43 protein-coding genes (2 of these 43 only partly in view) are annotated in these 57,671 nt (G+C 47.3%); 23 read left to right on the top strand and 20 right to left on the bottom strand.

From position 1 onward, the window contains the following. The 12 genes from DES40_RS01855 to DES40_RS01800 all read right to left on the bottom strand — a co-directional run. Positions 1-691, bottom strand: the 5' portion of a protein-coding gene (locus DES40_RS01855) for a hypothetical protein (protein WP_121098873.1). 59 nt of this gene lie to the left of the window's left edge; only the first 691 of its 750 coding nucleotides appear in the window; its start codon is at positions 689-691; the stop codon falls past the left edge of the window. A 139-nt stretch (positions 692-830) separates the two neighbouring features. After that, positions 831-2,156: a pyruvate dehydrogenase complex dihydrolipoamide acetyltransferase gene (locus DES40_RS01850; RefSeq protein WP_121098872.1), complete on the bottom strand. Its 1,326-nt coding sequence runs from the start codon at positions 2,154-2,156 to the stop codon at positions 831-833. Between the two features lie 266 nt (positions 2,157-2,422). Then, a complete protein-coding gene (locus DES40_RS01845; RefSeq protein ID WP_121098871.1) occupies positions 2,423-3,808 on the bottom strand; it encodes a pyruvate dehydrogenase complex E1 component subunit beta in 1,386 nt (461 codons plus the stop codon). 50 nt (positions 3,809-3,858) lie between these two features. Further along, positions 3,859-4,347 (bottom strand): DUF3291 domain-containing protein, encoded by a 489-nt coding sequence (locus tag DES40_RS01840; protein ID WP_121098870.1) that lies wholly within the window; start codon positions 4,345-4,347, stop codon positions 3,859-3,861. A gap of 3 nt (positions 4,348-4,350) precedes the next feature. Beyond that, positions 4,351-5,367: a pyruvate dehydrogenase (acetyl-transferring) E1 component subunit alpha gene (gene pdhA, locus DES40_RS01835; protein WP_121100336.1), complete on the bottom strand. Its 1,017-nt coding sequence runs from the start codon at positions 5,365-5,367 to the stop codon at positions 4,351-4,353. 85 nt (positions 5,368-5,452) lie between these two features. Next, positions 5,453-5,800 (bottom strand): hypothetical protein, encoded by a 348-nt coding sequence (locus DES40_RS01830; RefSeq protein ID WP_121098869.1) that lies wholly within the window; start codon positions 5,798-5,800, stop codon positions 5,453-5,455. A gap of 126 nt (positions 5,801-5,926) precedes the next feature. Then, positions 5,927-7,204, bottom strand: coding sequence for a phosphopyruvate hydratase (eno, locus tag DES40_RS01825; protein WP_121098868.1), 1,278 nt, complete (start codon positions 7,202-7,204; stop codon positions 5,927-5,929). Between the two features lie 38 nt (positions 7,205-7,242). Continuing rightward, positions 7,243-7,422, bottom strand: a complete 180-nt coding sequence (rpmF, locus tag DES40_RS01820; RefSeq protein ID WP_121100334.1) for a 50S ribosomal protein L32 — start codon at positions 7,420-7,422, stop codon at positions 7,243-7,245. A 156-nt stretch (positions 7,423-7,578) separates the two neighbouring features. Then, positions 7,579-8,013 (bottom strand): alternative ribosome rescue aminoacyl-tRNA hydrolase ArfB, encoded by a 435-nt coding sequence (gene arfB / locus DES40_RS01815; protein WP_233345348.1) that lies wholly within the window; start codon positions 8,011-8,013, stop codon positions 7,579-7,581. A 15-nt stretch (positions 8,014-8,028) separates the two neighbouring features. After that, the gene (gene alaS, locus DES40_RS01810; protein ID WP_121098867.1) at positions 8,029-10,662 is read right to left on the bottom strand and encodes an alanine--tRNA ligase; all 2,634 of its coding nucleotides are present in this window, start codon (positions 10,660-10,662) and stop codon (positions 8,029-8,031) included. A 238-nt stretch (positions 10,663-10,900) separates the two neighbouring features. Next, positions 10,901-12,004 (bottom strand): recombinase RecA, encoded by a 1,104-nt coding sequence (recA, locus tag DES40_RS01805; RefSeq protein WP_121098866.1) that lies wholly within the window; start codon positions 12,002-12,004, stop codon positions 10,901-10,903. A 160-nt stretch (positions 12,005-12,164) separates the two neighbouring features. Further along, a complete protein-coding gene (locus tag DES40_RS01800) occupies positions 12,165-14,774 on the bottom strand; it encodes an ATP-binding protein (protein WP_121098865.1) in 2,610 nt (869 codons plus the stop codon). Positions 14,775-14,865: 91 nt separating this feature from the next. Between DES40_RS01800 and DES40_RS01795 the strand changes: the two genes are divergently transcribed. Further along, positions 14,866-16,707: a DUF885 domain-containing protein gene (locus DES40_RS01795; RefSeq protein ID WP_121098864.1), complete on the top strand. Its 1,842-nt coding sequence runs from the start codon at positions 14,866-14,868 to the stop codon at positions 16,705-16,707. A gap of 20 nt (positions 16,708-16,727) precedes the next feature. Next, positions 16,728-18,569 carry a DUF885 domain-containing protein gene (locus tag DES40_RS01790; protein WP_121098863.1) on the top strand — a complete coding sequence of 614 codons (1,842 nt, stop codon included), beginning with the start codon at positions 16,728-16,730 and terminating at the stop codon, positions 18,567-18,569. 42 nt (positions 18,570-18,611) lie between these two features. On the opposite strand, the gene DES40_RS01785 is transcribed toward DES40_RS01790, so the two are convergent. After that, positions 18,612-19,511, bottom strand: a complete 900-nt coding sequence (locus DES40_RS01785) for an AraC family transcriptional regulator (protein ID WP_121098862.1) — start codon at positions 19,509-19,511, stop codon at positions 18,612-18,614. A gap of 165 nt (positions 19,512-19,676) precedes the next feature. On the opposite strand from DES40_RS01785, the gene DES40_RS01780 reads away from it, so the two are divergent. Further along, the gene (locus tag DES40_RS01780; protein WP_121098861.1) at positions 19,677-20,642 is read left to right on the top strand and encodes an SDR family oxidoreductase; all 966 of its coding nucleotides are present in this window, start codon (positions 19,677-19,679) and stop codon (positions 20,640-20,642) included. A gap of 643 nt (positions 20,643-21,285) precedes the next feature. On the opposite strand, the gene DES40_RS01775 is transcribed toward DES40_RS01780, so the two are convergent. Both DES40_RS01775 and dksA read right to left on the bottom strand, forming a co-directional pair. Beyond that, positions 21,286-23,118 (bottom strand): DUF262 domain-containing protein, encoded by a 1,833-nt coding sequence (locus DES40_RS01775; RefSeq protein WP_121098860.1) that lies wholly within the window; start codon positions 23,116-23,118, stop codon positions 21,286-21,288. A 236-nt stretch (positions 23,119-23,354) separates the two neighbouring features. Next, positions 23,355-23,777, bottom strand: coding sequence for an RNA polymerase-binding protein DksA (gene dksA, locus DES40_RS01770; RefSeq protein ID WP_121098859.1), 423 nt, complete (start codon positions 23,775-23,777; stop codon positions 23,355-23,357). 205 nt (positions 23,778-23,982) lie between these two features. Between dksA and DES40_RS01765 the strand changes: the two genes are divergently transcribed. The 3 genes from DES40_RS01765 (at position 23,983) to DES40_RS01755 (ending at position 28,272) form a co-directional block, all read left to right on the top strand. Next, positions 23,983-24,825 (top strand): AAA family ATPase, encoded by an 843-nt coding sequence (locus tag DES40_RS01765; protein WP_121098858.1) that lies wholly within the window; start codon positions 23,983-23,985, stop codon positions 24,823-24,825. A gap of 122 nt (positions 24,826-24,947) precedes the next feature. After that, positions 24,948-26,441, top strand: coding sequence for a replicative DNA helicase (locus DES40_RS01760; RefSeq protein ID WP_121098857.1), 1,494 nt, complete (start codon positions 24,948-24,950; stop codon positions 26,439-26,441). Between the two features lie 223 nt (positions 26,442-26,664). Beyond that, positions 26,665-28,272, top strand: a complete 1,608-nt coding sequence (locus tag DES40_RS01755; protein WP_121098856.1) for an FMN-binding glutamate synthase family protein — start codon at positions 26,665-26,667, stop codon at positions 28,270-28,272. 48 nt (positions 28,273-28,320) lie between these two features. Here DES40_RS01755 and DES40_RS01750 read toward each other — a convergent pair whose 3' ends face one another. Together DES40_RS01750 and DES40_RS01745 are read right to left on the bottom strand one after the other, a co-directional pair. Then, positions 28,321-29,703, bottom strand: a complete 1,383-nt coding sequence (locus DES40_RS01750; RefSeq protein WP_121098855.1) for a DUF2254 domain-containing protein — start codon at positions 29,701-29,703, stop codon at positions 28,321-28,323. Then, entirely contained in the window at positions 29,703-30,734 is a 1,032-nt protein-coding gene (locus DES40_RS01745; RefSeq protein ID WP_121098854.1) for a mechanosensitive ion channel family protein, read from the bottom strand. Before DES40_RS01745 ends, DES40_RS01750 begins: the two co-directional genes overlap by 1 nt. A 187-nt stretch (positions 30,735-30,921) precedes the next feature. Between DES40_RS01745 and alr the strand changes: the two genes are divergently transcribed. Further along, on the top strand, positions 30,922-32,040 hold the full coding sequence (alr, locus tag DES40_RS01740) for an alanine racemase (RefSeq protein WP_121098853.1): 1,119 nt from the start codon (positions 30,922-30,924) through the stop codon (positions 32,038-32,040). 15 nt (positions 32,041-32,055) lie between these two features. Here the strand turns inward: alr and DES40_RS01735 are convergent, their stop codons facing one another. Beyond that, positions 32,056-33,084 carry an aspartyl protease family protein gene (locus tag DES40_RS01735; protein ID WP_121098852.1) on the bottom strand — a complete coding sequence of 343 codons (1,029 nt, stop codon included), beginning with the start codon at positions 33,082-33,084 and terminating at the stop codon, positions 32,056-32,058. A gap of 19 nt (positions 33,085-33,103) precedes the next feature. Beyond that, the gene (locus tag DES40_RS01730) at positions 33,104-35,245 is read right to left on the bottom strand and encodes a penicillin acylase family protein (RefSeq protein WP_121098851.1); all 2,142 of its coding nucleotides are present in this window, start codon (positions 35,243-35,245) and stop codon (positions 33,104-33,106) included. Positions 35,246-35,351: 106 nt separating this feature from the next. On the opposite strand from DES40_RS01730, the gene DES40_RS01725 reads away from it, so the two are divergent. Genes DES40_RS01725 through DES40_RS01705 form a run of 5 tightly spaced genes read left to right on the top strand, consistent with a single transcriptional unit; the run spans position 35,352 to position 38,786 of the window. Then, entirely contained in the window at positions 35,352-36,062 is a 711-nt protein-coding gene (locus DES40_RS01725; RefSeq protein WP_170144837.1) for a DUF533 domain-containing protein, read from the top strand. Beyond that, on the top strand, positions 36,062-36,469 hold the full coding sequence (locus DES40_RS01720) for a Kazal-type serine protease inhibitor family protein (RefSeq protein WP_121098849.1): 408 nt from the start codon (positions 36,062-36,064) through the stop codon (positions 36,467-36,469). The genes DES40_RS01725 and DES40_RS01720 overlap by 1 nt, the downstream gene beginning before the upstream one ends. Next, positions 36,466-36,966 (top strand): cupin domain-containing protein, encoded by a 501-nt coding sequence (locus DES40_RS01715; RefSeq protein WP_121098848.1) that lies wholly within the window; start codon positions 36,466-36,468, stop codon positions 36,964-36,966. The genes DES40_RS01720 and DES40_RS01715 overlap by 4 nt, the downstream gene beginning before the upstream one ends. A 6-nt stretch (positions 36,967-36,972) precedes the next feature. Beyond that, positions 36,973-38,160, top strand: a complete 1,188-nt coding sequence (locus tag DES40_RS01710; RefSeq protein ID WP_121098847.1) for a vWA domain-containing protein — start codon at positions 36,973-36,975, stop codon at positions 38,158-38,160. Positions 38,161-38,189: 29 nt separating this feature from the next. Beyond that, a complete protein-coding gene (locus DES40_RS01705; RefSeq protein ID WP_121098846.1) occupies positions 38,190-38,786 on the top strand; it encodes an FKBP-type peptidyl-prolyl cis-trans isomerase in 597 nt (198 codons plus the stop codon). A 155-nt stretch (positions 38,787-38,941) separates the two neighbouring features. Here the strand turns inward: DES40_RS01705 and DES40_RS01700 are convergent, their stop codons facing one another. Then, on the bottom strand, positions 38,942-41,785 hold the full coding sequence (locus DES40_RS01700) for a M16 family metallopeptidase (protein WP_121098845.1): 2,844 nt from the start codon (positions 41,783-41,785) through the stop codon (positions 38,942-38,944). Positions 41,786-41,921: 136 nt separating this feature from the next. Between DES40_RS01700 and DES40_RS01695 the strand changes: the two genes are divergently transcribed. The 11 genes from DES40_RS01695 to DES40_RS01645 form a co-directional block, all read left to right on the top strand. Then, positions 41,922-42,584: an HAD-IB family hydrolase gene (locus DES40_RS01695; RefSeq protein ID WP_170144836.1), complete on the top strand. Its 663-nt coding sequence runs from the start codon at positions 41,922-41,924 to the stop codon at positions 42,582-42,584. A gap of 129 nt (positions 42,585-42,713) precedes the next feature. Beyond that, entirely contained in the window at positions 42,714-51,800 is a 9,087-nt protein-coding gene (locus DES40_RS01690) for a peptidoglycan-binding protein (RefSeq protein ID WP_121098843.1), read from the top strand. A gap of 330 nt (positions 51,801-52,130) precedes the next feature. Next, complete coding sequence (gene rplU / locus DES40_RS01685; RefSeq protein ID WP_121098842.1) at positions 52,131-52,442, top strand: 50S ribosomal protein L21; 312 nt, start codon at positions 52,131-52,133, stop codon at positions 52,440-52,442. Positions 52,443-52,478: 36 nt separating this feature from the next. Beyond that, positions 52,479-52,748, top strand: coding sequence for a 50S ribosomal protein L27 (rpmA, locus tag DES40_RS01680; RefSeq protein WP_121098841.1), 270 nt, complete (start codon positions 52,479-52,481; stop codon positions 52,746-52,748). A gap of 151 nt (positions 52,749-52,899) precedes the next feature. Continuing rightward, positions 52,900-53,448: a GNAT family N-acetyltransferase gene (locus tag DES40_RS01675; RefSeq protein ID WP_121098840.1), complete on the top strand. Its 549-nt coding sequence runs from the start codon at positions 52,900-52,902 to the stop codon at positions 53,446-53,448. 3 nt (positions 53,449-53,451) lie between these two features. Then, on the top strand, positions 53,452-53,898 hold the full coding sequence (locus tag DES40_RS01670) for a GNAT family N-acetyltransferase (protein WP_121098839.1): 447 nt from the start codon (positions 53,452-53,454) through the stop codon (positions 53,896-53,898). A 31-nt stretch (positions 53,899-53,929) separates the two neighbouring features. Continuing rightward, positions 53,930-55,012, top strand: coding sequence for a GTPase ObgE (gene obgE / locus DES40_RS01665; RefSeq protein WP_121098838.1), 1,083 nt, complete (start codon positions 53,930-53,932; stop codon positions 55,010-55,012). A gap of 13 nt (positions 55,013-55,025) precedes the next feature. Next, positions 55,026-56,165 (top strand): glutamate 5-kinase, encoded by a 1,140-nt coding sequence (gene proB, locus DES40_RS01660; protein WP_121098837.1) that lies wholly within the window; start codon positions 55,026-55,028, stop codon positions 56,163-56,165. Beyond that, a complete protein-coding gene (locus tag DES40_RS01655) occupies positions 56,165-56,755 on the top strand; it encodes a nicotinate-nucleotide adenylyltransferase (RefSeq protein ID WP_121098836.1) in 591 nt (196 codons plus the stop codon). Before proB ends, DES40_RS01655 begins: the two co-directional genes overlap by 1 nt. Before the next feature lie 80 nt (positions 56,756-56,835). After that, complete coding sequence (gene rsfS / locus DES40_RS01650) at positions 56,836-57,252, top strand: ribosome silencing factor (RefSeq protein ID WP_233345345.1); 417 nt, start codon at positions 56,836-56,838, stop codon at positions 57,250-57,252. A gap of 24 nt (positions 57,253-57,276) precedes the next feature. Further along, on the top strand, positions 57,277-57,671 hold the 5' portion of the coding sequence (locus DES40_RS01645) for a 23S rRNA (pseudouridine(1915)-N(3))-methyltransferase RlmH (protein WP_121098834.1). 82 nt of this gene lie beyond the right edge of the window; the window shows 395 of its 477 coding nt (coding positions 1-395); the start codon lies at positions 57,277-57,279; its stop codon lies off the right edge, out of view.

Raw genomic sequence — 57,671 nt, 5'->3', positions numbered from 1 at the left:
GCGCAGCTGTCTCAACTTCATCAAGAATTGCAAAAGCCTGTTTTTGCTGGCCTTTTCGTGCCAACCCAACGGCAACATTACTCCGCGCTGTATCGCGAAATTGCGGTTGGCTAATTTTTTCAATGACAGACATAGCCTTATCAAACGCCCCATTTCGAACGCTGAAATTTATCAAGTTCAAATAGGCTCTATCTCGTGATTCTTGGCTTTCTAATGATTCAGCCTGAGACAAAATAGTCGAGTAAACATCATTGAATTCCGCTGTGGCTGGCACGAGTAATGAAGGTATTGTTTTGTGGCTTTCTATCTTGGCGGCCCAAATGTCATTTTCATCGTCAGCCTTAAAGGGAACACCATCTTTCTCTGACTTTAACTTTCCAAGATAACGCGATAGCCACTTCTTTTGTCGACTATCACCCTTATCATCCACGGTTCCCGTGTTCACAATGTCTGTCAGAGTATCTGTTTTGAGAGAAGCCTCTTGGATGACTGGCCCGTCTTGCATCGCGGCAGTTTTTAGGTCGTCAAATGTCTCTTTCACTGACGTTGTTACCGTTTGTGTAGCATCTTTTGTTTCCAGGACAGCACGCCGTATATCCGCCTGTGCGAGTTCTCCACCCGTACCAAAATACACCACAGCCCCTGCTAGCGATGCAAGGACGGTTCCGGTTAAAAGAGATTTCAAAAACATGGAGCCTCCGTCATTCGATTCAGGCCAAGCTAGGCCTATCTCGAATCAGGAGCAATAACCCTCGCCTGTCGCGAGAGTATTAATAGCAGTAGACGTTAAGTTAACCATAACGACCTGCTCATGAACTTCGTTAATGAATTTAGAGCATCATCGTGATGGGTTGCTCAACATAGCGTTTGAAATGTTGAAGCCATTCCGCGCCCAATGCCCCATCCACAACACGGTGATCGCAGGTTAAAGTCACGGTCATCACGGTCGCAATAGCCAAAGCGCCGTCTTTTACAACAGGGCGCGGGCTACCTGCACCAACGGATAAAATCATTCCATGCGGTTCATTAATAATAGAACCAAATTCTTTAATCCCCATCATCCCAAGATTTGAGATAGAAAAGGTTCCTCCCTGATATTCTTGTGGCTTAAGTTTCTTATCGCGGGCGCGAGAGGCCAAATCCTTCATTTCCGTTGAAATACTAGACAAACCTTTATTACAGGCTTCGCGGACAATTGGCGTAATCAATCCGCCGTCAATCGCAACAGCGACCGCAATATCAGCGTGTCTGTGATAGGCAATGCCATCAGGCGTGAAGCTCGCATTCGCTTTCGGGCAATGTTTGAGCGCGAGCCCAGACGCTTTAATCAACATGTCATTCACACTGACTTTAACACCCTCTGGGGCTTGACCATTCAGCTCTTTGCGCATTTTCAAGAGCTCATCAATTTCGCAATCAATGGTGAGCGGGAAATCAGGAACATTGTTATTTGAGGCAGAAAGGCGTTTAGCAATGACTTTACGCATCCCGTCCAATGGTTCCAAATCATAGGTGCCAGCTTCGATGCCTAATTTAGACAAGTAATCCGCACCGCCAGAGCGAACTGCGCCAACTTCGGTGCTTTCCTCTTTTTCCACCTGCGGAGCGGCTTGTTGTTTAGCAGCCGCTTTGGGCGCTTCATAGCCATCAATGTCGGCCTTAATAATACGGCCATTCGGACCAGAACCGTTCACGCTCGCCAGATCAATGCCAGCATCTTTCGCAAGACGTTTTGCCAGAGGTGATGCTTTGATGCGATTGCCGTCATGGCCTGACTTGGCTTTAGAGGCAGACGTCTCTTGTTTTGGTTCTGCTTTGGTGTCTTTCGCGGCTTCAGCCTTTTCGTCTTTGGCTGTGGCCTTCGGCGCGGATCCGCCGCCAACACTATATCCGTCTAGGTCACTCTCATCCTCATCTTCTTCGAGCAAGATCGCGATCGGCGCATTAACTTTCACACCTTCCGTTCCCGATTGGACTAAGATCTTTGCAAGAATACCCTCTTCGACGGCTTCAATTTCCATCGTCGCTTTGTCTGTTTCAATTTCGGCTAATAGATCACCAGAGGACACTTTATCGCCCTCTTTCATCAACCAGTTAGAGAGCGTGCCCTCTTCCATAGTCGGAGACAAAGCTGGCATGAGAATTTCAATTGGCATAATCTAAGTCCTTTTTCGGTCTTCCGTAACCGCCTCTTCAAAACATTTTAGCTTAATTTATTTCAGCCTCAAATGTTTCATATTCGTCCAAAAATTAAATGACACCCGAAAGTGTTAAAGCAATCCTTGAGATTTTTTCCGCCAGAAATACTGAGTAAAGTTTTTCGAGCAAAACATATTATAACTTTATGTCGAATAAATCTTTCAAGCGACCCACGGTGATCCTCATAATAAATATTAGAAACACCAATGGGTTAAATCCAAATCTATTTGTAACACGCCCTCTTTGCAGCTTCGACGACATCATCTGTCCCAGGTAAGCTAAGTGCCTCCAAATTTGCGGCGTATGGCAGAGGTACATCCGCTTGGAATACACGCTCAGGCGGAGCATCAAGGTAGTCAAAGGCTTCTTTTACCACAACGGCTGCAATTTCTGCTCCGATACCGCTTTGCCCCCAACCTTCTTCGGCGCAAACGATGCGATTTGTCTTTTTAACGGATTCAATCACCGTGTCTGTGTCTAACGGACGAATTGTGCGTAGGTCGATAACTTCGGCGCTAATACCCTCTTCTGCAAGGATTTCAGCGGCTTCGAGACAACGTCCTACCATGCGGCTATGTGCAACAAGCGTTACATCTGTGCCCTCAACGCGAACTTTTGCTTTGCCAATCGGTATAAGGAAGTCATCCATATCTGGAACATCAAAGCTCTCCCCATACATCAACTCATGCTCAAGGAAGACCACTGGGTTCGGATCACGAATGGCGGCCTTCATCAAGCCCTTAGCATCAGCTGCATCATAAGGCGCAATAACCTTAAGACCCGGAACATTGGCATACCATGATGAGTAATCATGACTATGTTGCGCCCCAACGCGAGACGCCGCGCCGTTTGGTCCACGGAAGACAATTGGACAGCGCATCTGACCACCCGACATATATAGAGTTTTCGCGGCAGAGTTAATGATGTGGTCAATTGCCTGCATCGCAAAGTTAAACGTCATGAATTCAACAATTGGCTTTAACCCGCCCATCGCCGCACCGCAGCCAATACCAGCAAAACCATATTCCGTAATTGGCGTGTCGACTACACGGCGAGCACCAAATTCCTGCAATAGCTCGCGTGTCACTTTATAGGCGCCCTGATATTCCGCGACTTCCTCGCCCATAACAAAGACAGTTTCGTCGCGGCGCATTTCCTCTGCCATAGCATCGCGCAAAGCATCACGGACCGTTGTTTCAACCATTTTAATATTCGTCGGAATATCTGGGTCTTTTGCAACCGTAACAGATTTGGGTGGAGCCGATTTTTTGGGCTCAGGCGCACTATCAGCTTCAGATTTCACCTCTGACTTCGCCTCTGTTTTTTCAGGAGCGGCCGCTGGCTTTCCTAGATCAGCTTCTGTCTCACCTTCTTCTAAGAGCTGCAAAATCACTTCGCCGACTTTGACGTTATCTGTCCCAGCAGACACCACAATCTTACCCACTGTGCCTTCGTCAATGGATTCAACCTCCATTGTCGCTTTGTCTGTTTCAATTTCAGCCAAAATATCACCAGAGGATACGCTATCGCCCTCTTTTACGAGCCATTTTGAAAGTGTGCCTTCTTCCATTGTCGGGGAAAGCGCGGGCATTTTAATGTCTATTGCCATGTTTTAGAAACCTCTAAAAAGGAAGGACTTGAATGAATATAAGGATGGCATTAGGCGCAATCCTTTTTAGGAAAATTAGTTTGAACGGGCTGACCTTTTTCATTGAAAGGCAAAGCAAATGAAAAGGCTTGTGGTGAAGCCCCATTGGACCTCAACCATTCTAATTTATGATAGGCTTCGTCTAACGTGGGTATATGCCCCTCATCGACCCACCAGAGGACCATATGTTCTTTTGGTATTTTGTGAAAATTCCTTCTCTCTTCACGCATTACCTTAGTGTGGGCCGTTTTATAAACGAATTGAAACAGACTTTCTATCGATGTCCAAACGCTCATATTTATAAGCACTGACTCTCCGAAACCCTCATGACGAATAGAGAGAGCACCATCTAGTTTGCCGTCATCTTTCAAACGCCAAACAAAGCCTTCCGCTCGGTCCGCTATGGCATTTATAGCGTCGATACGGCTTGTGAACCCGTTCATTTCACGGGATTCCATATCATATTGAGCTTCTGCAATGTTCAGCTGAACAAGGTGCATGGCTTAGGCCTCTAGCAACACATCTGTCCAAAGCTCAGAAGGATCAGGCTCAGGCGATTCCTGAGCAAAGTCAGCCGCATCAACGACAATTTCTTTAATTTCTTTATCGAGCTCTTTTAGCTTGGCTTCATCTGCCCATTTTTTATCTAGCAACTGGGCCCGAACAAAATCAATGGGATCACGCTCTGAGCGTGTCTTAGTTACTTCGTCGCGAGACCGGTATTTTGCTGGATCTGACATAGAATGTCCGCGGTAACGGTAGGTTTTCATTTCCAATATCATGGGCCCCTTGCCAGAGCGCGCATGATCGATAGCTTTTTGAGCCGCGTCGCGCACCTCAAGAACATTCATCCCGTCAACCTGTATGCCTTCAATTTCAAAACTGCTGCCGCGCTTATAAAGTTCTGTCTCAGCGGATGAACGCTCTACAGATGTCCCCATAGCATATTGGTTGTTTTCAATTACAAATACGACTGGCAAGTCCCAAAGCTTCGCCATGTTGAATGTTTCATAGACCTGCCCTTGATTAGACGCACCATCACCAAAGAAGGCCAGACTTACCGCACCATTGTCTAAATACTTATTCGCAAAGCCTAAACCTGCGCCCAATGGAACCTGAGCCCCAACGATACCATGTCCGCCATAGAATTTCTTTTCCGTGCTGAACATATGCATGGAACCACCCTTACCGCGGGAATAGCCCCCTTCGCGCCCTGTAAGCTCGGCCATAACGCCGCGGCTTTCCATACCACAAGCCAGCATATGCCCGTGATCACGATACCCTGTGATCATTTGATCGCCTTCATTCATCGCAGCGCGGCAACCTACAACGACAGCCTCTTGGCCGATATAAAGGTGACAAAATCCTGCGATCAAACCCATGCCGTAAAGCTGCCCAGCCTTTTCTTCGAAACGGCGGATAAGCAACATATCTCGGTAATACCCTAAGAGCTCCTCAGCATTTGTTTTTGAAAGAGAAGACGACTTTTTAGGGGTCGCTTTTTTAGGTTTCGTAGCCATAGACATCTCGAGGGTCAAAATGATAGTTTACATACGAATTAAAATTTTCACTTCAAATTCGTGATTTAGACTATAATCGGCAATTTTACCCCTCTGGGTCAAGCCAAATCGTTAACTCTTTCGGATACGAATAAAATAGTTTCTCGCGCGAAAGTTGGTCTAAAACGTCAATGTCCAATTGCTCGACACTTAACGCCTCTACCTTTGCCTCTAAAACCTGCTTTTGCAAGGTGAGATTATCTAAGCGAGACTGCAATATCTCCGCGCGCGTATCATTATTCACCCAATTCACAACGCCCTGAGAGCCAGAAAGCGCGTGAAAGGCCAAATATACATAGAGAGTACAGATCGCCAAAACGGGCCACCGAACATTACGGAAAAAGCCTGAGACTATCGCGATTGGCGCAAACTGAGACGAGTGCACTTCATTCATTTGCGGAGTGTAACGCATAAGGTGATATTACGGATAGTCGTTAAGACAGACTTAAGACTCTGTTCTATGCGCATAAAAAAAGCGCGAAAGTGATTCGCGCCTTTTATAATCGTTATCAGTTAGTCATTATCCGCGAAGGATAGAACGCCCTGCATAATGCGCCATTTCACCCAATTGCTCATTAATTCGTAAGAGTTGGTTATATTTTGCTAACCGATCAGAGCGAGCCAATGAACCCGTTTTGATTTGACCGCAATTCATCGCAACCGCTAAATCAGCAATAGTCGTATCGGCAGTTTCACCAGAACGATGAGACATGACCGACGTAAAGCCCGCACGATGCGCCATATCAACGGCGTCCATAGTCTCTGACAATGTACCGATTTGATTGACTTTCACCAAAATAGAGTTGGCAGCTTTTTCTTCTATTCCTCTGCGAAGCCGTTTTGGATTTGTCACAAAGAGATCATCACCGACCAATTGTACTTTATTGCCAATCTTGGCGTTTAAATTCGTCCAACCGTCCCAATCATCTTCGGCCATGCCGTCTTCGATTGAGAGGATAGGATAAGCCGTCGTTAATTCAGCCAAGTAATTGACAAATTCATCAGATGAAAGAGTCTTGCCTTCACCTTTTAGGTTATATTTGCCGTCTTCGTAAAACTCAGTGGACGCCACATCCAGAGCAAGCATAACATCATCACCCGGTTTAAAACCGGCACTCTCAACAGCAGACATGATGTAATCGAGTGCAGAGCGTGTTGACGCCAGATTGGGTGCGAAGCCGCCTTCATCACCCACATTTGTGTTATGACCGTCGGCTTTTAATTTTGACTTTAGTGCATGAAAAATTTCCGCGCCCGTACGCAGAGCTTCGGGAAAGTTTGCCGCGCCAACAGGCATGACCATAAATTCCTGAACATCAATCGGGTTATCAGCATGTTCGCCGCCATTGATGATGTTCATCATCGGCACAGGCAGGACACGTGCATTAGCGCCGCCTACATAACGGTACAGAGGCGTTTGCTGGCTATCTGCGGCCGCTTTAGCTAGCGCCAAAGAAACACCAAGCGTTGCATTTGCACCCAAGCGGCTTTTATTTTCAGTACCGTCAAGTTCGATAAGGATTTGATCAATACCGCGTTGGTTATCAGCCTCAAGGCCATATAACGTATCAGCAATTTCATCATTGACGTTTTGAACAGCGTTCAGAACGCCTTTACCGCCATAACGTGACTTATCACCATCACGAAGCTCTACAGCTTCGTGCGCACCTGTAGAAGCCCCACTTGGCACAGCTGCACGACCAAAGGCACCGTCACTTAGAGTGACGTCGACCTCTAATGTGGGATTTCCACGACTGTCCAGGATTTCCCTAGCTAAGATGGTTTCGATCTCGACCATGGGTATCTCCGGTCAGTTATTAATGTGAATTTTTAAGACTAATCTTTTGGTGTCAGAACCTGACGCCCACGATACATGCCTGATTTCAGGTCAATGTGGTGTTGACGACGCAACTCACCACTGTCCTGATCTTCGACATAGTTTGTTGCAGTTAGGCGATCATGTGCGCGGCGCATGCCACGACGTGAATTAGAAATTTTACTCTTAGGGACAGCCATCGGGGCCTCCAATGTTACCATTTAAAAACGCCCCATCACAAAGAGGAGCGCCTATTCGTGCGCGCATGTAGCGAGTCCCTGCGCTTTGGGCAAGTCTTTTTGCCTGTTATAAGCCGAGGAATCTGCTGTTTACCGACAAAAACGGGCGTTTTAGTGTTAAAAGTCGTCTCTCTCGACCTTCCCTCGCAATGATTTTTTCTCTGACCGGATGGCTTTTGATTTTAATCGTCGTTTTACAGAACCATAAGTAGGTTGAGTCGGTTTACGTTTTATTTTCGGCTGCAAAGCGGCTTTGATAATCCCCTTTAATCGAAACAAAGCGTCCTCTTTATTGCGATGTTGAGACCGTGATCCTTGGGCCTTAATCACTATCATACCGTTCTCAGATATATGATTATCAGAATGAGCGAAAAGTTTAGACTTTTGCTCTGCGTTCAAACTTGCGCTCGACGGAATATAAAAGCGAAGTTGTATCGCGGACGATGTTTTATTGACATGTTGTCCACCCGGGCCAGAAGCCCGAATGGCAGACAGCTCAATCTCTGCCATTGGAATCGAAAGCTGTGTGTTAATATAAAGCGCGTCGCTCACACCTATCTGATACGCCTATATCGCAGCTTTAATCGCTGCGAGCGCCTCCTCTGCCCCTTCGGGTTTAGACCCCCCAGCTTGGGCCATACCTGGCTTACCGCCGCCGCGACCATTTACGAAAGGCGCGCCAATATTCACCAAATCCGAGGCAGAATATTTTGACGTCAAATCATCACTAACGGCAACGCCGACAGCGACTTTTCCATCTTCTTTGGCGATGAAAGCCACAATACCGGACCCTAATGCGTCCAATTGCTCATTCATCATCGGACGTAATTCCTTACCTGAAACACCTTCAAGAACACGCGCCATGACCTGAGTGCCATTTATATCTTCGGCCGCACTGGCTCCGCCACCGCCGCCGAGCGCCAATTGCTTGCGCGTCTCTGACAACTCTTTTTCAAGGCGCTTTCGGTCAGCCAACAGGCCCTCAAGGCGCTCTGGGACGTCTTCTGGACGTGTTTTCAGCGTGTCGGCCGCTTGACGCGCTAGACCCGCTTGGTCTTCTAAATAACGCCTTGCAACCTCACCTGTAACAGCCTCAACGCGGCGGATACCCGCTGCAACCGCTTCTTCATTCACAATTTTGAACAAGGCAATATCGCCCGTACGCGCGACATGTGTTCCCCCACATAATTCTACAGAATAGGCCTTTGTGAGGTCTTTCGGGTCATTCCCCAAAGCCAGTACACGCACCTCATCACCATATTTCTCGCCAAACAACGCTAGGGCGCCCGCTTTGATCGCTTCATCAGGGCTCATGAGCTTTGTCATAGCAGGAGCATTTTGTTGTATGATCGCGTTTACCTCATCTTCGACACGGGCTAGCTCTTCGCGCGTAATGGCGGCCCCGTGTGAAATATCAAAGCGAATGCGCTCACCATCCACCATTTGGCCTTTTTGGGCGACATGTTCGCCCAACACACGGCGAAGGGCCTCATGCAGCAAATGCGCCGCAGAGTGATTATGACGCGTCGTTTCGCGGTTTTTTGAATCCACAGTAATTGTTGCTAACGCCCCTACAGCAATTTCGCCTGTTAAATCACCGATATGAACATGCAGGCCACCTGCCTTTTTTTGCACATCAGTAATGGTGATTTTTGCGCCATTCCCGAATGTCGCCGTCCCTTTATCCCCTGCCTGACCACCACTTTCTGCATAGAATGGCGTTTTAGACGTAAGGAACATAACGGGGCCAGTGTTTGCCTTCTCAACAGATACACCATTTTGAACCAGGGTTTTAACGCTCTGCTCAGAACTTAATTCTTCATATCCGGTAAACTCACTATCACCCGCTATAGCTTTGGCTTCATTCCAAACATCATCCGTCGCTTGGTCGCCAGACGCAAACCCACCCTCGCGTGATTGGGATTTTTGGCGCTCCATAGCGGCCGCGAACCCATCCAAATCAACACCGAGCCCTTTCGCCCGTAAGGCATCTTGTGTCAGGTCAATTGGAAAACCATATGTATCATAGAGTTTAAAGGCTGTTTCACCGTCCAGTTTCGCGCCCTTGCTAAGCCCTTCTACAGCCCCCTCTAATAAAGCTGTTCCGCGGCCTAATGTACGGCGAAAACGCTCCTCTTCTTGTTCAAAGGTTGCCGTTATAGACGCTTTGGCGCGATTGAGTTCATCATAAGCGCCGCCCATTTCTTGAATCAATGTGGGCACTAGGCGATGCATGAGCGGGTCTTTGGCCCCAAGCAAATGCGCGTGCCGCATGGCGCGGCGCATAATACGCCGCAACACATAACCTCGCCCTTCATTAGACGGCGAAACACCATCCGCCATAAGAAACGAACAAGAGCGTAAATGGTCAGCGATAACGCGATGGGAAAACTTCGCCTCACCTTCAGCTTTCACACCCGTCAAATCAACAGAAGCGCGAATAAGTGTCTTAAACAGGTCGATATCATAATTATCATGCTCGCCCTGAAGAATAGCCGTAATGCGCTCTAGCCCCATGCCTGTATCAATAGACGGCTTTGGCAGAGCTTCTTCTCGGCCATCGGCAAAGCGCTCATACTGCATGAAAACCAAGTTCCAAATTTCGATAAAGCGGTCACCATCTTCATCAGGTGAGCCTGGAGGGCCTCCAGGAATGTCTTCGCCATGATCATAAAATATCTCAGAACATGGCCCGCAAGGTCCTGTATCCCCCATAGCCCAAAAATTATCTGAGGTCGCAATTCGGATTATTCGATCATCGGGGAGACCCGCGATTTTTTTCCAAAGGTCATACGCCTCGTCATCGGTGTGATAAACTGTGACGAGTAATTTCTCTTTCGGGAGACAATAAACATTCGTTATAAGATCCCAAGCCGACGCAATGGCGCGCTCTTTAAAATAATCACCAAAAGAAAAATTGCCGAGCATCTCAAAAAATGTATGGTGCCGCGCCGTATAGCCGACATTATCTAAGTCATTATGCTTTCCGCCCGCCCTGACGCATTTCTGAGATGTCGTCGCTCTTGGTATATGTGGCTTCACCGCGCCCGTAAAATAATCTTTAAACTGTACCATTCCCGCATTTACAAACAGCAATGTGGGATCATTATCAGGCACGAGCGGGCTTGATGGTAGAATAGCATGTTCGTTCTCCCCAAAATAAGAGAGAAATTGCTGACGAATATCATTCAAACTTTGCATTAAGGCGTCCGATTGGTTTCTAAGTTCAATTCTTATCCGCCCCTATAGAAAGAGCGCTCGGCAGTGCCAAGCGCTCTTTTATGCAAAGCGTCCATCAAATCTATCAAAACGCGCGGATTAGGGATAGCGGTTATGACAGTGGAGCGGGGACTCCACGGGCTCTTGTTTGATACTCAGCCTTGCAATGGGATTGGGACGTTCGGGTAGCCCAATCCTATTTCATAAGGCGTTTTGAACTCTAAACGAGACCAAGAGCGGCCGCGTCGCCATCATCCTCAACTTGCTCTTCTTTTGGCATAAGAAGCTCTTCTTCGATAAGACCTTCGTTCTTACGAATACGAAGTTCAACATCTTCAGCAATATCTGGGTTCTCTTTCAAGAACCGGCGTACATTCTCACGGCCCTGACCAATACGCTCATCACCATAAGAATACCAAGAGCCTGACTTCTCAATAACTTCAGCTTTAACGCCTAAGTCAATCAACTCGCCAGTTTTCGAAATACCCTCTCCATACATGATATCAAATTCAACCTGACGGAAAGGCGGTGCAACTTTGTTCTTCACGACTTTAACGCGGGTTTGGTTACCAACAATCTCGTCACGATGCTTAATGGCACCAATACGGCGAATGTCCAAACGTACAGAGCTATAAAATTTCAAAGCATTCCCGCCTGTTGTTGTTTCAGGCGAACCATACATGACACCAATCTTCATGCGGATTTGGTTGATGAAGATAACCATACAGCCAGACTTAGAGATCGAGCCCGTTAATTTACGGAGCGCTTGGCTCATCAAGCGTGCCTGTAACCCTGGCAAGCTGTCGCCCATATCGCCTTCGAGTTCAGCCCGAGGCGTCAATGCCGCAACAGAGTCAATAACAAGAACATCAATCGCGCCAGAACGCACAAGCGTATCGGCAATTTCAAGACCTTGCTCACCCGTATCAGGCTGTGCAATCAAAAGTTCATTCACATCCACGCCGAGCTTGCCTGCATAAACAGGATCAAGTGCATGCTCTGCATCGATAAAGGCCGCAACCCCACCTTGTTTTTGAATTTCAGCAACACAATGCAAAGAAAGCGTTGTCTTACCTGAACTTTCAGGTCCGTAAATTTCAATGATACGACCCTTTGGTAGACCGCCTATGCCAAGCGCAATATCGAGGCCCAAAGAACCGGTCGATACAGATTCAACATCCATTGCAGATTTTTGCCCCAGCTTCATCACAGAGCCTTTACCAAAGGCACGGTCAATTTGGGAAAGCGCTGCATCTAGAGCAGCGGATTTATTTTTATCATCAGCCTTGCCGACGACTTTAAGAGGTGTGGTGTTTCTGGCCATTGTCAAACTCCAGTAGAGAAATATCGGAGCCCTTCGATATTCTAAATAAAGTTACGGCTATATCGGACTGCCGTAAGACTTATGTTCCATATTTGTTCTATTATAGCAAGAACAAATATGGAACAAATTGTGTTTTTCTTAAAACATTGAATTCAAACATTTATTCCGCATCGCCAATCTCTGCCTTCACCTTTTCTGCCAATTGCGCCAAGGTAAATGGCTTGGGCAGGAAGGTTACATCAGGCTCTTTCGACAAGAGTTCAGAGAATTGCTCCTCTGCATAACCAGAGATAAACACGATTCGGGCCTGACCTAAAAGCGATCTTCCTGCTTGCAGCAAAGTTGGCCCATCCATACCCGGCATGACCACATCAGAAATCATCATATCGAAGACATGGTCACCATCCTCTAATATTTCCAATGCCTCTTCACCATCTTCAGCTTCAACTACAGTATATCCGCGCTTGCGAAGCGTTTTCGCCGCTATAAGGCGAACGCTAGCTTCATCCTCGACAAACAGGATAGTCCCTTGGCCCGCTAAATCAGATGGCTTCCTTACCTCTTTTTGCGCGGACGCAGACTCTCCTGTCGCCTCTTGGGCAGCCAATTGAGACTTAATGACTTCAGGGTCTGCCGCAGGGAAGATAATACGGAAAGTCGTCCCCACACCCAATTCGCTTTCAACCGATAGATGCCCACCCGATTGCTCCACGATACCATATACGGTTGCCAAACCTAATCCCGTGCCCTTGCCTTGCTCTTTGGTTGTAAAGAAAGGCTCAAATATTTTAGCCTTAACTTCATCAGGCATCCCGGTGCCCGTATCTGCAACTTCTATTGTTACGAAATCATCCCCCGGCAAATTCCGAACAGCCTCTTGCAAGCTTGCATCCTTAACCTTGTCTCGGACGATATGTTTACTTGTGACAGTAATCGTCCCGCCGCCTTGCTCTGCCATCGCATCACGCGCATTGACGCAAAGATTCATCAAAACAGAATCAATTTGGCTTTTATCCGCCATGATAGGCGGCAAATTCCGACCATGCACCATGACCAGTTTGGCCTTTTCACCCAGCGTCTGGCGTAAAGTCACAACCATGTCTGACAAAGAGTCTGTTACGGACAGGACTTCCATACGGCGTGTTTGTTTTCGTGAAAACGCCAAAAGCTTTTTCACGAGCGACCCCGCACGTGCACCCGTAGAATTGATGTTTTGCAATTCTGGGTAAGAAGGATCACCAACAGGGTGACGTTGTAACAATTCGTCCGTATTCAAACGAATCGCTGTCAAAAGATTGTTGAAGTCATGAGCCACGCCCGCGGCTAACTGCCCAATTGCTTGCATTTTTTGGCTTTGTACAAGCTGATCTTCTAGGGATTTACGGGCGCTAACATCCACCAAAAACGCCCATATGGTCGTCGTCGTTTGCCCCTGTTCATCCACATGCGGGGGCGCCGTATCCACCAAAATATAAACGCTGACAGGCAGAGCATTTTCTCCGATTAATGTCGCATCAAAAGGCTTGTCAGCATCGAATTGCACGGCGTTCAGCTCTAGAAAGCGATGTTCTCCTTCGCGAACCGCAAACATCTCACCAAATTTTTTCTGTGTAGCCTCAACGCCCTGACACATCCGTTCAAAAGCAGGATTAACACTCGTAACAATCGCTTGAGAAATATCGAGCGAAGCATCAGAGAGACTTAACTCCAGCATCCCAATGGGCGCAGCGGCATAACCCGCCAACTGCCCCTCGCTCAACCCTAAGGCCGTGTGCCCACGGCCTATTGCTTGCCCGTCAATATGGGAGGAAGCCTTAGAGGAAACTGTTTTCGGCGCAGAAGAATGTCCATAAACCGCAGCATTACAAACCAACTCTCCGCTATTTAAGCTCTCCCAGCGACCGACAACAATAGTGGGCGTTACAACTCCTTTTCGCGTAATCAAACGCGTATCCGTCCGCACACTACGCCCCGGCACAGCAAGACTGTCTAAAAGCGCCTTAGGGGCTTCTATGAATTCGCTCATTTTCTCAGCATATTGCCCCATTTCAAGCCCCAACCAATTCCGGAGCGTTCCATTCATGGCTAAAACTCGCCCGTCTTTGGACATCGAAAACAATCCCACAGGCGCTTGGGTCATCAGACTTTCGGACATTGAGCCCTTGGATGTAATATCTAATATTTGCCACAAATAGCGCGTCGCATTGTGGTCAAGACGGCGGACAGAGATTTTATATCGGGTTAAGACACCCTCTGTGGAGATGTAGTCTAGAACCTCTTCGGCCGTCTCAGTTTCAGGCCGAATATGATGCAAACGGAAAATCACACCCGCCATTTCAGCTTCTGATGAAGCAAATACTCTCTCAATGGATGGTGGTTCATCGCCAATAGAAAAGGCTTCGAGGCGTGAGCATAAATTATAATAAGCCTGATTGGCCTGAACAGGTTTGCCGTTTTGTACTATAAGAGAAGGCACAAGCCCGTTTTGGAAAACAGCATCATAATCGGACTCTCTTTCGGACATATCCCCGGCCCGCCGATTCAGCACCACACCTAAAAGGCCAAACAGGGCGATGACTGACAGCCCGCCCAAAAATACAAAGCCAGTCCACCCCAAACCACTAGCCTGCAGAAACAAGAAAACCAGACAAGCCAGTATAATGGCCGCCATAACAATAACAGTCACCCAGAATGGAACAGCGCCCAGACCTTTACTTTTCGCTCTAGGGACAAGCGGGGTTTCGTCTACGGGTTGCAATACGCGGTCCATAAATCACTTCACACAAGAATACTGTCACGTTCTTGCGATATATTCCGCGCTTCGGCTATATGTTTTTTTAATCTTTATGTTAGTTAGGTCTATGAACGCTGTACTTTCCTCTACCTCTAAATCGCTGTTACTCTCTGTCGCCCTCGGAGGGCTCATTTTTTCGTCTACGGCCTGCACGCCATCTAGTGATACACCCACTCGCGCGGTTTTGGTTGAAACTGAAAGCGCGAACTTAAACGCATGGTTTGAAGCTCGCTTTGAAGACGACCTAGCGCGCTCACCAATGAACCAAACTTACCTTGGGCGCGACACGAATAAGGATCGCCTCGACGACAATTCTGCGATGGCCCTTGATGAAGAAGCCGCCATTAAACGCGCGCGCCTACAAATTTTACGAGATCAATTTGATATTGACCGGCTCGATGAACAAACCCGCTTATCCTATCGCTTGTTTGAATACGCAATGGAGGATGACTTAACCTCACATGAATTCTCTGATCATGATTATGTCTTTCAACATATGGGCGGGCCTCACACCGATTTACCAGCCTTTATGATCAATTTTCATCCTATTAAGACCGAGGATGATGCACGCGATTACATTGCCCGCCTCAATCAATTTGATATCTATTTAAAACACGCCGCTGATAGGGCCCAAGCCCAATTGGATAGCGGGATTGCTTTACCTAAATTTGTTTACAAGAAAATTCATTCTGCTTCTGAAAACGTAATTTCAGGCGTACCCTTTCAGTCCAGCACAACAGATAGCCCTCTCCTCGCTGACTTTAAGGGAAAGGTGGCAGACCTTCCGAATAAGGACAAACTTATCCAAGCCGCAGAACGCGCATTGCTTAATTCAGTCGAACCCGCTTACCAAGACCTGATGGCAATGTTCAAAAGACATGAAGTCAAAGCCACGTCTGATGATGGTGTATGGAAATTACCAAATGGCGAAGCCTATTACGCCGCGCGCCTTCGTCATTATACGACGACAGATCTTACCGCGGATGAAATTCACGAAATTGGCTTAAACGAAGTCGAAAGAATACAAAACGAAATGCGAACCATCATGACCCAAGTTGGTTTTGGCGGAAGTTTACGCGAGTTCTTTAATTATCTTCGTACGGACCCCAAATTTGTCTACCCGAATACGGATGAAGGCCGCGCAGCCTATATGGCTGATGCAACAGACATTATAGACGATATGAAGACTCGTTTAGAGAGCTTATTCATTACAAAGCCCAAAGCCGATATGATCGTAAAACGCGTTGAACCCTTCAGAGAGGACACAGCATTCGGGGCTTTCTATAACAGTCCCGCTTTGGATGGATCGCGCCCGGGGACATATTACGTCAATTTAAAAGACATCAAAGAACAACCAAAATATTTGCAACAAGCTCTGGCTTATCATGAAGGTATTCCAGGGCATCACATGCAAATTGCCTTGGCGCAGGAATTACAAGGTTTACCCGCTTTTAGAACACTCGGGGGGCATACAGCCTATATCGAAGGTTGGGCACTATATGCTGAAAGCCTGCCTGCCGAGTTAGGCCTATATACAGACCCTTATTCCGATTTCGGGCGTCTCTCTATGGAGATATTTCGCGCCGCGCGATTAGTCGTAGACACTGGCATCCATGCTAAAAAATGGACCCGCGAAGAAGCTGTTCAATATTACCTAGAAAATATACCTAACCCCGAAGGCGACGTCAGGGCAGAAATCGACCGATATATTGTATGGCCGGGTCAAGCTACTGCCTATAAAATCGGTATGTTGAAGATACAGGCGCTAAGGCAAAAAGCTGAAACGGAATTAGGGCCACAATTCAATCTGGCTGAGTTTCACGATGTCATACTTGCCAATGGCTCTGTCCCCCTTGCCATCCTCGAAAAACTTGTCGATGGTTGGGTAGAACAAAAATTAGCGAAATAATTTAATACGAAGGATAAAATATGCGATTCACTAAAACTCTCATCATAGGTGCGAGCTTATTGGCTCTCACAGCCTGCCAAGGCCAGAATAATACACACCCAGAAACCACACCCAACAACATCGTAAAGTTAAACGCTGAAAATGATGTCAATGTACGGATAAACGACTGGTTCAACGCCTATGATGAGGCTTCGTTGAAGCGCTATCCTGAAAGATTAGCGGCGCGCGGTATCAAAGAGCGTATGGACGAATGGAACGATATGTCCAAAAGTTTTTATCTTGAAGGGCTCGATCGGCGTGCACAAGCCGCAGATGAGTTGAAAGCTAATTTTGACCGTGCAGATTTAACCCCACAAAATCAACTCTCTTACGACATCTTCTTAGACCAGACAGACCGGATGCTTGAGGGTCGTAAATGGTATGACTACAGATATGCCTTCAATCAAATGTATGGCACGCATTCAGGCATTCCTACGTTTTTACTCAATCAGCATAAAATCGAAAACCTAGAAGACGCCCAAGCATATATCGCCCGCCTTCAAAGCGTCGATAAAAAGCTTGGTCCCGTTATCAAATATGCAAAAGAGAGCTTTGACAAAGGCATCGCTCCACCCGCTTTTGTATATGGACATGTTCTACGCGACATCGACAATATCGTCAGCGGCGCGCCTTTTGATGACTCAGACAAGCTAAACCTCATGCTTGATAATTTGAAAAAGAAGACAGAGAAACTCAACCTCACTGAAGCGCAACGGGAAACTCTCTTCACGGACGCCATCACTGCGCTACAAAATGTTGTTGGCCCTGCTTATGCAGAATTACGGACAGAGCTACAACGCCAACAAGCTTCTGCCTCAACAGATGACGGTGTATGGAAACTGCCGAATGGTGCTGATTATTACGCCTATGAATTAAAAATGATGACGACGACGGATATGACGCCATCAGAAATTCATGACCTTGGTTTGTCCGAAGTGGATCGCATTCATAGCGAAATGCGTGATATTATGAAACAAGTTGGCTTCGAAGGTACGCTTCAGGAGTTTTTCGAATTCACGCGTTCAGATCCACAATTCTTTTACACTGAAGACGGCGGGAAAGAGCGTTATCTGAGCGAAGCCACTGACCTTATCAATATTATGAAAGGCGAACTCGATAGCGTCTTTATTCAAAAACCTAAGGCAGAGCTCGAAGTACGCGCTGTTGAAGCCTTCCGCGAACAAAGCGCGGGTAAAGCGTTTTATTCACGTCCCGCAGCTGATGGATCGCGTCCGGGATATTACTATGCGAACCTCTACCGTATGGAAGATATGCCAATCTATCAAATGGAAGCCCTCGCCTATCACGAAGGCATTCCCGGTCATCACATGCAGCTGGCAATAGCCCAAGAACTCGAAGGCATACCTGATTTCCGTAAATATGCGCGCTTTACAGCCTATACCGAAGGTTGGGGATTATATTCAGAGTTCCTGCCCAAGGAAATGGGCTTTTACGAAGACCCTTATTCCGATTTCGGTCGTCTCGCGATGGAACTCTGGCGTGCAGCGCGTCTTGTGGTTGACACAGGACTGCATGATAAAAAATGGACGCGCGAAAAAGCCATTGATTACCTCGTCACCAACACGCCTAACCCTAAGGGCGACTGCGTCAAAGCGATTGAACGCTATATCGTGATGCCGGGTCAAGCGACAGCGTATAAAATCGGGATGAACAAGATCCTGGATTTACGCGCTAAAGCTAAGACGGCATTGGGCGATAAATATGACATCCGGGAATTCCACGATGTTGTTCTACGCAATGGCCCTCTCCCGCTCAGCGTTTTGGAAGACCAAGTTGACGCCTATATTGCAGAGAAGCAGTAAACTATTATCATCCCCAATCACGATACGTGGTTGGGGATATTCTCAGACCAAAGATGTTAAATCCGATGATTGGCTCCATTGTTTTGGGGATTGCCCGTAAAGCCGTTTGAATTCACGACTAAACTGCGAAGAACTCGTATATCCTACGTCTAATGCCGCTTCATTTACCGAAGTCCCACCCGCAATATTCATAGCCGCTTTGTTAAGCCGCATAGATTTAACAAATTGAATCGGTGACAAGGTCGTTGCTTGTTTGAATTTACGATGCAGAACCGCACGGCTCATCCCAAGTTTTTGAGATATCTCGTCGATTGAAATAGGTTCAGATAGGTTAGACGACATATACTCTATGATACGCGCCACATCATTACCGACACCAAAAGCCCGTCTGGCTGATTCCCAAGCCTCCCCTTTTAATAGGGCGTAGTAAAATTCTCGCAATCGCCCCTCACCTAGCATGGCAATGTCCAGCGGGCTGTCCGCCAATTGTAACAACCTAAACAGCGCTGATCCAAAGGCTTCATCCCAAGGCGCGAGGCCTAAGCCCTTAGGAAGTGGCCCACTTTGAGGTTTTCGGGCCGCCCTTTGAAGCCCAATGGCGGAACTTTCCATTGAAACGACCATATCCGACATAATCTTTGGATTGAGAGAAATTGTAACCCCTAATAGAGGGTTTTCCACGGACGCTTTTGGTGTTCCCGCTTCGACAGGTAGAGACAAAGTACAACACATATATTTGCGGCTATCATAGATATAAGCCTCACCATCTAATATGGCTTCTTTCACACCGCTCACGATAGCCACAACAGTCGGTTCATAAATTGCGGGCGCGCACCTTACGGATGTTGTGACACGGAAAATCTGAACGCCCTCAATACCCGTTTCTACCACGCCATCTTCGTCTAGCTTGCTTTCGATAAACTGTTTTATTTGCTCTTTCATAGGAGATTTAACTACCACACAGCTTAAAACCTTCAAACACAAACCCACAATACAGATACAAATAGGCAAGTTTTCAAGAGTTTTGAGCCTATTTTGAACCCCATAAGAGACATATGTTACAACACAGATATAAAACAACTTAATCCTAACCTCAGGAGTTACGCTATGACAAAAAACAGTTTTGGCCCCCAAGGCTGGACACCTGCGAGAATAGGCTCTCTTTCTGGAAAAACCTATTTGATTACGGGCACGACGTCTGGCGCAGGTTATGAAGCCACTAAAATTTTGCTTTCAAAAGGCGCGAATGTCGTCATGTTGAATCGGAACCCCAAAAAATCAGACCACGCCGTTCAAATCTTGAAACAAGAATTCGGGCCAGACACCGCCGTCTCCTCTATCACACTCGATTTAGCGAGCTTAGATTCTGTCAGAGTGGCGGCAGAGCAGATCCTGATGCAAGTTGCACACATTGACGCTCTCATATGTAATGCGGCAATTGCTCAAGTCCCAAAACAAACCTTCACAGTTGATGGGTTCGAAAGTCAGCTCGGGGTCAATCATTACGGGCACTTCTTACTTTGCGGATTACTCTTTGAACGCATCGAAGCCTCTTCTGGGCGCATCGTCATTGTTGGGAGTAATGGTTATAAGATGGGGTTGAAGCGTATAAAGTTCGAAGATTTGAATTATAACGATAACTATACGGCTTGGGCCTCTTATGCTCAGAGTAAACTAGCACAAATGGTTTTTGGCTATGAATTACAAAGACGGATAAAGGCAGCCAATAAAACAACACAGGTCTATGTTTGCCATCCGGGGGCATCAAGAACGAGTTTGATAGATAAAAATGGCGGTACTGTCACAAAGCTACTCTGGAAAGTTTTATCTATTTTTGCGCAATCTGCTGAAAAAGGCTCTTGGCCCGAAGTGATGTGCGCAACGGAACAGTCTTTGAAGCCTGCCACATATTATGGCCCGACCCGTTTTGAAATGGTTGGCCCTGTCGGAGAATGCCCCTTAGAGGACTTTGCATTGGATAAGACGATCGCCACTAAACTCTGGGCCATATCAGAGAAAAAAACCTCTCTTGATTGGTCCCCGACCTTAGTCACAGATGGACGCCGTGATTGAATCGCCATTTATACCTCCCAATCATTTCTGTTAAATACGGACGCGCGAAATTACCACTCGCCATCAAGGGCCGAGCCAAAGTGAACGCCAGTCTCAATCCGCCGCAATAAAGAATGCGGATTGGGTTGGCGGGCGGCAATCCGCCACAATAAAGTGGACGTGTCCGCGCGGCGGTCTCTACGATGGAGACCAGATGAGTTTTGTTTTACGCAGTTTCCACCACGCGGCAGCGGTTTGTACCAAGACGGCCTGATTACTACCCTGCAGTCATGACCTGCGAGTCCGTTGATTGCCTGAGCCATCAACAAACCTAGGCCACGTCAGTCAGGCCCCATCTCAGAAGACCCGGCACAGTCCAGCCCCGTCAGGCCAGATGCTCAATCCCGCTGTCAACTCACCAACAAACCACGATCGCCTGCCTGTCCGTGTGAGCCGAACAAGAGGAGTGTAACAGAGGGGTAAAGGGCGTGAATGGAATGAGATAAATTCACAACAAGCCATTGGAATGATTATAAAATAGAGACCTAGGAACGTGGAAAGATTTTTTATATTACTAAAAGGGACGCTAAGTCAGCGTATTAAAACTCTGAGAATAACACGTGGCCCATATGAAAATATAAAGTATGATAAAGTAGAACTTACATCAGTATTGGAATCTTCCTTTCATCATTTGATATGTGTCCTTTGCTAAAGTTTGAACTCGTTTTTGAACGTAATCTTCATTCCAACTTTCTATATTTTCATGCTTAGCAATAAAATCCTTCACATAATCTGGAACGTGTTTGATTTTAGACTTTTTCACTTTTTGGGGATTTTTTAAAAACTCAATTTTCTTATCAAATGGCTTGTCGCCAATAGCAGAATTGATCTGATTTGATAGAATGAACAAATTCCCTATTCTTTCATAATTACTTGCTTCCGATGAGGTGGTTTCTTTTATTCTTGATTGAGGTAAAACGTGTTCAACCGTGTACTTACTTTGTTTTTTATTTTTTAGAGCATAGTAATCAAAAAATTGCACCCGATCATCTTTAACGCCCTCATTTAATAGTCTATCAAATATATACCTAATGAGTGCAGGTTGATCACTTCCATCGTAGGTGATTTCACCAAACTTTTCCGTAAATTCAGATAATGACGCGATTTGTTCTTTCATCTCATCTATAAATTTTGAAAAAGTTTCAGTAAAACTCTCACTATTGTAAAACTCTTTACTGAAACGCGCGTATGGCTTTTCAACTTCATTACCAATTCTACTACATACTTTATTGTTTATGAAATGGTAGCCTTCCAGAAACCTAAGAAAAGATAAGAACTCTCTGTACTTAGCATCTGACCTGTAAAAACATTTAAGAGCTGAGAAAATCAGAGGTGTGGTTTGATTTATTCCAAAGTACCTTAAAGCCCCAACAGTTCTCCATATCTCAATTTCAACAGTTTCTGTTTTATTGAAATTATACTCTTCATGAAGCATTGCTGAGAAGTCATTTTTGTTATTAGAGTAGAAGGAATAATAAAAACTAGCGAATTCTTCTAGTTCATCAAGAAACTCATCCATCTCATCAAAATCACGCGCATACTTTGTGATCTTCTTATATAAGTCCCTAGTCGAGGAGCTTCCTTTTCTGGAGACATAAAAAAATTTGAGCATTCTTAGCATTGAGGAGCCTGCAAACTCTGCAATAATATCCCATCTCTCTGCGATCTCTTCGGATTGGTGTTGTTTAGATAGAAATATGTAGTTCTTTAAGAGGTCTGCTACTTCAAGGTCTTTCCCTCGAGCGTTTGTTCTTTCAAATATTTCGAAAGCCTCAGATTTATCGGTAATATCGATTTTTATAATATAAGTTTGTAGGTAGATTTGTTCTAGAAGATCTCTGATTTTCCCCGGGTTAGACTTGCCGCAAAACTCTACTATGCTTCGCATGGCTTCGTTGTAGACGGGTCTGATTTTATTGATTTGCTTTCTTAGGGTATGTCTATTGTTTTTAGGGAGTTTAATATCAAATTTAAAATTACCATCCCAATCTTCATCACAAATTGCGTTAAAGACCTGTTTGATTGTGTCGGAGGCAATAAGCTGTAGTTTGTTGTCATCCCCTAGTGCGTTTGAGGTAGAAATATGTGAGTTTACTCCAATTAAGAGTTTAGACTCTTTGCCATTGAAGCTGGGATGACCAGAATTGTTTTTGATAAAGTTTCTACAGGCGATGAGAGAAATAATGAGTGTTGTTAATCTCTGCTGACCATCAATTATTTCAATTCGCCCATCTTTTTCATTCGATACATCGAATATCATAGTGCCTAAATATAGATTATTATTTTCAGATTTAATACACTCTTGAATATCTTCAAAAAGTTTAGCGACTTGATCCCCTCCCTTCCAATCATAACCTCGTTGGTAGCGCGGAACAAAAAATTGAATACGTCTCTTGCTAGACAGTAAGCCACTAATATCAATTTTTTTGGGGTCCACAATCTTTCCTCACAATGATGTTCGCGAAATAGTTGCAGTGAACAAAATAAAAATCAATGGCGTTGCGTGATAGTAACAGATTAATATTAATTATGAGGCCCGCTATACCACTGCCGTGGCCTTATCCGACTAAAATCGATTCACGGGATCGATTTTTAGGCTTCGCCTCACGTCTTCTAAGCCACAAAAAAACCCGCCATTGGGCGGGTCTATATTCATACGCAAAGCGGCGAAAATTATCCCGCTTGGAGGCGTTCGCCGCGCTCGTGCATTTCTTGGGCCTCAATCGATAATGTAGCGATAGGGCGAGCATCAAGACGTTTCAGGCGGATGGGATCGCCCGTTTCTTCGCAATAGCCATATGTGCCATTTTCGATACGGCGGAGCGCTTTGTCGATTTTATTGACGAGCTTTCGCAAGCGATCTTTGGTGCGCAGTTCTAATTGACGGTCGGCATTGGCCGCTGCGGTATCCGCTGGGTCAGGATGAGAGACATTTTCGCCTTTCAAATATTCCACCGTGTTTCGTGTTTCCGCGACAATATCAGCCTTCCACGCCAATAATTTTTGGCGGAAATATTCTTGTTGAAGAGGATTCATGAATTCCTCGTCATCAGACGGCATATAATTGGCAGGTAATTTTACAGTTTTCTTCGTCATTTCGCACTCCCCGGCGTCAATCCTGAACAAACATGATAAATCGCCAGAACGGGAAATTCGTAAATTGCCCGTGACAATTTAGACGCCACATATACCGAGTCATTCAGATTCGCAATCACACAATACAGAAGTTTTGCTCACATAAAGGTGAGGACTTGCCCCACGGTAAATCCGCGTTACAACACGCGAAAGAGAAGAGGCGACTATGAAATTTGACGGCACTAAAAACTATGTGGCAACGCAAGATCTGAAAATGGCAGTCAATGCTGCGATTACACTAGAACGCCCTCTCCTTATTAAGGGGGAACCCGGCACAGGTAAGACTGTTTTGGCGCATGAAATCGCGCAAGCCCTCGGCACACCGCTACTAGAGTGGAACATCAAATCCACCACCAAAGCGCAGCAAGGTTTGTATGAATATGATGCCGTGGCCCGCCTTCGCGATTCTCAATTGGGTGATGACCGCGTGCATGACATTCAAAACTATATCAAGCGCGGCCAAGTTTGGAATGCTTTTGCCTCAGAGCAGCGCCCTATTCTGTTGATTGACGAGATTGATAAAGCGGATATCGAATTTCCGAACGACCTATTGCATGAACTCGATAAGATGAGCTTTCATGTTTACGAGACGGGTGAGACCATTACCGCTAAGCAGCGCCCAATCATTATTATCACGTCGAACAATGAAAAAGATTTGCCGGACGCGTTTTTGCGCCGCTGTTTTTTCCATTACATCCAATTTCCTGATGCTGAAACCATGAAGCAAATTGTCCAGGTTCACTTCCCCGATATTAAAACGCGATTGCTTTCTGCCGCCTTAAAGCGCTTTTTCGAAGTGCGGGAAATGCCTGGGCTGAAAAAGAAACCCAGTACGAGCGAATTACTCGACTGGCTTAAGCTCCTCTTGGTCGAAGACATAGACCCAGAAACCTTGCGCGAGACGGACAAAAACAAAATGATACCGCCTTTGCATGGAGCCCTTTTGAAAAACGAACAGGACGTGCATTTATTTGAACGTCTGGCCTTTTTAAGCCGCCGCGAGGGCTAGCCTTAAAAACTTATCCCCGTTATCCCCATTATTTATCCCCCTGTATAACTCATTTGCTATAGGGGGCTTTGTTCTGTATCTGTTCGGATATTCTTCCGCAAGAATCAGACTAGGAATACGGCATGGTATTTACATCTGATAATGACGTCGGCCCATCATCTGAGGGGGTTCTTGACACGACGCCTCATTCCGCAGAGGCGGAGCAAGCTCTATTGGGCGCGCTTCTCTATGATAATGAGGTTTACCACCGCGTAAGCGGGATTGTGCAAGCAAAGCACTTTTACAACCCTATCCATGTCCGCATATTCGACTCTATCTCTGTCTTGATCGAACACGGCAAACTCGCTGACGCGATTGTTCTTAAAAACCGTTTCAGCCAAGATGAAACGCTGATTGATATTGGCGGCGTGGAATATCTAGCCCTTTTGCTCGACTCAGCGCCGCCCGGCGTTACAGCCCCCGAATATGCCAAGCTGATTTTTGATCTGGCTATGCGCCGCGAACTCATTCGCCTTGGGGAAGAGATTAAAAATGGCGCCAAAGATCCTGATAGCGATATGGATGCCCGGCAACAAATCACTCAAGCCGAGAGTCAGCTCTTTAATCTGGCCGAGATTGGCGGAACGCAAAGTGGATTTGTTTCTTTTGAAACCGCCCTCATCCACTCCATTGAAATGGCGAGCGCCGCTTTTTCACGTGACGGCAATCTTTCGGGGACGTCTACGGGGTTGGTGGATCTTGATAGACAACTTGGCGGCATGCATCGTTCTGACCTTATTATTCTGGCAGGGCGGCCTTCCATGGGTAAGACCTCTCTCGCGACCAATATTGCTTTTAATATTGCAAAAAAGTTTCGACGCGAACGTGATGAAAACGGCGTAGAAAAAACCGTTGATGGCGGCGTCGTGGGGTTTTTCTCTCTCGAAATGTCATCAGAGCAGCTTGCCACACGTTTGCTGGCGGAACATTCTGGCGTGCCCTCCCATCGTATTCGGCGGGGCGACATTAACACAGAACAATATGAACACATCCGTGATAGCGCCGATGAAATCAGCCGCATCCCTCTTCATATTGATGATACGGGCGGCATTTCGATTGGAGCCCTCTCCGCACGAGCCAGACGTTTGAAGCGCATGGTGGGCCTCGACATGATTGTGGTGGACTATTTGCAGCTCTTGACGGGCGGAAACGCCATGAACAACCAAGCGAACCGCGTGCAAGAGGTTTCGATGATTACGCAGGGACTGAAAGCCCTTGCCAAAGAGCTCGACATTCCTGTCCTCGCCCTCGCCCAGCTTTCACGGCAAGTCGAACAGCGTGACGATAAACGTCCGCAACTTTCTGACCTACGTGAATCCGGTTCGATCGAGCAAGATGCCGACGTTGTTATGTTCGTGTTCCGAGAAGAATATTATCTCGCGCGGGCGGAACCATCAGAGGGCACGGATGAGCACATTCAGTGGCAAGAAGAGATGGAAAAACTCTACGGCAAAGCCGAAGTTATCATCGGAAAACAACGTCATGGCCCCATTGGAACGGTTAAACTGTCATTTAACGCAGACCTGACCAAATTCGGCAATTTGGCCCCTGAAGAGTATGAAGGGGCAGCATTTTAGGCCCTAAAAGCGGCCTAAACGCCCCATTAGCGAATTCGAAATCATATTATGCAATTCACTGTTGTGTTAAAAACAATAACACATCGGGGATATTATGCACGAACACTTACAGTCGAGTTCGTCATCCACAATAAAACCGGCACATCAAAGGCGGCGCCGCATTGATGGTACGTTAGCGCTTGAACCTTCAGAGCTAAATGCCCGCATCCTATTTTTCATTTGCATGACGGGCCTTTTTGGTGGCCTGTCGCTATGGTCTCAGATTTGGCCGCCTGCCGCATGGGGCTTTCTGGGCGCATTATCCATATTAGCGCTTGGCCTGTATGACATTTTCCAAAAACGGAAAACTGTCTTACGACTTTATCCTGTAATTGGGCATCTGCGATATTTCTTCGAATCTATTCGCCCTGAAATTCAACAATATTTTGTTGAATCCGATTTAAACGGCGTTCCCATTAGCCGAGAATTCCGGGCTCTTGTATATCAGCGTGCAAAAAAACAACGCGACACACGTCCGTTTGGTACTTTGTTTGACGTTTATAAAACGGGCTATGAATGGGTTAATCATTCCATTGCTCCGACGACGATAACAAACCATAATCCCCGCATACGTTTTGGCGGGCCGCATTGTTCACAGCCCTATGATGCCGCCCTGCTTAATATTTCTGCCATGAGCTATGGTGCCCTCAGCAAGAATGCGATTTTAGCCCTTAATAAAGGCGCGAAATTGGGTCAGTTCGCTCATAACACAGGTGAAGGCGGAATAAGTCAGTATCATTTGGAGCATGGCGGTGACTTAATTTGGCAAATTGGTACAGGCTATTTTGGTTGCCGAACGCAAGACGGTCAATTTGATGCCAAATTATTCGCTCGCCGCGCTGCTGGCGACGCGGTTAAAATGATTGAAATCAAACTTTCTCAGGGTGCCAAGCCTGGCCATGGCGGTATTTTACCCGCGGTTAAACTTACGCCAGAAATCGCGGAAATACGGAATGTTCCGATGGGTAAGGATGTTATCTCCCCGGCGGGCCATTCTGCGTTCAAGACACCGCTAGAGCTCTTAAGTTTCATTGATAAGCTTCGAACCTTATCGGGCGGAAAACCTATCGGATTTAAACTTTGTATCGGAAGAAAATCTGAATTCCTAGCAATCTGTAAAGCTATGGTTGCAACAGGCATCACCCCAGATTTCATTACCATCGATGGATCAGAAGGCGGCACAGGGGCGGCCCCAATTGAAATGACAAATTCTGTAGGAACCCCTCTACGAGAAGGGCTGCTATTCGCGCATAATGCACTGGTCGGCATTGGGATGAGGAAGAACATACGCCTCGTCGCTTCGGGCAAAGCCATATCCGCATTTCATATGATAAGGCTACTTGCACTGGGTGCCGATACTGTGAACTCCGCGCGGGCCATGATGATGGCATTAGGCTGTATCCAAGCGCGAAGCTGTCACAATGATAAATGTCCGACAGGTATAGCCACCCAAAAGGCCTCCCGATTTAATGCTCTTGATGTCGATCTGAAGGCTGAACGCGTCGCAAATTACCAAACTGCCAATATCAAAAACTTATTGGAAATCGTGGCAGGGGCTGGCCTAAACCATCCAGCCGACATAAAACCACATCACCTTTGTCATCGGATTAGTAGCAGTGAAACTAAAACTTTTTCAGAGCTTTATGACTATCTCCCAGAGAACGCTCTATTAAGCGAAGCCACTATGCCTGCTTCTTGGCAGGCTCAATGGGACTTAGCCGCAGCTGATAGTTGGCAGGCCATTGGTCGCAAGGAAACAACAAATAACATCGCCTATGCGATGGGATTTTAGGGCGTAGCGGCCATGGTTATCCTTAACGAGGGTTATCCTTAACCAAGGTTATCCTTGACCGCCAAGCCAGCCCTGATTGGACAGAGCCAGCTTATAATCAACAGGGTTACGAATAAGGCCTAGAGCTTGATTATAATGTGCCGATACTGACTCTCTATCATCCAATGAAATGAGGCTGTCATTACACGCCTCTTTGAGCTTTTTGAGGTGCCCCTCAATAAGAACTTTACGCTCTTCATCTTCACACTCTGCGCAAAGCTGCGTCAATATCGTCATCATTTTGACAGCAGTATTTCTATCACTCGCGATATAGGAACGCGATTGATCGCAAATCACAGATAATAGCCGCTCAAAACTAACTGGATAAGAAATTATCCGTAAATCACCATTCGCATCTGCACGGAAAGGACTAGGGTCTTGGCTGTTTAAAAATGCCTTTAGGGCGCTGTGAAACCAGTTGATACAGTTGATTGCTGTGAAAGGGTCATTCACCCCTGGTGACAAAGCTCTGGCCAATATTTCGACCAGCTCGTCCGCTAAAAACAGCGTATTCTGGTAAGACGTACGTTCCTGCCCCATCGCATAGGTTTCTCGAAAACATTTACGGTGTTTGTCATCAATGGGGCCATCGGCCCATACTCTGATAATCACATCACCTTTGGTAACAAAGTCGCCCGGCCTATATTCGATTTTTGCTACGGCATTTGCGGCGGCAATTTTTTCTATCAAAGCCTTATGGTTTATGGCCTGAACATAGCCTTCCGCCTTGGCTTTGATTTCTATGGCTTTGTCAACTGGGTAATTATCTGTGTTAATACTATCAGGATGTAGGGCCTCCCCTATATCAGAAGCATATCGCCCTTCTATGTCTTGACGCAGGCGCCGCCCGACGCGGCCCGTAATGTTTCCCACGTTCAATGTTTCTGGCACATGATGAATAAAGTAAATCAAAACACCGACGCTCAGCAATGTCAGCCCCATCGCCACTAAAAGCGATATATTCGGAACAAATGCCTCAATTGTTGTTTCCCCATTCTCCTCTCCTGTTCGGGCCATCCGCAAAACAAGCAAACAATATATAAAAGTAGAGGTGAACGTCCCTAAGGTAACTTGATTGCCTCTATCCCGCATGAAATTACCAATCAGGCGCGGACCATATTGCCCCGCTGCACTGGTTACGGCGACCATAGTAATAGAAAAAGTCGTTGCGGCGACTCCAATCATTGACCCCGCAATAGTTGCCAAAATCGTTCGGGCGGCTGTGGCTTCACGAGAAAAAAAGATACTTTCATGAGAGACAGAGAGCCCCCATTTCTGGTCCATATATATCGTAACAAAAGCTAAAATGATTGCACCGAGCCCCATAAGGCTCGGCAAAAAATAATAACTTCCTTGCAGGTCTTGCCAGGCTTTTATCAATCTGGCGTTCATTACTCTGTACTCGCCTTTTTCTTGCCGGCCTCAGCTTCGATGACCTTGTAACGCGGTTTGGGTTTCTGACCTTCTTTGGGAGCAGGCCAGCCTTCTCTTTGACTTTCGCGATCGCCATCTCGATCCTCAGTTTGGTCATGGAATAGATGAACCTTAGTCTCATAAGGCATATCAACACCTTCATCATCAAGAGCATATTTCACAGCGCGTAAGATGTCTGATTTGATGGCGGTGACATCGCTTTTCTCACTATCCGTCCACCAACGCATTCTTAAGGTCACCCAACTTGCATCTAGCCCCCAAATAAGAACTTGCGGTTTGGGGCTTTTGACAATTTCATCATGGTTTTCCATAATTTTACGCAAAACTTCGCTCGCAGCATCAATGTCATCAGCATAGCCAATGCCCACATCATAGTGCGTGCGCCTGACAGTTTCGCCCGTTTTGACCAGCACAGCATTGGTATAAATATCACTATTAGGAATAACGGCTTTTTGCCCATCGTAAGTTTTAATAATCGTGGCTCTGGTTTCAATATGTTCGACAGTACCCTCAAAGCCTGAAGCCTCGATTTGGTCTCCGATTTCGAAAGGTTGACGCAATAAAATGAGCAAGCCCGCCAACCAGTTTTGCAAAATGTCTTTGAACGCAAAACCAATCGCCACAGAGCTGACACCAAGACCCGCCACTATGCTGCCCGGCTCTAATCCCGGAATAACGATTGTAAGGGCAATGACCCCGCCAAAAATAAGCATAGCCCATTTTGCAAAGGCGCCGAGAACCTCCCCTAAATTACTACGATTTCGGCGTTGAAAGGTTTTAAGTATAACGGATTGAATAAGTCTCGCGGCGATCCAAAATAAAATAAAGACCACGACGGCGACGACTAGGTTCGGAAGCAGCTTTATAAAGCCATCAAGCCAGCTATCGATTTGCTCAAGTGCGATTTTAGGGTTGAGATCAATTTGCCCGGTTTTATCTGAGGCAATACCATTGCCTGCATCTTGGCCTTCGGTTCCGTTCACTTGCATTTTTTCTCGCTTTCGCCGTAATGGAGCCAGCCCTGAGCGCAATCAGGCATAGCTTAAATGAAATTTTCCAAATTATTACTTTTAGACAACGAGGCTTTTCCTTTTTCGTTCCATTGTTTTAATCCCTGCCCCAATATAACCGCCAAAATTCCTTCCCTCTGCCGCATTACTCCGTTAGGGGCATGTCATGATTAATCAGCCCTCATATTCTACTCGTCCGACACTTCGTGTCGATTTGGATGCTATCAAAGCGAACTATACCGCCCTAAAAAATAAGGTGGGAGCCGCTAAGATCGGGGCTTCTGTGAAAGCGGATGCTTATGGACTTGGCGCCGTCCCCGTAGGGCGGGCACTTTACGGGGCTGGATGTCGAATATTCTTTGTGGCTACGGCTGGCGAAGGTAAATTATTACGAGAGGGTGTCGGCCCTAATGCGGCCATTTATGTTTTGAACGGGCCAGCTCCGCGCGATAAAGGCGTATTATTAGGCGCAAAACTTAAGCCTGTTATCAACTCAATTGAACAAGCCCGATTTTGGGCGTCTGTCTCAAACGAAGTTAATGAGCCCCCCTACACAGCTATACATATTGATACAGGGATGAATCGTCTTGGCCTGAACGCCGAAGAATTGACAGAACTCTCTCGTGATAAAAAGCTCTGGAAGTCACTTAACCCAGAATGGGTGATGAGCCATCTCGCTTGTGCGCCCGATGCGTCAAACCCTATGAATAAAGCCCAATTAGCGGCTTTCCGTAAAGCCGCCGCCCAGTTACCGCTCACTCCGTTGAGCCTTGCGAATACGGCCGGCATTTATCTTGGCAAGCCTTATCATTTTCAGATGGTACGCCCGGGTATAGGCTTGTTTGGCGGAGCGGCAACAACCAAACCAGATCAAGAAGTAAGCCGTCCCGTCGTTTCACTCCTCGCCCCTGTTCTACAAGTAAAATATATCAAAGCCGGTGAAACTGTTGGATATAATGCCACCTTCACAGCCCCTCGCGATATGCGTATCGCCATTGTAGGCGCGGGCTATGCAGACGGCGTACCCGTCGCACAATCAAACAAAGGCACAGCCATTATGCATGACATGGAAGTGCCTATTGTCGGGCGCGTCAGTATGGACCTTACTATATTGGATGTGACCGAAGCGCGGTTGACTGTCGAGACCGGAGGCGTTGCCTTATTCAGAGGGGCACATTTAGAAACCGAATCTCAGATTGGCGACACCCTCAATTATGAGTTACTGGTCCGTCTTGGCCAAAGATGTCGTCGTGACTATTGGAAGCCTAAGAAAGAAGACGCATAGATTAAGACAAGCCCCTTATCTGTCGAGATGAACCACACCTAATCCACCCGCGATAAAGGGACGTTCCCTTAGACGATTAGGGATACGCGCTGAAACAAAATCTTGGTGAAAATCCATATATATTTCGTCCTGAGGCCATAAGTCCATTCCTACCACACCAAAAGCATGCCCTTCTGCGCCCAGCACCCCTAAATTTGGCAGCTCCATCGCGACGAAGTTTTTATTCCTCCACGATAAATTCCCAGACGTTAAGCGCTCAATTCTGATTTTTGCTTTTGGCGTGAACACACCTATCGCCCCTTGATATTCCCAATCCGTGCGCAGTTTCTTTCGCAATTTAGATAAAACCGGATAGCGTTCTTCATTCCAGCTCATCACATTTAGATCTGCGCCCGTATCAAACAAAGCCGGAATAGTCTGGTCGAGAAATGACAGCGCCACAAACTTAATATTCCTGCCATCGTCTTTGAAAGGATTTGGATATAGCGCGGTAGAGGCCCATTCTTGCCCCAAAGTTACATTTAAATGCCTTGGCATAAAACTGATGGTCTTATCACGTTTTGAAATATGAACCTTATACTTTGCCAATATGTCCATCCCCACAATACCGTCAAAAGACTGATCAAGAGGGTGAGATTGCGTTGATGCGGCTCTATTCTCTAATACCACCAAGATTTGGCCGAGGTGTTTCAATCGTCCAACATTAAATTGCGGGATTGTTATCCGTTGACCAGACCCGACTTCTGAAATCCCGTAAATCGGTATGGACTCACCGTAATTTTCTTTCTCTGTTAGTTTTTCAGAAATCGTTTTAAAAATGGAGCTTCGCGTGGCGCCCGTATCCATCAAAAATTTATAAGCCTTGCCTTCAATTTCTACCCCTTCGATTAATATCAGACCATTGCTTTGAATGTGTATTGGGAGCGTGACGGTTTCCGTTGAACGAAGCGCTTGTCGTAAGGATAAAGTGCGTTCAGCCGTTGTCGAGCAAGACGCCAGCCAGAGCATGGATAGACAAAGACCTATTAGAGTGAATTTCCGCATGCACCTCTCTTTTTCGTTACTATTTCCCCGGTCTATAATCTCGCGTGGCCGTCTCTAATACGGCCTCCAAACGCATTGGCATCGCTTTATAGTCTCCCCTCGCGAAAAGCGGGGCTTGGTCATCATAATGCGGCGATGTTTCATCCAAAGTGGCCGCGCCATATTGGTGAATAGAGATAAGATCCAATTCACCTGCCTTATTCCATTCGGCCATCATAATATGCGTATCCCCTGCGAACGCATTCATCGCACCTGTTTTTTCGACACCCTCTCGATCTGAATAAATGGCCCGCAATACATCGGGGCCACCCTCCAAAGGTAAATCAACATCGCCGCGTTGCAGCCGATTCACCTCGCCCCATTCGGGGTCAAGCCGTCCAAACCGAGCCTTCAAATTTGTGGCCGCATATAAGAGGGCCTCCACAGGTTCCATCTCAGGCTCGGTATAGTCATACCCTAAGGCCTGAGTGCCCGCAATAACGGCTAAGGCTGCCCCTCGAGAGGATTGCGAGGTGTCGCCATTCCAATGCCTTAGAATCTCTTTTGCTTCATTTAAGAGCGGATCTTCGTAGGAGCGAGAGACGAGATCGACAACGAATTTCATCAAATTAGATTCAGGGTCATAACGCGTGTCGGATCGATATTTCAGAATATCATTTTTCGAGATAGCCTTATCCGCCGTAAATAATTTCAGAGCGCGGCGAGAACGGTTTGTCACACGCTTTTCTATCCCGAAAGTTTCAGAGAAATCAGCCCGAGACAGATTGCAGGATGGATCCGTTATATTAAATGGCGTTGCATTAGCGGAAAACACCCAACCGCATTCTGGATTCCAGTTTTGCGGCATATCACTCAGCGGACGAAAGCCTTCCCAAATCAATTCTGACTTATCCCCCGGCAAGACCGATTCCCAATCTGGGCCTTCTATCCGATTTGGCATACGGGCGTTATAGACCGCGCCAATATTCCCCTCTTTGTCTGCATATATCATATTAAATGAAAGCACATGGTTTTGCGCCACGGCGGCTTGCCATTCGGCCAATGTGCTAGCTTTGCCCATATCATACCATTGCTGTAATGCACCAATACCTTGCAATCCTGAAAACCGAACAGCGTAATGCCCCGTTGGAGTTGAGAGAACAGGGCCGTGCTTTGACCATAAGAGTGGCCGTGAGATAGGGAGAGAAAATGGGCCCCATAATTTCACTCGAAACGTAGACTTCGTAATGTCAAAGTCTTGCCATTCACCGTCTAATTTATACCGTTTAGGTGTGTCGACATCATCAACCTTAAGGGCGTAAATATCCACTAAATCAGGTCTATTCACGGTCTGCCCCCAGCCTAAATTTTCGTTTACCCCATTGGCAATTATAGGCACGCCCGGAAAAGTACCTCCGGCAATGTTCAACCCATCTTCTGAAACCATATGCGCTTCATACCAAGCATATGGCCCTGTCATGGGTTGATGGGAATTCACAATAAGCCGTGTAAAGCCATCCTCACTTCTGATTGGTGCCACCGCAAAGGCATTCGAGCCACGAACCGCATCAACCAGATTAAGTGCACTGGTTTGCGCCCAAGGCGAAACATTGGGTTTGTCGTCAGCTGTGAATAAATCTTCGAGATATCCGTCTAAACGATAAAAAAACGGCGTGGCCCATGTAAACCCAGCCAAAACGTCTTGCTCTGTTACAGGAAGAACGCCCGATAAAACTTTTTCGGGATGCTCTACGCCATATAGATTTATTGCGTCGGCATAGGCGCGGGCAATGGCTTTCACATCCTCTCGCACATCACTTTGATAGCGCTGCTCTATCGTTTCGGACACTTTGAATAAATCAAAGAGATAATCCTGAGGCGCCGCAGATTTACCCTTATATTGCGCGCTCATCCCGCGCGCGGCGATTATAACATCTTGAATAGTTTCAAAGTCATCCTCAGCATGGGCATATCCAAACCCAAAACTTGCATCCGCGTCTGTCTGTCCGAAAATATGGGGCACGCCATAACCGTCACGAATGATACGAACGTCATAAGATGCGGCGGTTTTTTTAATTTTTGACTGGCTGTAATTGGGCCCCGCTGGCGTTCGTAAATAAAGCGCGGCCACCACCAAAAGAAAAAAGATAACTAAGCCGAGGACTTTAAGAACATTCTTCATGCTGTATTTGTGCAACGGCTATTCATTTTTTGAAAGCGGAAACTACATTTTGGCGTTTGTGAAGTCGCCAGAATTCCCCTATCCTCCGTTTCAGGAGGACTTCATAATGACGACAGCTAAACCCAATATTCAGGATTTTTTGGAGCAGCTCCTCTCTGAAGGCAAAGCGCTTATGGACCCAAACAGCAAGGGCCGCCAAGATATAACGCAAAAGGGCAAAGCCCTATATCAACAAGGCGAAGACTACCTTGCAGACAAATTAAGCATTGGCGACGATGCAGAAAGCCGCAAAGATTTGCGCGATAAAGCCAAGATTGCTGCCGGGGCTGGCGGTCTAGCCTTACTCCTTTCTTCAAGGTCTGGACGAAAACTCGCCACTCTTGGTGGGTTAGGCGCCTTAGGTATGATTGCGTTTAAAGCTCACCAAGCAGGCCGCATGCCTAAAAATGTCGATGACGTTATCGGTCTTATCAAAGGTGAAAAGGCTGAAAAGCGTGCCAATATCTTGCTACAAGCCATGGTCGCAGCGGCGCAAGCCGACGGCGAAATCAGCCATGACGAAAAAACGCTTATTGAAGCCCATGAAGGCGCGAGCGAAACCACGCTCCTATCAGCCTTAAAGGCTAATGCAGACCCAAAAGCCATTGCTGCGCTCGCTGAAAATGACCAAACAGCCTATGAAATTTATGCTGTCTCTTGCCGCATTGCTAATGGTCTGCACCCAAAAGAACGGGACTACTTAGATCGGCTCGCAATGGAATTGCGACTAGACCCAGAAATGGCTGCTCAGGTCGAAACAGAAGTGAGGACTGGATAATGCGGAAGATAATTTACACGCTCGCAAGTTTGATAGTTTTAAGCGTTCTCACGGCATGTACGGCCCCGACTGAAGAGTGCTGCGCCCCACCGCCTAGTCACAATGGTCAGAACCAACCTCACCTCCCGCCGCCTAATTTTCCCGTTAGCGAAGCACCGTCTGATGTTCGTTTTTGCGGTGGCATGGCACGCGTTCAAGGTAATGAATGCCCTGTGGGCCAGTTCTGCCGCCGAACCATTGGCGATTTATGCGGAGTCGCAGACGCGCCCGGGACATGCACTCCTTTACCAGAGGTTTGTCCTCAAATTTACGCGCCTGTTTGCGGGTGTAACGGAAAAACCTATCCCAATGAATGTACAGCTAATGGACAAGGCGTCAGCGCGAGTTATGAGGGAGAGTGTAAATGATAAAACCCAGCCTGTTTGTATGCACGGCTTTTCTCGTTATTGCTTGCTCTGAAACTGACGTGCAACATAGCGCGGATAATTCTGCCGTTACGGAAGTCAAATCAGAAAGCGACGTTCATACGGATCGAGAAAATTGGGGAGATTTTCACCTTTATTTTAATGAAGATACGCACGCCACGAACTCTGTTATTGTCGGCGTTGCTAAAATCAAACCAGGTGAACAAGTTCACCCCGCCCATCGTCATAAAGATGAAGAATATTTGCTCATTACCAAAGGTGAAGGCATTTGGCTCATCCATGGAGAAGAGCGCCCTGCAAAAGCAGGCGACATGCTCTATGCTGCGCCTTGGGATTATCACGGAATTACCGCTGCAGCAGATAGCCCTTTAGAATTTGTTGTATTCAAATATTCGGCCAAGGATACACCTCCGCCCGTTGACCCAGACCCAAGCCTTCCCGAACTCGACCCGCGTGATCCACTAACAGCTAGAAATTAATCTCTTATGTTTCAAAACTTCTTTGACGAATTAAGAGCGGCAAAAGTGCCCGTCTCTATACGTGAATATTTAACGCTATTAGAAGGCGTCGATAAAGGCGTGGCAAATGAGAGCTTGGACGGGTTTTATTACCTCTCCCGCACGGCCCTTATAAAGGATGAACGCAATCTCGATAAATTTGACCAAGTCTTCTCTCATGTCTTTCGCGGCCTAGATTATATCGGCGATATTTTCGGCCAAGACTCCAGCGCCATTCCTGACGATTGGCTCCGTAAGATGGCAGAGCTTCATCTCTCGCCTGAAGAGATGGCGGAAATTGAAAAGCTCGGAGATTTTGACAAAATCATGGAAGCTCTGAAAGAACGTCTTGAAAATCAAGACAAGCGCCATGAAGGCGGTAATAAAAATATCGGCACGGCAGGACGCTCCCCTTTCGGAGCTTATGGCTTCAACCCAGAGGGTGTTCGCATCGGACAAAAAGAAGGACGGCATGGCAGAGCCGTCAAAGTCTGGGATAAGCGCCAATTTAAAAATCTGGATGGTGATAAGGAAATTGGGACGCGGAATATCAAGGTCGCCTTACGGAGACTGCGCAAATTTGCACGAGAGGGCGCGGCGGAAGAACTCGATTTAAACGGCACAATTGCTGGTACCGCCAAGCAAGGTTGGCTTGATATTAAAATGCGGCCCGAACGCCGCAATGCCGTAAAGGTCCTCGCCTTCTTTGACATTGGCGGTTCTATGGATGCTCATATTAAACAGGTTGAAGACTTATTCTCTGCCGCTCGCAGCGAATTTAAACGGTTAGAGTATTTCTATTTCCACAACTGCCTCTATGAGCAAGTTTGGAAGGACAATATTCGCCGTATGAATAATGTGACGCCAACATGGGATGTTTTACACAAGTTCCCGTCCGATCATCGCGTGGTTATTGTCGGTGACGCTGCCATGAGTCCGTATGAAATCGCGGTACGCGGTGGTTCCGTGGAACACTGGAATGACGAACCCGGCGCGGTTTGGCTACAGCGTTTAGTTGATGTTTATCCGCACTTAATTTGGATTAATCCTACCGCAGAAAAATATTGGCAATATTCACAAAGCACTAATATGATTCAGGACATTATTGGCCCTGACCGTATGTTCCCAATGACCTTATCAGGCCTAGAAGACGCTATGCGTGAACTAGCCCGATAACCCCTTTTAATTTTAACTGAAAGCACACCATGAAATTCACAAAACATTTTATCCTGCCGGCACTCACGGCCTTAACTCTCACGGCTTGTAATAATGCAGGGCAAGATGACGCCACAAATGAGACAGCCATAGACAGCTCAGATTTGGTTTATACCTGCCCTGCAGATAAAATCCTGACAACAATTGAACCTTATGGTGATGATGCAGACGCCCCCGTCATGAGCGCGGACTTCAAGAGCTATCATGTTGAAAATGGCAAACGCAAAGATGTCATGACGACGACGACGGGCCTTCAATATAAAGTCGCCCAAGAAGGCCTGAAAGATGGAGCTCAACCTGTCGGCAACCAAGTCGTCACTATGCATTATCACGGCTATTTTCCAGATGGAACGAAATTTGATAGCTCTTATGACCGCAGTCAAACCATTCAATATCCAGCGACAGGTTTTATCAAAGGCTGGATTGAAAGCCTGCATGACATGAAGGTCTGCGAAGCGCGAATTCTCTATATCCCTGGTGATTTGGCCTATGGCCCCTCAGGCCGCCCGGGTATTCCCGCTAATGCCACCTTATTATTTAAGATGCAGCTTATCGCAGTGGAACCGACGCTGCCTGTAACAAATTAATAAAGCGAATATTCCAAAACAATTCGGATATTTCAAGAGCCGTTCAAAGGGCCAAACAAAGAGCCGTTCAATTGAACGGCTCTTTTGATATAATAATTTGATAAAATAAACTGGGCCCTTATGGGGCCTCAAAAGAGAATAGATTTAACGCCGATTTACTTTTCCGGCAAAATTTGAATCCGATAAGCTGTTTTTGGGTCGAACATTGTCTTCGCGCGTGACTGTAAATCCTCAACAGTCATGTTTTTATAAGCTTCAGAACGCGATCTATGTCGATTAAGACGTTCCTCATCCGTTTGACCGTTTGCAATTACATCCATCCAATAGCTGTTACTCTCTAATGAAGTTTCGATATTCTCCAAGACTGGCTTCATTCCGCGCTCGAACATGTCTGTGTCGAGCTTGCCTTCTCTAAATTCAGCGGCAATTTCATCCACTTTTAGGCTCATTCTGTCTATGTCATCGGGTGACACTTCGAGTGACACCCCAAAATACCCATAATCAGGATAGGTACGCGGCGTAAAACTAAAGGCGGAGGGAGAGTAACTGGCCCCCTCTTCTTCGCGTAAGACTTCGGTTAGCCTCAAACGAAATAATGTGGCGAGCATAGACACTTCGCGGCTCGTTTGTGCATCACGGCCATCTGGCGTCGGCCAATAAACACTATATAAGGCTGTTGTCGTATCCCCTGCATGTGACAATTTCACAGGCCGATTACTGCCCTTCGGAAAGTTAAGCCTGATATCCTCGTCAGAAGGTTCTGCAAATTGTTCTTGCTGTTTAGGAAAAGCCCCAAAGGTTCGGGCCACAGACTTTATTGCCTCATCCGGAGTAATATCCCCGACAATCGCGATTTCTATCGCTGTATTAGACTGAAAGGGTGATAAATATGCCTTCACCATATCTGTTGTGACACGCAACATTTCATCTTCGCTCGGATAGCCAAAACGGGTGTCGCCCGACCGTAAAAGACGAGGTATATCACGAGAAGCGACCCCGTTCGGCGTGGAATCTAATGTTGGATAGAATGATTTGATATATTTATCATATTGCGCCTTGGCTTCAGGTCTATAGCCCTGCGCTGTCACATAAGCGGCCATTAAGTTAAGCTGTAGATCCAAATCACTTGGCACTGTTGCACCGCTTAAAACACGCCTGTCTGTTCCCATCGATTGCAAAACGCCAACCGAGCGCCCCGCTGTAATCTTTCGGATTTCATCAACTGAATGGGCCTCTAATCCACCAAGCCCTAGAGCATTAGGGGCGAATATACGTAAACCAGGCTCCTCTCTTGGCAAAAAGAGTTCTCCTCCAGACAGGGCCACATTTATAGAAATGATATCCTTTTGGTATGGGGTTTGTTTTATATTTAACTTTACACCATTTTCAAAAACGACGCGTTCAAAGTCTATATCTTGGACAGTTTCCCGGCTCTTAATCAGACCAGGAGTCCCCCACTCACTATAGGCAAATTCCTGCCTCGCAATCTCTTCACGCGGAGACACTGAGATTTGCCGAGCTTCCATCAAGGCGGTTTCGAGCTTACTCTCGGCATCCTCTATCATTTCCGAAGTCGCTAAATAGAGCTGCGGCGCTTGGTCGACACCCTTCCATTGCTTTCTGAACGCCTGATTGACGTCGTTAAGCGTAATATCATCAGCATAATCGTTAAAGCGCTCCAAAGCGCTTTCAGGAGTTGTGACAACAATATCATCCCCAAAAGCAGATAATATACGGCGGGCTAAATTCGGTGTGCGGCGCGTTGAGGCTGTTTGAACACTGACTTCATAGCTTTTGCGAGAATTTGCAATCTGTTCATCTAATTCTGATTGTGAGAAACCAAATTCCAATGCTTGACGCAATACGGGTTCAGCCCCTTTAAGGGCCATGTCCCACTTTCCTTTCTCAGGCTGTATTGATAACGCGCTGAGGCGCACGCCATCAAAAAGTGAATTGGTCCCAGCGGACGCGCTAATAAACGGCGCATCTGTAGTCCGAGATAGCTCTCCTAGCCGCTGAGACAGAATTCTATTGCCAAGGCTCTCTACGAAGGCATCCTTACGGGATTGTATCGTGTCGTCCTTTTTCTCTAAAGGCTGAGCGACAGACAGTGAAAGCGACGTTTGTATCTCTGGATTGACATAATAATGGGTTCGAGCCGTCTCTAGCGACAAAGCCTCAGCTTCATATTTTGCCGCGCCTTCACCTACGGCTTGCCAGTCTGAAAAATACTCTTCTATCTTTTTTGCCGCATAATCTGTTTCAACATCACCAACGAAAACGACAAAAGTATTCTCCGGTCTATAATATCCTTCATAGAAGGCTTTGAACTGCTCTGCCGTTACACTTTTAATGGTGTCTTCCGTTCCGATAGGCAAACGGTCGGGAATCAAAGTGTCGCCGAGAAAAAACTCTAGATAATCTATAAAGGCATCAAAACCGGGACTAGAGCGCGCGCGTTTTTCGGCCAATATGACCCCTCTCTCGCGATCAATGGCTTCTGCATCAAGGGTTAGATGACTGGCGGTTTCGCGCATAATCATCAATGTTTCATTCAAAATGGCTTCATCGACTTCGGGCAATTCCAACTGATATGTGGTCTCGAAGAAACTTGTCGAAGCGTTTGTATCCGCGCCAAATGAAAGACCAAATTTCTCAAGACGTTTGATCATTTCACCTTCTGGGATATTCTTTGAACCGTTAAAGGCCATATGCTCCAGAAAATGCGCGAGCCCTCTCGTTTCATCACTTTCATTAAGAGAACCTGTGTCAACACGCATCAATAATGTGGCTGTTTTTGTAGGGGTTGAGTTTGATCTCACGGCATACCGTAAGCCGTTCTCTAATTTTCCATATTCAATATTGGGATCAACAGCTAAATCGCTGACTTCATGTACAAATGAAGCCTCTGCTTTTATGGCGGCTGATTCCTCGACCCGGCCGCATGATGAAGAAAATAAAGCATAAATAACAATAGGATAGATAAATATTTTTCGCATTACGGTCTGTCCTTAAAAAAGCCTTACCCGTTAAGGCATGGTCTGCCAAACGAGAGAGTGCAAGTCGTAAAGTTATACTTAACTATAATGTGTGTCATGGGTTGAAACATTTGAGCAGTTGCGGCATGGCCTGCCTGTGAGTTTACCGCCTTCCAATATGACGAATACAGCGCCTTTTGCTGCCCCCGAATCAGGACTTATCGTCTTTGATTTCGATGGCACAATTACGACCAAAGACACTTTTGCCCTATTTTTGCGTTATTATGCAGGGTTATTGCCTTGGTTCTTTAAGGTCATGCGCCTTATGCCCGTATTTATGGCCTATAAGCTGGGACGTATTGACCGTCATGCCGTGAAAGCCGCCGTCATCAAGACGTTTTTCAAGGGCGAAACTGAAGAGAACATTTTTGCCAAGGCCCAAACATTTGCAAACGACGTCATCCCGCCCCTTATCCGCCCGCTTGCACAAGAGTGTTTTGACCAAAAAAAGCAAGACATAGAGTCATTATATATATGTAGCGCCTCTATCACGCCGTATCTACGCCATTGGGCTGTGCAACAAGGCCTCCCAGAAGATCATGTCTTAGCCGTTGAGTTAGAGTTCGAATCGGGCGTCGCAACAGGGCGTATAGCGGGGTATAATGTCTGGGGTGAGAACAAGGTTCGCCGTATCTACCAAGCCTTCAATTCAGATTACGTTCATATTAAAGAGGCTTATGGAGATACAAGGGGTGATTTGGAACTGTTAAACGCCGCAGAGGCGTCTTACTTTAAGCCTTTTCGCCTATCGCCGTCTTAGGCATTGAAATTGGAAGAATTCCTTTTAATAGGAAATTAACGTCTAGCCATAGCGTTTACGTTTGGTTAGGTTATTGTGGAATCTACACTTCGTAGATGTTTGTTACTGGAGAGTTGGGGGTTTTTTGAAATGAAACGTACTCTATTATTGGCCGCATCGGCCGCGGTGCTTGCTGCACCAACCATCGCACAGGAATTACCACCCGGTAATCCATTGCCTGGTGAATGTTTTGCCCGGGTAATCGTGCCGGCAACATACCAAACTTCGACTGAGCAGATTGTTCTGCGTCAAGCGGGTGAGGAAATCAGAAAAATTCCGGGTCGTTTCGAAACCGTCACTGAACGCGTGCTCGTTCAAGAAGAAAGCTATGAGCTTGTTGTTGTCGGCAACGGTGGCACTATCGTCCCTGGACGTGGCACAATCGTTGTTACAATCAATGGCACAGCTTACAACATTGACTCTGCCCGTACAGTAACTGGCTCCAATGGCGCCGTTATTGGATCGGTTGATAGTGAAGGCAATATTGTTGGCTCAAATGGCCGTGTCATCGTACGCGACGCCGTCGACCCACTGACTCTCATTGGTCGCGGTTCTGCAACGACTACACTCTCATATGGTAACACTCGTTATAGCGTCGCTTCGGATATGAGCGTTCGCAATGCTTCTGGTTCACGCATCGGCCAAATCGACCGCAATGGCGGCTTGGTGGGTACAAACGGTAACCTTATCACACGTAACATTGTAAATTCTTACAGCGGCGCGGCTTCAACTGGTGGTCAATCTGCTTTCCGGACAGAAACACAAACTGTTGTCGTTCAAGAAGCTTCAACTGAACTCGTAGTCATTCCCCCAGTCTACGAAACTGTAACAGAGACAGTTGTTGTTCAGCCACAATCTGTTGAATACACAACAGTCCCTGCTGTTTACGAAACTTATACAGACACTGTTGTGGTTCAAGAAGCCTCAACTGAGCTTGTGACTATCCCTCCAGTATTTGAAACCGTCGCAGACACTGTCGTTGTACAAGAAGCCTCAACTGAACTCGTCACTATCCCAGCGACTTACGAAACAGTGACTGACACTGTTGTCGTTCAGCCTGCGACTGTTGAATATGTTTCTGTTCCTGCCGAATATGAAACTGTTTCTGAGTCTGTCATCGTACAAGAAGCTTCAACTGAGCTCGTCACTATCCCAGCGACATTTGAAACTGTGACTGACACTGTTGTTGTGCAAGAAGCCACTACAGAGCTTGTCACTATCCCGCCTGTTTTTGAAACAGTCACAGACACAGTTGTGGTTCAAGAAGCCTCGACTGAACTCGTCACTATCCCAGCTGTATTCGAAAACGTTACGGAAACGATCGTCGTCACGCCCGCTTCAGTAACATATGAAACAATCCCAGCGGTTTATGAAACCGTACAGGATACTGTTGTTGTTCAAGAAGCCTCAACAGAGCTTGTCACTATCCCAGCAACATTCGAAACAGTTTCTGAAACTGTTGTTGTTCAAGAAGCGACTACAGAGCTTGTTACTGTACCTGCAGAATTTGGCGTTGTTGCTGAAACTGTCGTCGTACAAGAAGCCTCTACAGAGCTTGTCACTATTCCAGCGACTTATGAAACTGTGACTGACACAGTTGTTGTTCAGCCTGCTGGTGTTGATTATGTCGTCGTACCGGCGGAATATGAAACATATACTGACACGGTTGTTGTTCAGGAAGCCTCTACAGAACTCGTCACTATCCCAGCTAAATTCCGTACAGTTACAGATACTGTCGTTGTTCAGCCTGCTGGCGTTGAGTATGTGACTATCCCGCCTGTTTTTGAAACCATTCAAGAGCCTGTCGTTGTTCAAGAAGCCTCTACTGAGCTTGTCACTATTCCGGCAACATTCGAAACTGTGACTGAAACAGTTGTGGTTACTCCGCAAACAGTTGAATATGTTTCTGTTCCTGCGGTTTACGAAACCGTTCAAGACACTGTTGTTGTACAAGAAGCTTCAACAGAGCTCGTCACTATTCCAGCAACATTTGAAACTGTAACTGACGTCGTTGTCGTTCAGCCTGCTGGCGTTGAGTATGTTTCTGTGCCTGCAGAATATGAGACCGTACAAGAAACAGTTGTTGTACAAGAAGCGTCTACAGAGCTCGTCACTATCCCACCAGTATTTGAAACTGTAACTGACGTCGTTGTCGTTCAGCCTGCTGGCGTTGAGTATGTTTCTGTGCCTGCGACTTACGAAACCGTTCAAGAAGCGGTTGTCGTTCAAGAAGCCTCTACAGAGCTTGTCACTATCCCAGCGACATTTGAGACTGTGAACGAAACTGTCGTCGTAACGCCAGCTTCTGTGACATATGAAACAATCCCAGCAGTCTTTGAAACTGTTCAAGAAGCTGTTGTTGTTCAAGAAGCCTCGACTGAGCTTGTCACTATCCCACCTGTCTTTGAGACAGTGACTGAAACGCTTGTCGTAACACCGCAAACTGTAACTTATGAAGTTATTCCGGCTGTTTACGAAACTGTGCAGCAACCTGTTGTCGTACAAGAAGCGTCTACAGAGCTTGTGACTATCCCAGCGACATATGAAACTGTGACAGACACAGTTGTTGTTCAGCCACAAACTGTTGATTATGTGACAGTCCCTGCTGAGTATGAGACTTACCAAGAAACAATCGTTGTTCAGGAAGCCTCTACAGAGCTCGTCACGATCCCTGCGACTTATGAAACTGTTGCAGAAACAATCGTCGTAACACCGCAAACAGTTGAATATGTTTCTGTTCCTGCTGTTTACGAAACCGTTCAAGACACTGTTGTTGTACAAGAGGCGTCTACAGAGCTCGTCACTATCCCAGCAACTTTCGAAACAGTGACTGACACTGTGGTGGTTACGCCGCAAACTGTTGAGTATGTTTCTGTGCCTGCTGTATATGAAACAGTCCAAGAAGCTGTTGTTGTTCAAGAAGCCTCGACTGAGCTTGTGACGATCCCAGCAACATTCGAAACTGTTTCTGAAACAATCGTCGTTCAGCCTGCTGGCGTTGAGTATGTTTCAGTCCCTGCGACATATGAAACCGTCACAGAAAATGTTGTCGTACAAGAAGCGTCAACAGAGCTTGTGACTATCCCAGCCACATTCGAAACTGTCACAGAAACTGTTGTCGTTACGCCAGCAACGACAACTTATGAATCTGTGCCTGCTGTTTACGAAACCGTTCAAGAAGCGGTTGTTGTTCAGGAAGCCTCAACAGAGCTCGTCACTATTCCAGCGACATTCGAGACTGTTTCCGAAACACTCGTCGTCACACCAGCCTCTGTTACTTATGAAACAGTGCCTGCTGTGTATGAAACAGTTCAAGAAGCTGTTGTGGTTCAAGAAGCCTCGACTGAGCTTGTAACAGTTCCTGCGACATTCAAAACAGTGTCTGAAACTGTTGTCGTTCAAGACGCAACGACAGAATTGGTCACTATCCCAGCTGTTTATGAAAACGTGACTGAAACTTATGTTGTTCAAGAAGCGTCTACTGAGCTTGTGACAGTTCCACCTGTCTTTGAGACAGTGACTGAAACAGTCGTAGTACAGCCTCAATCTGTTGATTACGTTGTTGTGCCAGCTGAGTACGAAACTTACCAAGACACAGTTGTTGTTCAGGAAGCCTCTACTGAGCTTGTCACTATTCCAGCGACATTTGAAACTGTGACTGAAACAGTTGTGGTTCAAGAAGCCTCTACAGAGCTTGTTTCAATCCCAGCAACATATGAAACTGTCTCTGAGACAGTTGTTGTTAAAGAAGCAACAACAGAGCTTGTTACAATTCCTGCAACGTTCAAAAACGTAACAGATACAGTTGTCGTTACGCCGCAAACTGTAAACTATGTGACTGTCCCTGCGGAATATGAAACATATCAAGAAGCCGTTGTTGTCCAAGAAGCGTCAACTGAGCTTGTTGTCGTTCCAGCAACATATAAAAATGTGACTGAGACTGTTGTGGTTCAAGAAGCCTCTACAGAGCTTGTTTCAATCCCAGCGACATATGAAACTGTCACTGAAACTATTGTTGTTCAGCCAGAAACGGTTGAATATGTCTCTGTTCCCGCAACATACCGCACAGAACAAGAAACATACATCCAACAAGACGCAGCTGACGAATTGGTTGTTATCCCGGCGGTTTATGAAAACGTCACTGAAACAATCGTTGTTCAAGAAGCAAGCACACGGGTTGATGTTGTTCCTGCAACATACAAAACAGTACAAGAAACAATCGTCGTTCAGCCTTCTCGCGTCGACATTGAAGTCATTCCTGCTGTTTACGAAACACGCTCTGAGCGCGTTTTGATCGAACCTGCACGTGAAGAGTGGAAGCCTGGTAGCCAAGCTATCAATGCAACACAGCTCGGTGGATCTGGTACAATCAATACAAACACACGTGGACAGTTCACTGTCTTTAACGGTGTGTCTGAGCAAGTGGTTGAATCAACACAAACTATCGTGAACCAAACAGGTGAAATCCTCTGTCGTGTTCTTATCCCTGCACGCTACAAAACGATCACTAAGCAAGTTATCGTCACGCCAGCGCGCACAGTGGAACGCACTATCCCTGCTGTCACAAAGCAAATCACGAAACGTGTCGTCGATACAGAAGCCACAACACGTGAAACTGTAATCCCTGCGGTTACTGACACAATTACACGCCGCGTTGTTAAATCAGCCGCACGTGTAATGACACGTAGCGAAGCTGAACGTGCAGGCCTTAAAGGTCAGGCATTTGGCGGTTACTCTGGCTTTGTTGATACAAACAATGACGGAAGTGATGACCGTGACGGACTATCCCGCACAGCGGCTGCTAATGCAGACCGTGCTGGTGGTGGACGCCGCGGAATTACAGGGTCAACACGTTACGGACAGCAATTGGGTACAATTTCCAAACGCGTCATTGACGAGGAAGCTCGTGTTGCTGAACGTCGTATCCCTGCGGTTACGAAGACAGTTCAACGCCGTGTTGTGAAAACTCCAGCGTCAACACAGCAACGTGTTATCCCTGCAGTTACTCAAACAGTGACACGCCGTGTTGTTGACCGTCCTGCATCTACGCAAGAACGCGTCATTCCAGCTGTAACTAAGATGGAAACACGTCGCCGGATTAAGACCCCTGCCCGTACAGCAGAACAAATTGTTCCTGCCGTTACGAAACAGGTCACTCGCCGCGTCGTGGACCGCCCTGCTTCTGTTCAAGAGCGCGTCATTCCAGCTGTTACAAAAACAGAAACACGCCGTGTTGTGAAAACACCAGCAGCAACACAAGAACGTGTCATTCCAGCCGTTACACAACAGGTTACTCGCCGCGTTGTGAAAACTCCGGCTTCGACACAAGAACGTGTTATCCCTGCTGTCACTAAAACAGAGACACGTCGCCGTATCGCGACGCCAGCGAGAACTGTTGAACGTGTTGTACCTGCAGTCACGAAGCAAGTGTCACGCCGTGTTGTGAAAACACCGGCTCAGACAGTTGAGCGTGTTATCCCTGCGGTAACAAAGCAGCGTACACGCCGTGTTGTTAAGACACCGGCTTCGACACAAGAACGCGTCATTCCAGCGGTTACACAGACGGTTACACGCCGTGTTGTTGATCGTCCGGCTTCGACGCAAGAACGTGTCATTCCAGCTGTCACAAAGATGGAAACACGCCGTGTTGTTAAGACACCAGCAAGAACTGTAGAACGTACGGTACCAGCCGTTACGAAAACAGTTCAGCGCCGTGTTGTTAAGACACCAGCGGCGACACAAGAACGTGTCATCCCTGCTGTGACGAAGATGGAAACACGCCGCGTTGTTAAGACACCTGCCCGTACAGTTGAGCGCCAAGTGCCTGCTGTTACGAAACAGGTTTCTCGCCGCGTTGTGAAGACACCTGCTTCTGTTCAAGAGCGTGTCATCCCAGCTGTCACTAAGGCGCAAACTCGCCGCGTTGTGAAAACGCCAGCCTCTACGGTTGAGCGCGCGACACCTGCCGTAACAAAGCAAGTCACTCGCCGTGTTGTGAAAACACCAGCGTCTACGACTGAGCGCGTTATTCCTGCAGTGACGAAGATGGAAACACGCCGTGTTGTGAAAACACCAGCGTCTACTGTCGAGCGTGTCGTTCCGGCTGTCACGAAACAAGTGTCTCGTCGTGTTGTTAAGACACCAGCGGCGACACAAGAACGTGTCATTCCAGCGGTCACAAAAGTGGAAACACGCCGCGTCGTGAAAACACCAGCCTCTACTGTTGAGCGGGTCATCCCTGCTGTGACGAAACAAGTCACACGTCGTGTTGTTAAGACACCAGCGGCGACACAAGAGCGCGTCATTCCAGCGATCACGAAGACGGAAACACGTCGCCGTATCGCGACGCCAGCACGTACTGTTGAACGCACTGTACCGGCTGTCACGAAACAGGTCACACGCCGCGTTGTTAAGACGCCAGCTGCGACCCAAGAGCGTGTCATTCCAGCGGTCACAAAGATGGAAACGCGTCGTGTTATCAAGACACCATCGCAAACTGTCGAACGTGTTATCCCGGCTGTAACGAAAGCTGTCTCTCGCCGCGTCGTGAAAACGCCTGCAGCGACGACAGAGCGCGTCATTCCAGCGGTAACGAAGATGGAAACACGCCGCGTCGTGAAAACACCTGCCCGTACAGTTGAGCGTCAAGTGCCTGCTGTTACGAAACAGGTTTCTCGCCGCGTTGTGAAGACACCTGCTTCTGTTCAAGAGCGTGTCATCCCAGCTGTGACTAAAATGGAAACACGCCGCGTCGTGAAAACGCCAGCCTCTACGGTTGAGCGCGCGACACCAGCGGTTACAAAAACTGTCTCTCGCCGTGTTGTTAAGACACCGGCTCAGGTACAGGAACGTGTTATTCCAGCCGTCACAAAAGCAGAAACACGCCGCGTTGTGAAAACACCGGCCCGTACAGTTGAGCGTGCAACGCCTGCTGTTACGAAAACTGTTTCTCGCCGCGTTGTGAAGACACCTGCTTCTGTTCAAGAGCGTGTCATCCCAGCTGTGACTAAAGCGGAAACACGCCGCGTCGTGAAAACGCCAGCGTCAACTGTTGAACGTGTTATTCCAGCTGTAACGGCTCAGATTTCACGTCGTGTTGTTAAAACACCAGCAGCGACACAAGAACGCGTTATCCCTGCAGTGACTAAGATGGAAACACGCCGTGTTGTTAAGACACCTGCGCAGACTGTCGAACGGGCAATCCCGGCTGTGACAAAACAAGTCACCCGCCGTGTGGTTGAAACACCGGCTCAGGTTCAGGAACGTGTTGTTCCTGCGGTCACGAAAACTGAAACGCGCCGCCGTATCGCTACGCCGGCCCGCACAGTTGAACGGGCTGTACCAGCTGTCACGAAGCAAGTGGCTCGCCGCGTTGTTAAGACACCAGCTGCGACGCAAGAGCGGGTTATCCCAGCTGTGACTAAAACTGTTGAGCGCCGTGTTGTTAAGACACCAGCGCGTACAGTTGAGCGTGCTATCCCGGCTGTAACAAAGACTGAAACTCGCCGCGTCGTTAAGACACCGGCTCAGGTTCAAGAACGTGTTATTCCGGCTGTGACTAAGGCAGAAACACGCCGCGTCGTTAAGACACCGGCACAGACTGTCGAGCGCACAGTTCCAGCGGTCACAAAGCAAGTCACTCGCCGTGTTGTGAAAACACCGGCTGCGACCCAAGAACGGGTTATCCCGGCTGTGTCAAAGCAGGTTCAACGCCGTGTCATGCGGACACCTGCATCAACGCAAGAGCGCGTCATTCCTGCGGTAACGAAACAGGTTTCACGCCAAGTGGTCAAAACACCGGCCTCTACACGTGAACGTGTGATCCCAGCCGTAAGCAATGTCGTTGAGCGTCGTGTTGTTAAGACACCAGCACGTACGATTGAGCGCACTGTTCCTGCTGTGACGAAAACGGTTCAACGCCGTGTTGTTAAGACACCAGCTTCGACACAAGAGCGTGTCATTCCGGCTGTCACAAAAACAGTACAGCGCCGTGTCATGCGGACTGAAGCTCAAACGCAAGAACGGGTCATCCCTGCTGTGACTAAGACTGAAACACGTCGTCGCATCAAAACACCAGCGACAACGCAAGAGCGCGTTATCCCGGCTGTTACGAAGCAAGTCACTCGCCGCGTCGTTAGAACACCAGCGACAACGCAAGAGCGGGTTATCCCTGCTGTGACAAAGCAAGTCACTCGCCGCGTCCCTGTGGGTGCGCCACGTATCGAACGTCGGGTTATCCCAGCGCGTTACGACACAGTGACAGTTCAGCGTATGGTTGAAGCTCCACGTACTGAAACAATTGCTATCCCAGCTGAATACGGCACAATCGAGCGTCGTACACAGATTACGGGTGAGAAAGCCGAATGGCGTCAGATCCTTTGCGAAGCGAATGCTAGCCGCGAAGTTATCTCTGCCATCCAACGTGCACTAACCGCACAAGGCTACTATCAAGGTGCAATTGACGGTACATTGGGTCGTATGACTTACGCCGCTGTCGAGCGTTTCCAAACAGCACGTGGTCTATCAACAGGTGGCCTAACATTGACAACAGTTGACGCCTTGGGTGTGAACTGGCGCTCAATGATTAGCGGAACATCTGGTGTGACAACGGGCGGTTTCACAACTGGCTCTACAGTCTCAGGTAGCTCAACAGGCTTCACGACAGGTTCAACTGTCACCACAACGACTACATCTGGTTATACAGTCGGTGCCGATGGCACAGTCCGTAATGCCTCTGGTGTGGTTATCGGCCGCTTAAATGGCGCAGGTGATGTTGTTAACTCTGCCGGTACTGTCGTTATCAGCGGCTTCTCATCCTCAGTGGGTGGTGGTTCTGGTCTCGTCACAGGCGGGTCATTGAGCGGATACTCTATCGGTGCAAACGGTACTGTCACAGACAGTTCTGGTCGCGTCATCGGAAGAATGAATGCCGCAGGTGATGTAGTGAACTCAGCAGGAACAGTTGTTCTTCGCGGATTATCTGCAACATCAGGTGCCGCCGGCACAATCGGCAGCACGACAACGACGACGACTACAGGAGGTCTGTCAGCGGGTGACTTCCAAGTCCGTGCAGATGGTATGGTAATCAACCGTTCAACAGGCACAGTTATTGGCCGTGTTGATGCAAACGGTAATGTTATCAATGCTGCGGGTACAATCATCGGCCGCGTAAACTAAGATAAGTTTCCGGGCGAAAGCCCGGACTGAATAAGAGGCCCCGCAAGATGTTAACCTTGCGGGGCTTTCTTTTTTGCGGCTCGCCGCAATCACCGCTTTATCGTTTTGCTTTGATTTGGCCCTTACGCGCCGATAGGAAAAAGTGTAAAAGATGAGGCAATGCGTTGACAGATACGGCTCTAACTGTATAAAGCGCAACGAATTGGCCGCCGCCTTTCGTCCACGATTCTTATGGGAACATTCGGACCCTTTAGAGACTGAGGACAAACACAAGGCGGCTTTTGAATTTTTGGAGAGCTCAAAAGGGTTTTCCCGCAGGAAGGAATGATCATGTTCGCAGTGATCCAAACAGGCGGCAAGCAATATAAAGTCGCTAAAGACGATATCATCGTCGTGGAAAAATTAGACGGCGAAGCCGGAGACAAAGTTGATTTTGGTGACGTTCTATTGAGCGGTACTGGTGCAGACGTAAAAGTTGGCGCCCCTCTCGTTAAAGGCGCTTCTGTAACAGGCGAAATCCTAGAGCAGCGCAAAGCCGCTAAAGTCTTGGTTTTCAAGAAAAAGCGTCGTCAGAACTACCGTCGTAAAAAAGGCCATCGTCAAAACGAGACGGCTGTTAAAATCACAGGAATTAAAGGTTAGGCCCCGCGCCAACCTTTAGGATTAGAGGAGTAACTCATGGCTCATAAAAAAGCAGGTGGTTCATCCAATAACGGCCGCGACAGTGCTGGCCGTCGTCTTGGCGTAAAAAAATCAGGTGGCCAAGCGGTCATTCCTGGCAACATTATTATCCGCCAGCGCGGAACAAAATATTACCCCGGCACAAATGTTGGCATGGGTAAAGATCACACATTGTTCGCTAAAGCCGAAGGCCGCGTCTCTTTTGAAACGAAACGCAATGCGCGCACATTTGTGTCTGTCATGCCGCTGGCCGACGCTGCTGAATAGACCCATTAAAAATCTTGGGTCGTACCGATAGGTGACCCGATAAAATTTAATAGGGAAATCGGGTCTCCGATTTCCCTCTTTTTTTGTCTATGAATATGAAGGTTGGATAAGAAAGACTAATTCCCTGTGACGCCAATGTGAGGAGGCGAACATGAGAGAGATTATAGAAACTGAAAATTTGGTTCTACGCCAACTAAAAGACAAAGATGCCATGGCCCTGTCAAAATATGGTAGCAATTTTGATATTGCACGAATGACAGGTAGTTTCCCTCACCCTTTCCCTCTGATTTCTGCTGAGTTTAAAATCATGCATTTACGGTCCATGCATGAACGTGGGCTCGCTTATCCTTATGCTATCACAGAAAATGGCAGTGACGAGATGATTGGCATTATGGATTTATGCCGTAAAAGTGATGAAGATACTCTAGAGATTGGCTATTGGATTGCCGAACCCGCTTGGGGAAAAGGCTACGCTTCCGAGGCAGGGCAAGCCATATTAGCCGAGGCAGACGCATCTCTAAAGCCAAAGAAAGTAATAGCGGGTGCCTTTACCGACAACCCAGCGAGCCACAGAGTGTTGGAGAAAATGGGCTTCATGCCAACCGGAAAAACAGAAATGTATTTCTCTATGGCCCGTATGGAAAAAGCCGATAGCGCACTGTTTGAGCGCGAAGCAGTCTCTATAATGAATGGCGGCTGAAACATGACAGCAATATCGGTACATCTCGCTTTGCCCACGGCTGAAGACTTTGTCACGTTGCGGCAGAATGTAAGCTGGGGCGCTGTTTCTCTTGAGCAAGCCAAAATGGCTTTGAATCACTCACTCTGCGGGGTGGTGATTTCGGCTGGGGAGACTACAATCGCTATGGCCCGTGTGATAGGTGATGGTGTTTTAAACCTCTATATCCAAGATGTTATTGTCGCAGAGCCCTATCGTGGTAAAGGATACGGTACAAAATTACTGAGTGATTTAATTACGCACTTAAAATTGACCTATCCTGACAGTATTTCTGTCGGCTTGATGGCTGCCAAAAACCAGTCCCCTTTTTACGAAAGTTTTGGTTTTGCCCTTCGCCCATGCTCCGTCACAGATGCGGGTATGCAATCCAAGCTTGGCGCGCTTCATTCACGGCTAGCCAAAACGGGTTAAACCGCTTAGAGGGTGGCCTGAAAGTAAGATTATGAAATTTCTCGACCAAGCAAAAATATTTGTGAAATCCGGCAATGGCGGCGGAGGGTGTATATCCTTTCGCCGTGAAAAATACATTGCTTTTGGCGGCCCTAATGGCGGCGATGGTGGACGCGGCGGTGATGTATGGGCCGTGGCCTCACGCGATCTCAATACATTGATTGATTATCGCTATAAACAACATTTCAAAGCTGGAACTGGCATACATGGTATGGGGCGAGACCGTGCAGGCGCGGCCGGAGAAGATGTGATTATTAATGTCCCTGTGGGCACGCAAATCATTGATGCCGACACGGATGAAGTTCTGGTCGATATGACAGAGGAAGGTCAGAAGGCGTTACTCGCCAAGGGCGGTAATGGCGGTTGGGGCAATGCTCGTTTTAAATCGGCGACAAACCAAGCCCCGCGCAAAGCCAATCCAGGCGAAGAAGGCGAAGAACGCTGGATATGGCTTAGATTAAAACTGCTTGCCGATGCAGGCCTCGTTGGATTACCCAATGCGGGTAAATCCACTTTCTTATCTACCGTAACGGCGGCGACACCGAAGACAGCGGATTATCCATTTACAACTCTTCATCCCCATTTGGGTGTTGTTAATCTTGGCCCGGCTGAACGGTTTGTTCTTGCCGACCTTCCCGGATTAATCGAGGGTGCATCCGAAGGCGCAGGCTTAGGGCACCGTTTTTTGGGCCATGTTGAACGTTGCGCGGCTGTACTGCATCTCGTGGATGCCTCTACAGAAGATCCCGCCCAAGATTACCAAACCATCCGTAAAGAACTTGAAGATTATGATGGGGGTATCGAAGATAAGCCCGAAATCATTGTCTTATCTAAGGCCGATATCATTACGCCTGAACGGCTCGAAGACGTTAAATCCGATATGGAAGCTGTCTGCGGACATGCGCCGCTGATTATCTCCAGCGTGACAAATCAAGGTCTGAAACCTGTCCTATCTGCTGTTTATCAACACGTTCAAAAACGCCGTGAAAAAGAAGAAGCTGAACGCGAGAAAAAAAGAGTCGCGGAAGCCGTTAAGCGCGGCGAAATGGAAGAGCAAAAGGGTTGGACACCATAGGTTTACAATGAGTATGGGGCCAAAATCATCTTTGTCTGGACTAGGGAAATATCAACGCCTGGTTATCAAAATCGGTTCAGCCTTACTGGTTGAAAGTGACAGCCTCACTTTAAGACAATCTTGGCTTAACAGTATCTGCGATGACATTGCCGAACGACATAAACTGGGTCTCGAAACCCTTATAGTTTCATCGGGCGCGATTGCTCTGGGACGGGCGCGGCTCAATCTAATTGGGCGCATTCTGGATTTATCTGAGAAACAAGCCTGTGCAGCTGCGGGTCAGGCCCTTTTGACCCAAGCATATGATAAGGCGCTTTCAGCAAAGGGTTTAATTTCGGCTCAAGCGCTTCTTACGCTAAATGATACCGAAGATAGGCGTAAATGGCTGAATGCTCGCTCAACCTTAGAAACGCTCTTGGCATTAGAGGCTATACCTATCATTAATGAAAATGACACAGTCGCGACTGATGAAATTCGTTATGGCGATAATGACCGCCTCGCGGCCCGCACGGCCCAAATGGTGGGCGCGGATGCCCTCCTTCTCTTGTCTGATATTGACGGCCTTTATACGGCGGATCCACGGTTTTATTCGGATGCCAAGCACCTACCCGTCATTGAAAACCTTACCCCTCAGATAATAGCAATGGGTGGCCCTGCCAATACAGATGCGGCTGTCGGGACAGGCGGAATGGAAACAAAACTCGCAGCAGCGCAAATCGCCGTTCAAGCAGGCTGCGAAATGATCATCTTAAACGGTACGGATAACCACCCCCTCTCTCGGTTTGACAATGGGGAACGCCATAGTCTTTTCATAGCGACGCAAAGCCCACGTAAAGCCCGTGCGCAGTGGATATCAGGCTCTCTTAAACCCAAAGGCCAAATTGAAATTGATAGTGGCGCCCACAGCGCCCTTAAAAAAGGCCGCAGCCTGCTTGCAGCAGGTATTGTGAGTATTGAAGGTCAATTCGACAAAGGCGACGCCATCTGCATTATTGATCAAAACAAACAAGAAATCGCGCGCGGTTTGGTCAATTATGGTTCCAAAGATGCCAACCGTATAATGGGCCTACATAGCGACAATATTGAAATGCTTTTGGGCTATACCAATGGCGACGCCATCGTACATCGCGATAATTTGGTAATGCGGGACTAATGCCAGACTTAGCCCATATGAAGATTGGCCTCTTTGGGGGATCCTTTAACCCCGCCCATCAAGGCCATTTGCACGTGGCCAAGGCCGGGTTGCGCGAATTAGGGCTTGATGAAGTCTGGTGGCTCGTTAGCCCTCAAAATCCATTGAAACCAATGCAACCAAGCTATGAAAGCCGTGTTGAGACTGTAAAGGCTCTTGCCCTGCCCCCGCGTATGAAAATCAGCCATATCGAAAGGGACAGCGGTACAAATTATACCATTGATCTTTTACAGTCTTTGAAGCGTCGATACCCTGTCACGCAGTTTGTATTCATGATGGGTGCCGATAATTTCCAACAATTGCCCAAATGGCGAAAATGGAAAGAGATTATGTCTGCATACCCAATTGCCGTCATAGCGCGCCCCGGACAATCCATCAAAGCCCGCCTTAGCCAAACGGCACGCCAATATGCAGATGAGAGATTAAGCGAAACTTATGCAGGGGCTTTGGCAGAAATGACAGCCCCGTGCTGGACATATTTAACTTTACCCTTAGATAACACCTCATCCACGGCCATAAGGGCCAAACTGGCCACTGGGCCCGAACTATGATAAGTGATTCTCTATAGGATTAGAGACGCGGGTATTTTCCCGCTGTGAACATGGAGAGCCTTCTGAGCACCCAACGCGTTGTGACTACACCCTCACCCTCGAAATCTTCAGCCAAAAGCCAAAAAGCGGCTAAGGCTTTGTCCGACTTTCTCCAACATGTATTGGATGAAAACTCTGCCCAAGATGTAATCGAAATTGATATTCGCGGAAAATCTTCCGTCGCCGACTATATGCTTGTCGCCTCTGGCCGCTCAAACCGCCATGTCAGTGCGCTTTCCGACTATGTATTGCGGGCCCTCAAAGAAGAAGGGTACAAAGATATTGGCGTTGAAGGCCAAGAAGGCTGTGATTGGGTATTAGTCGATGTGGGGGATGTTATTTTGCATATCTTCCGCCCAGAAGTCCGCGTTTTCTATAACATAGAGAAAATTTGGTCAGTCCCATTACCTGATGGCTTACAAAACATTGCCGAAGAAGCGCCATCTGACCCTGAATAACGCGCTGCTTTACCCTAATTATTTATGGCCACTAAACTCATCATTCGCGCCGGCGGCACAATGCGCTCTGGGCCTGAACGGGAAATGGTGGATGATTATATGCAACGTGCCAGTTTATTGGCGCGTCAGACAGGCTTCATCTCAATAGAAGAGCAAGCCGTCGATATGCGTAGCTGTAAAAGCCGTAAAGATGAAACCGAACGCCTCTTTGACGGCATTCCCAATACGGCACTGTGCATAGCCCTTGATGAGCGCGGGAAGACACTCACTTCTCGCCAAATCGCGAAAACTTTGGCTGAGGCTCGCGATGACGGTCAAGGCGAGCTTTACTTAGTCATTGGGGCCGCTGACGGATTTGACCCCTCATCCATCCCTTCTGGGGTGCGTCGATGGGCTTTGGGCCCTCAAACTTGGCCACA

Origin of the sequence: Litorimonas taeanensis (assembly GCF_003634015.1) — a bacterium.
Lineage (GTDB): Bacteria > Pseudomonadota > Alphaproteobacteria > Caulobacterales > Maricaulaceae > Litorimonas > Litorimonas taeanensis.
The sequence above is the reverse complement of the archived record's forward strand: the minus strand, read 5'-3'. Positions and strand labels throughout refer to the sequence as shown.

Bases quoted from the DNA above. Each gene is read 5' to 3' on its own strand.
- DES40_RS01830 (WP_121098869.1), bottom strand. From the start codon at position 5,800: ATGAATGAAGTGCACTCGTCTCAGTTTGCGCCAATCGCGATAGTCTCA.
- eno (WP_121098868.1), bottom strand. From the start codon at position 7,204: ATGGTCGAGATCGAAACCATCTTAGCTAGGGAAATCCTGGACAGTCGT.
- DES40_RS01790 (WP_121098863.1), top strand. From the start codon at position 16,728: ATGCGATTCACTAAAACTCTCATCATAGGTGCGAGCTTATTGGCTCTC.
- rplU (WP_121098842.1), top strand. From the start codon at position 52,131: ATGTTCGCAGTGATCCAAACAGGCGGCAAGCAATATAAAGTCGCTAAA.
- DES40_RS01780 (WP_121098861.1), top strand. From the start codon at position 19,677: ATGACAAAAAACAGTTTTGGCCCCCAAGGCTGGACACCTGCGAGAATA.
- alr (WP_121098853.1), top strand. From the start codon at position 30,922: ATGATTAATCAGCCCTCATATTCTACTCGTCCGACACTTCGTGTCGAT.
- DES40_RS01675 (WP_121098840.1), top strand. From the start codon at position 52,900: ATGAGAGAGATTATAGAAACTGAAAATTTGGTTCTACGCCAACTAAAA.
- DES40_RS01745 (WP_121098854.1), bottom strand. From the start codon at position 30,734: ATGCAAGTGAACGGAACCGAAGGCCAAGATGCAGGCAATGGTATTGCC.
- DES40_RS01800 (WP_121098865.1), bottom strand. From the start codon at position 14,774: ATGGACCGCGTATTGCAACCCGTAGACGAAACCCCGCTTGTCCCTAGA.
- DES40_RS01715 (WP_121098848.1), top strand. From the start codon at position 36,466: ATGATAAAACCCAGCCTGTTTGTATGCACGGCTTTTCTCGTTATTGCT.
- DES40_RS01785 (WP_121098862.1), bottom strand. From the start codon at position 19,511: ATGAAAGAGCAAATAAAACAGTTTATCGAAAGCAAGCTAGACGAAGAT.
- proB (WP_121098837.1), top strand. From the start codon at position 55,026: ATGGGGCCAAAATCATCTTTGTCTGGACTAGGGAAATATCAACGCCTG.
- DES40_RS01710 (WP_121098847.1), top strand. From the start codon at position 36,973: ATGTTTCAAAACTTCTTTGACGAATTAAGAGCGGCAAAAGTGCCCGTC.
- DES40_RS01760 (WP_121098857.1), top strand. From the start codon at position 24,948: ATGGTATTTACATCTGATAATGACGTCGGCCCATCATCTGAGGGGGTT.
- DES40_RS01735 (WP_121098852.1), bottom strand. From the start codon at position 33,084: ATGCGGAAATTCACTCTAATAGGTCTTTGTCTATCCATGCTCTGGCTG.
- DES40_RS01705 (WP_121098846.1), top strand. From the start codon at position 38,190: ATGAAATTCACAAAACATTTTATCCTGCCGGCACTCACGGCCTTAACT.
- DES40_RS01845 (WP_121098871.1), bottom strand. From the start codon at position 3,808: ATGGCAATAGACATTAAAATGCCCGCGCTTTCCCCGACAATGGAAGAA.
- DES40_RS01840 (WP_121098870.1), bottom strand. From the start codon at position 4,347: ATGCACCTTGTTCAGCTGAACATTGCAGAAGCTCAATATGATATGGAA.
- DES40_RS01700 (WP_121098845.1), bottom strand. From the start codon at position 41,785: ATGCGAAAAATATTTATCTATCCTATTGTTATTTATGCTTTATTTTCT.
- DES40_RS01750 (WP_121098855.1), bottom strand. From the start codon at position 29,703: ATGAACGCCAGATTGATAAAAGCCTGGCAAGACCTGCAAGGAAGTTAT.
- DES40_RS01725 (WP_170144837.1), top strand. From the start codon at position 35,352: ATGACGACAGCTAAACCCAATATTCAGGATTTTTTGGAGCAGCTCCTC.
- DES40_RS01755 (WP_121098856.1), top strand. From the start codon at position 26,665: ATGACGGGCCTTTTTGGTGGCCTGTCGCTATGGTCTCAGATTTGGCCG.
- alaS (WP_121098867.1), bottom strand. From the start codon at position 10,662: ATGCAAAGTTTGAATGATATTCGTCAGCAATTTCTCTCTTATTTTGGG.
- DES40_RS01720 (WP_121098849.1), top strand. From the start codon at position 36,062: ATGCGGAAGATAATTTACACGCTCGCAAGTTTGATAGTTTTAAGCGTT.
- DES40_RS01655 (WP_121098836.1), top strand. From the start codon at position 56,165: ATGCCAGACTTAGCCCATATGAAGATTGGCCTCTTTGGGGGATCCTTT.
- DES40_RS01670 (WP_121098839.1), top strand. From the start codon at position 53,452: ATGACAGCAATATCGGTACATCTCGCTTTGCCCACGGCTGAAGACTTT.
- DES40_RS01690 (WP_121098843.1), top strand. From the start codon at position 42,714: ATGAAACGTACTCTATTATTGGCCGCATCGGCCGCGGTGCTTGCTGCA.
- rpmF (WP_121100334.1), bottom strand. From the start codon at position 7,422: ATGGCTGTCCCTAAGAGTAAAATTTCTAATTCACGTCGTGGCATGCGC.
- dksA (WP_121098859.1), bottom strand. From the start codon at position 23,777: ATGACGAAGAAAACTGTAAAATTACCTGCCAATTATATGCCGTCTGAT.
- DES40_RS01765 (WP_121098858.1), top strand. From the start codon at position 23,983: ATGAAATTTGACGGCACTAAAAACTATGTGGCAACGCAAGATCTGAAA.
- DES40_RS01730 (WP_121098851.1), bottom strand. From the start codon at position 35,245: ATGAAGAATGTTCTTAAAGTCCTCGGCTTAGTTATCTTTTTTCTTTTG.
- pdhA (WP_121100336.1), bottom strand. From the start codon at position 5,367: ATGGCTACGAAACCTAAAAAAGCGACCCCTAAAAAGTCGTCTTCTCTT.
- DES40_RS01850 (WP_121098872.1), bottom strand. From the start codon at position 2,156: ATGCCAATTGAAATTCTCATGCCAGCTTTGTCTCCGACTATGGAAGAG.
- rpmA (WP_121098841.1), top strand. From the start codon at position 52,479: ATGGCTCATAAAAAAGCAGGTGGTTCATCCAATAACGGCCGCGACAGT.
- DES40_RS01795 (WP_121098864.1), top strand. From the start codon at position 14,866: ATGAACGCTGTACTTTCCTCTACCTCTAAATCGCTGTTACTCTCTGTC.
- recA (WP_121098866.1), bottom strand. From the start codon at position 12,004: ATGGCCAGAAACACCACACCTCTTAAAGTCGTCGGCAAGGCTGATGAT.
- obgE (WP_121098838.1), top strand. From the start codon at position 53,930: ATGAAATTTCTCGACCAAGCAAAAATATTTGTGAAATCCGGCAATGGC.